Here is a 54,964-nt window from a genome sequence, read left to right on the forward strand (position 1 = left end):
AACGGCACAACAACAGTGAGTGATAATGCATATTCGGTAATGCCTTTTGCAAAGCCTTTCACGCGTCCTTTGCGGTTGATAGTTTTCACCGGTTTGCGACCGGTGGTAACACGCACATCTAACTTGGTTAAGTCAATCTCTTGACCGTCCACTTCGACAATGCCTAAACTGGCAAATTCTTGGGCCATTTACGCCTCCTATAAAATCAAATCAACACGGTTAGCGACAATATGTAATCCGTTCACCACATCGGTCGGGATGACACAATCTAAGCGGTTAGGGTCAACGCCATTACGTTTCACCAACAATTTCGCTTTATGCTGTGCCACATTTTCCAAGATTTCTTCGTTTTCCAGACGTAACAACACGTCCAGAATTTCTGACCGCACTTTATCCGGTGTACGCGCAGACAATTTGGCGCGAGGGAAACGTAATTCGATACGCTGTTCAATGGCTTTGCGCGTATAGTCCAGCGTGCGGATGGTGGTTAAATCCAAGTAGCTCGGGTCATCCGTATTGGTTGCCGATTTGGTGTAAGTCGTGATTGCACGCATAATGCGGACACGATGATTTACAACGGTAATCGGGGTTAAACCGTGATATAACGCCTGATTCGCTTCGGTCAATAACGGCGTTTGTGTAGGGTCAACTTCGGTCAAGCCCTTAATTTCAAGGGTATTTAACGGACGCGCCGGGTCTTCTTCGCCTGCAATCACTGCGCCATACCCAGCAGCAATCAAGGCATGAGATTCGACTGCACCTTTATACCAACCGCAAGTGATACGCTCACTGTTGATTTTTTCGGTATAAGTTGTGCCGGTTGCCATTGACCCACGCCACGCTAACACACCGATAGCAGGTTTTTTCTCTAACGGAGCGGACACGGACTCTAAATGTTCGCGCAAGGCCTTGGCGTTTTTATCGTCCGCAAACGGCGAAATAATGACGTGGTAATGCGTACCGGCAACACTTGCTAATGCAGGGGCTAAATCCGCATTTTCTGCGCCGTTGGCAAAAGCGGTTGCGGACAATGTCATGTCTTTAGCCGTATTTGTTGCGGTTAAATTAATTTCATTTCCGATGGCACCTTTGCATTTAGCCGTAAGCGTAATCGTGCTTTCGCTCACAGATGCCGTTGCCGGGCAATCTGTCGCACCATTAATCACAGCGTTTAATCGGGCGGCAACATCTTTGGCTTTTTCGCCGTTTGCCACAGCGACTTTGTAGTCAATACCGGCAATCGTTGCTGTCATAACCCCTTGACTGGTGGCTGTTCCGGTCAATACTAAACTACCACTTGCCGCGACACCGGAAGAACTATCCGCTAACCCCATAACAGATAAACGGATGAGCGAATTGTTAGTAATCGCCATGCGCGTCATTAAATGCGCCCATGAGCCGGCACCAAATGCCTGCGCTGCGTCAAGGTCGGAATACACACGCACCGGTTGGGTAAATGCCGTCGCACCGCCCACCATTGGCGCAACAATTAGCACTTCCTGCTCGTTAGTCGGCAGTGTAGTTACTGCGCCTTTGGCGTTGTATTCGGTATAAACACCCGGTTTGCGTAAGCTATTCGGGATTTTTTCAAATTCAATGTTAGTCATTGCCTGCACCTCTTTGCTTGCGGGTTGGTTGCACTTCGATTAAGTCACCATCAGCAATACGACGCTGATAATAAACAGAATCATCCACTTCAACCGGCTCCTGCTCAATGTAGGCATACGGCTGATTTTCTAAAGGGACTTTCACCCCTGGGGCTGCTTTTACAATCATTTTTTATCCTTTGTTTTTACACTAAAGCCGACCTCGGCATTGTTGTTCGGGTCATACAGTTTGCCGTCCACCTGCTCGAGGGTTGGCGACGCCGGGGAGAGTTCGGCCGCATAATGGGTAAACACAAAATCAGGACTTGTCGGGTCTTGTGTTTTTTCCGGATACAAACCATCTTCAAGTGGTGCAACATCATCAAACACGGCTTCATACTCGATGGCATACGCCGTGACTTTTGCAGTGCAAAACTGCGCATTGTTAAACAATGTCCGAATCGCCAGCGGTTTTAACGGCTTAACTAATCCGCCCAAGCGTTGCGTATCCAGCAATCGGCGTACCGCATAAATCAACTGATTCGCACCAACCTCGCGTTTATCCACCCCACCTTGTCGTGCAGCTTGGTTGCTACGCAATGAGCGCACCGCCACAATGACCACAAATTTAGCAGAGGTGCGAAACGCTGTGCCGCGCACGCCCATCGGCTCAATTCGCGCACCGCCGAACGTCACCAACGCCATAGGCAAACGTCCCGCACCAAGGCTTTCATCGTCCAGCTCACCACCGTAGCTTTTTACGGTATTGGCTAGCTGTCCCAAGCCGCGTGTCAAGCGGTCAACCAGTGCATTTTCAATTTCGGTTATCACGGCCAAAAATCCTATTGTTCGGATTAGTAAACATCACCACATTGCCATCGCTTTGTTGGTCGTCTTCAATATCAATGCCGAGCGAAATTTTCCCAGCCGCCAAGTCCTCAAGCTCTTTTAAGCTCAATTTATAGCGCGTGATAATCTCGTCAGTAATCGTCACTTCTGACATACTCGCCAAACGATAGCGGGTTAAATCGCAACAAATGCGGGTGAGATTTTGCGGGATTGTCGGCAACGGTAAGCGATAACGCGCACTTAAATAACCGTCTATTTGGCTTGTGCTATCCGAAAGCGCAATGGTCAGCACACTTTCATTTACCACGCCTTCGCGGTCACGGTCGGTTAGCTGAATCGCTTGAAACTCCCCGATGCGCAAAACGAAATCTTTTACCGTTGCATACATGGCTTAATCCTCACACACCGGGACAAGCTCTAACCAAGGGTCTTCCGCCAAGGTTAAGGTTTGTTCTGCCGTTAAGTCATCCGCTGAGATGTAAACCGCATCGGTTTTGTTAAAGCGATAACCACAGCGTCCATAACTCGCCTGTGGGTGGATTTCACGCAGTTTCACGGAATAACCGATAGGCACAATCACTTGTCCCTCTTTGTCGTCCGTCTGTGATTCGCCCACATTTTCTACCGCACTTTCAGCGTTATCTGCACCGTTTTCAGCTTGGTTTTGCGCCTGTACATCCGGTGATGTTTGCACGTCTTGCGCTACTTCGTCTTTTGGGTTTTTCTTAGCCATAATTAACTCCTAGGGCGGTTTCCCGCCCTGATTGGTTATTCGTTGATAAACGGAGAGGCAAGCACATCCAATTCACTTTCAAGGATGTTGGTTGTACCGTTGATTTGTTTGGTTTTAAACAATTCTTTAGCCGCATATTCAAGGTTAGTTGGAACCAGGATTAAATTCGGCTGAATGTTTAATGCCTTACCGCCGTCACCTTTCAAACCTTTCATGGTTTGAATGACTTTTTGCACGTTTTCTTTGGTTAATTTGGTTTTTTCCACGCGGTGGATAAGTTGCCAAAAGCCGAAACCAGCCGCACCACGGGCGCGTACACCCCATAAGTATTCATCTTCCATGAAGACGTGTTCGGATTTTGCCGGGTCAAATTTCGGCTCAATTTCTGGTGCGGTGCGTTTTTGCCAAATCAGTGGTTTAATCGGTAAACGGGTATCCACGATGTAGAACGTTGGCGCATCGTTATCCGTACCTACAGTCAAGTTCACTTGGGTAGTTTGGTTACCCGTACCATCTACTTTTTCAAATACCGGGTGATCTGTGTCGAAGAAGTTCTGACCGTCATAACACAGTGTAGTTTTACCTTTTTTCAATAAGCTGAATACTTCATCATCAGGTAATTCAGCAGCAGACTGACCCGCTAATTCCATCATTGGGGTATATAAACCGACCTGATCGTCTTCAATGTCTTCGCGCAGAATACCGACGGTTGATTCAAATTTTTTGTTAGTAATGCTTGTGCCTTGGGCTTGCATGCTTTGGATTTGACGTTGGCCAACCCATTCACGCATTTTCGGGAATTTACCTAAAAATCCGTAAGTATTGGTTTTAGTCGCAGATGGAATTTCCATCGCGATTTTGGCCCACTGAGTAGGGTGGTTTTCTAAGCCTTTGATAAATTCTTTTCGAAATGCTTCGGTGATGTGGTTTAACACCTGTGCTTTATTGATTGACATTATTTAGCCTCCTGAGACTGATATTTTTTAATGTAATCCGCATCGCTAATGCCAAGCATTTTTGCGGCAGCTTGTTGTTCTGCGGTTAATGCCGCAACATTGCCTTTATTCGGATCTTCTTCCGCTTGATGGCCGCCAGCCAGTGCAGCAATCGGCGCGGCTTTATCCAAATAACCGGTTAACGCTTCAATGCTTAGGCTTTGAGCCCAATCTTTTAACGCGGGTGATAACTTACCTTGCGATAAGGCGGCCTGAATCAATGCCTCTTTTTTATCGGTCTCTACCGAGTTTTTAAGCGCATTAAAATCAGCCTGTAATGCTGCAACCTGTTCCACTGGCACGAATTTAGCTGGGTCAGGTTTGCCTGCCTGCGCAGTGAGTGCTGCGACAGATTGTTCTTTTTCCGCTAATTTGGCATACACATCTAATAGTGCGACTGGACTATCGCCTTTAGCGGCAGAAAGTGCGGTCACTTTTTCGGTAATTTCCGCTTCGCTGGCGTCTGCTTTTAATGCAAGCAACGCGCACAAGGCGGCTTGTAATTTTTTGTCCATTGCTGGCTTTTCCTTTTGTTGATTTAAAAGTTGCACACTGGCGGCAACCATTACTTCGTCCATGCCGTCTAAAGCGGGGTTGTTAGTCAGTGCAGCGTGAAAGATTTTGCGAACATAACCATTCGTGTCATAAGCAAACACGGCAGAGATATAACGATATTCGCCATTTTTGATGTATTCCGCAGCTTTGTCCGTCCAACGGACGTCAGCAAAAATTCCTTGTGGGTTAAAATAGAGATATTCCATCCAACCTGCGCTAGGCGCCTCTTTGCCGTTTTGCTGCGAATGTAAGATTTGGTGTTCGTAGTCAATGGGTAGGGGATTTTTCTGACTGTTAGCTAATGCCACAACATCAGCCCCGTTTGTATCGGTTACATACCATGCCTCCACATCTGTCGGTCTGCCGTCAATAGCTCTAAACTTGCCATAAGGCAAAAGCTGGATGCGTCCATACTTCGCTTGGTCAATTTCAAAACTACAGGCTGCAAGGGTGAGTTTCATTCGTAAAAATCCTGAAAAGTTAATCTAGGATTTCAGAATAATGGATTGGCGGGAATGAAAAGAGGGGAGCGTCTTCCACACTCCCCTCTAGGTTAGAATTTTTGAAAAAATGAATTTTGATGTTGTATTTTATCTTAAACCATTTTTAAAACCTTTTTAAATCCTTTTAAATCGTTTTAAAAAAAATCATTCGATAAATCGCCCCTATAATCATAAAAACGCAAATGCGCGCGATTTAGAGCGGTTTTATGTTTTATTTAACTACGCTCCGAAAATAGGCTTGCACATCCTCCAAAATATCGTCCTCGTCTTGCGGGGTTAAAACAAGGAAAGGACGGGCGGGAATATCCACTTTTCGTCCACGTCCGGCTTTACCGCCAAACTGATGGATTGCTGCGTAAGGCTCATTCGTACCGACCATGGCAATGTTATTATCATAATAACTTGTGATACTGTTCATCAGATTTTCTGTATCAACTAGCGGCGTGCCTTGGCGATATTTCAGTCCTAGCCACTTCGGACGGCCACCTACGTCAAAGTTTTGCAACACTGCCGATTCCATTGTGCCGGCGATACTACGCATTAGTGGCGTACGGTCTTGAGCGGTATTTGCTAGTTTATTTAGTATGGAGGCAATTTGTTGTGCATTATTAATTTCGATTTCTATCATAAGCGTTGCTTTTAAACATTAAGGGAGTTAATATGGTTAAACCTAAATGCACTTAGAAAAGCGATGAATCTCCCAGATCGCGGGCGATGAGGCGAAATAGACTCGGGACTGTGTGTAGGTGTGGGGAGCCCTACCTAAGTGCATTTTCTTTTTCCAACAACTTTTTCAATTCCTTATCTTTAATCCGTCGAAACGACAGCACGAAGATTTCTTTAGGTAATAATTTCACGACCAGCATTTTCCCTTGTCGAATAAAGGTGTATCTATCCTGATAATCTTTCGCTTGCAATAGGTGTTCAGGCGCATGAATCAAATCAGGTAAATCAGCATATTCATCCACGCCGAAATTCTGCCCATCACGGCTATTAAACTGCTTGATTAAGGTGTCATCTGATAGCCACACTGTGCCGGTGTTTGCCTTCATCAGTCCTTTATTTTCTGCGCTCAATATACCCGCGGCGAACCTGAAGTTTTTCGCTAAACCATCACGCACTTGTAACATTTGCTCGGCGGTGAGTTTTTTCCCTTCATGGCTAGATGATTGCTTAATTTCTGCCACCTGTTTCGCAAGCAAATTAAAATCATGAACAAATTCGCTTCCGCGCATCTCCACCTTGGCAAACTGATGTGCCAGCTTTTCCGGGTAAAGATCCAAATTCGGCTTATAGTTCAATCGCCCTACATTATAATCAAAGCCTTTATCCGTCACCCGTATCGTGCCGTCGGGCAATTTAAAACCAATGGTTTTTTCACGATTTCCCGCTTTATCGGCGGGGCGTTCCACTTCGACTAAAAATTCAGAACTATCGTCCGGCTTATCCATGCCACGACGTTGTAAATCTCGTTCGGCAAGTGCAATCACCGAGCAACGACAATTAAACCCATTCGGTGGGTAAAATGTCGTCCAAAATGGATCATCATAACGGTAAATTTTGCCGCTTAATGCTAAGTGAGCTGGGCGGGTTCTTTCGTCGCCTACGGCAGAATATTGCCAGTAAGGGCGATTGTCCACATTATCGCGCATGCGTTGATAGCGTGCCGCAGAATACGCCGACTGCATATTCACCCGGTAAATCGTATTCAACCGGCGTGGTGTGCCGAAATATTCGCCCGTTTTCGGGTCAGCTAATAGATTGCCGTCAATACCTCGGCTGATAGCGTTATCTTTGCCAAACACCCAGCCTTTGCGCTCAAATTCGCCGAGCAATTCTTTTTTCCATTGATTAAATCCCTTGCCTTCGCGCATAGCGGTTTCCAACGACTGATAAATGTCTTTGGTCATTTCAAGACTAGACAAGCGCGCAATAGTCGTCGCACGGGCTAACGCGCTGTCTTGTAAGTCTTTAATAAACACTTTCCCCGCCAGCATTTTTTTCTGACGCAAGAATTCAATCGCTTCTGTCGGCTCCATGCCGATAGCAAACTTAGGTGCGGTCGGCATTACATGCCCCCAATAAATCCGACAAGAATAAGGCACTGGTTAAATAGCGTTCGTGGGCTTCTGAGGTTAAATCCGGGTAAAACTCCGCCAGTTTATCACTGGCTTCCTCAAAGCTGTTACAGGCTGATAACACCGCAACGGCTTTTTGCACCATTGGATCTAATTGTTGATTAAAATCCACTTGTGTCATGCCGTTATCTAACAAGCTATCCAATAAATCCTGTTCCGTTTCCCCCTTGTTAGCAGCCGACAACGCCACATGCGCACCTTTACCCAAACACCCCGCACACTGACACCCCACCACGTGGGCAGAAAGTGCGGTAGATTTCCCCGGTGTTTTTAAATCGGGATTAAAATCACTTTGAACAGCTTTTAAAACCACTTCACCGTCTTGCGCTTCGGGGATGCCTAGCTTATCACGCGTCCACTTTTCGGGGATTTGCACACCAATCCCCACCAATTTAGGGATAGCGTCCGCAAAGGTGCTTAAATCGTCGTATTTTTTGGTGTCAAACTCAAAATATGGCACTCTGTGCAAGGCAATATTAGGGTCAACATTAATCTGCAAATAAGGCAGGATGATTTGCTGTGTAATGGTCTGCGCCACTTGTTTAGCGTCCGACACCAACAAATCACGACGCACTTCGTTGTGTACGTTGCCAAGCGCATTAGTTGAGCTTTTGCCATCTGCACCTGATGTGAGTGTTTGCCCCAAAATCAGGCGGGCAATGGATTTTTCGCACCAGTCCACCATTTGTAAGAATGGGTTATTTCCTGACCCCGCACCGGTGTTTGCCGCATTGTGCAATTCGATAGCCATGGAATCAGGCATAATCCCTGCGGCATTATGTCCGATTTGTGCAAGTGCGCGTAAGAGTGTGCGTTTTTCTTCGTTTGTTGCCCCTGCGCCATATTTGCCAATGCGAATCGGCATGCCGTAAAGTTCTAAAAACTCGGCGAAATCACGAACAGAATAATGCTTAAACATATAAAGCCAAGCCAATGTGCGGAATAAGCCCATTCGAGCTAATTGCACTGAGCGGGATTTATGCGAATGTACCACCCAGCCGAAAGGACGCAAAGGTTCCCCCATGGTATTGTTCGGGGTTTTTAACAAGAGATTATCGTTTTTATCTAGCTTAAACCAAGACTGTGACCGTGGGATAAAGTTATGCGGAATATACTTACCGTTTTCCAATTTCCACTCAATTTCGAGGGCGGAAAAACCATGTCCGACTGCGTCCATCATATCCATAAGAAGGTTTTCAAGGTTTGGATATTGATAAAACAACTCGTCAATTTCGGTTTGGAGTTTTTCTTCTGCCGGTGTCGCATTACGTGGCTCGGCAATGCGCCAATCCAGCGTCAGAATCGCCCGCTTGCGCGTCTGAATATTAGCACCAATTGAACTGTCTTGTTCCTCGATGTCCATAAATAACTCGTGCTGTGCCGTAATATCGCCGTTTTCCGCGTCTTCTAAAATGCTTTTCAGCTTTGACGGGGTAATGCGGTTGCTCGGGCGGTCTGATAAAACACGCCCATTAGCTGTCACCATTGCTTCGTCGGTTTGGGTTGGCTCAGTTTTCACCCCAACCAATGTTTTAATTTTTTCCAAAATTTTCATGTTTTATCCTCGCCAAATGCTGTATAGATCATCTTCCGCATCAAAATCATCATGCCCCAGATCTTCATCATTTAATCCTATCCACTCAATCGGGGCGGCGTTGGTGATGGCATTCTTCCACAACATTTCAAGTGCATCTGGGCCGTCATCGTGGTCAGCTTTCGGAAAGTGACGCAGTTGCGCAATCAAGGTCGCTTGTGTGCTGTGTAACAAAATCAAACCGTTCACCATGTGAGGTTGTAAGGACTCAATACGGAGCATTTTATCTGTGTTTGGCTTAATTGCCGTTGCCGGCACAGGTGACCCACGTTGTGCTGAGCGTTTAACCAGTTCATCTTTCAAAAATTCCTGGAATTGCACGGTCTCAACAAACCAACGGTGGCATTTGTATTGCTGTTGTAAACGGATCACGTCTTCAATAATCAAATCCGGTAGGCGTTTTTTAACTTGCGCTTCGACCACATACAATTTACCTGTGGCGCGTTGATAACCGCCCACTAAAATCGCCGAAGGGTCACGGCTCGCGCCCGCTTTGCCGAGTGACGGGTCAACTGCACCAAAATAAATCAAATCAGATGGCAGTTCCGTCCAATATTTAATGGCATTTGCAAAAATCGCGTCATCACTGCTTAATGGGTCATTTTGATACTCGGAGTCAAATGTGGCATGGCCATCACGAGCACGGATTTTCATCAGCGCAAGTAACGGACGTGCTGCCCAGCTCACTTCTGAGCCTTTATCCATTGCCGCTTGATTAGCGTGATAAAAAGCGTCTGCAACCGCCTCGCCCTCATTCAGGAAAAAATCTTCCCACTTGTCCCACAACGCCATATCGTCAGGCATTTTCTTCAGCGCTTTGAATTTCGCGGTTTTCCATGCTTTACTGGCTAAAGTGCGGTTCAATACGCTGTCGTAATGTAGGATAGTCCCGATATAGACCACGTCCAGTTTTTCGCCAGGGACACCCAGTGGAAGTACGGTCTTTTTAAGCCATTCGTGCAACTTATCGCGCTGTTCTGCGCTGCGGACTTGTTCGTCATTCTCTATATCGTCCAACACTACAAGATCAGGACGATAAGCCCCATGTCGCAAACCACGTAATTTTTTCCCTGACCCTGCAATTTCAACCTTTTGATTTGCTTTCGTTAAAATTGTCGTTGCCTGCCATACGCGACCTTGTCCAGCGACTTCTGGAAAATCGATGCGTAGGCGTTGGTTAAACTCAAGTTCTACTTTGATAGATTCCAACATCGGATAAGCCTGATTGATAGAGTCCATCACAATGAGTGCATAGCGTTTTTTTTGAGTTACTAAGCAATAAAGCGTAAACAACTGCGACACCAACGTGGATTTTGCTTCACCACGAGGCGCTGCAGTCGCCATATTGACCGATTTAGGATCTTGCAATATTTCAGGAAGAGTTTTGAACAAGTAATCGTGCAACTCCGAACGTGATGCCGAACGTACATAATGCGGGAAATAATGGGAAACGAAATAATCGTAACCACTCACTGGGTCAAATACTTTTTTACGTCGGTCAACCACTGCTTCTGGGCTGTCGTCCCAACCGTCAAAAGACGCTTCGAGTTTTTGTCGCATGCTATCTGCATAGGCGCGCAACTCATTTAAAAGTTCTTTATTTTTCATTTAAAAACACCGTAAAAATTGACCGCACTTTAATCACTCACCAGTAATACCAACAACACCTAACATCCCCAACTTCCGCCATCTCTAGCGGAAAGGCATGCCATAATGACAAAAAAGAAACAAAAGAGATTCATTTGAACTCCTTGTCTAAGGTTTCAGCAAATCCGTTTAATAATTCAAGAAATTCTTGCAAAAGCTCAGGTTTATTCGCCTGTACGAAATCACCAAACATTTTGACGGTTTTAATCGCGGTCGCCATTTCCGACACTTCAGGCAATAACCGCTTACTGCTCGCCACCATTTTCGAGTAGCTATCACCTAAACCTTGGATCAGTTTAGCTTTATCACTTACAGGCAAATCTTCCGCATGACGTAGCTCTTCCATGGTTTTCTCAAAATAGATAACAAAGGTGGTGAGCATACCGCGCGCCACGTCTTCTACTTTGCCGCTTGCCATCGTATTGGCGTCACGCACCGTGTCCCAGTTGTCACCACGTGCTTCTGCCTCTTTCTTCCAACGGCGTGCGGTGTTGTAGGATACTTTGGCTTTTTCTGCAGCCTGTTCTAACGTCAAGCAATCAAACACATAATAGCGACGTACATAAGCCTTGGTTTTTTCATCGTGTGCCATTATTAGCCCCCAAATTTTGCTTTGATGAGCTCAAAGCCAACCGACACCACTAAACCACCTAAACCGCCTGCCATCACAGACTTAATGCCCAATTTATCCATGCGGGTTTCCAACATTTTCAAACGGGCGTCAATATCGTCCACGCGGTCGTCCAATTTGTCGATTTTGCGGCTGACTTCACGGGTTAAATCTAAAATTTGGTCTAACTTTTGGTTGGTTTTGGCTTGTTCGGCCTTCTGCTCCAACCGCTTTTGTTCTCTTGCCGACATTATTTATCCGCCTTCTTGTCGAGTTTTTCAGTGATTGAGTTAAGCTGCTTGGTGATGGCGTCCAGTTTATCCATCACGTTTTTATTCACGATGCCCGCCACTTCTTTCGAGAGATAATCCCGTTTCACTTGATCAACCTCGTCATGTAACTGCTTAAATTCACCATCCAGCCGCTTAAACCAAAGACCGATAAAAAATACCGCAATGGACACTAACGCGTTAAACACCATGATGCCGTTAATGTGTAGTTCCATTCTCGCCCCCACAGATTGCCCGCCATGTGTCGTTGTGTGCTTTAATTTGGCGTAAGGTTTCGGTAGTATCTTGACGACTGGCATAGATTTTGCCAAAGCCATCGCAAGCCGTATTAATCACGCAAGTCGTTTGATTCCCGCATGCTGTCAATAAGCTCGTCACGAGTACTGCTATGAGCGTTTTCTTCATTTTTTCTGCGTTCCTTTTGGTTATTCACACGGGTTTGTAACACTTGATTTTGTGTTTCGAGTTGTTTTTTAGCTTGCTCTAAATTAGCCGTTTTAGCTTTTGCCCGACTCCACATTACCCACAACAACAAAATGGCAGAGCTAAGAGCAGTCATAGCAATATGTAATAGATTCATTTTTAACCTCATAAGCCTGGTCTTTGATACCCGTCATCGTCATCTTGACGTTGCCGTGGTTGATAGTTTTGATTGTTGTTATTGCGTTTGTTTTTGGACTGATATGCCATCACTGCACCTTTTGTCGCTGCCGACCCACCGCAGAAAAACGCAAAATACAAATAGAGATCGGTCGCATTGTCACGACCGAGATAAACCGAATACACGAGCACACCGGCAAGCACTAAAAAGCCAAAAAACTGAATAAAGCCTGTAGTACTGGCGCGCCCATTATCATTAGTAAATAACTCAAAAAATTTACGCATCATAATGCTCCGATATACGCATATAACGCAGTGGCAGGCGTGGCTTTGCCTTTTGCAATATAACTCCACGCATTCTTGCTGTATTTTTTCGGACGTTTCTTATACTGATAAATCTTCGGGTTAAAGCGTTTAAATACCCGGCTAAACAGATTAAAAATGTTTTTAAAACTAAACTTCATTGTCTTGTGCTCCATATCTCAAGTTTTGTGCCACACGATTCACCCAACCTTTGCCAAAACGGTCAAAGTTCTTTAATCGGGTGTAAAAATTCAGGCGTTCGCCGTTTAACACCATTAACGTGTCAGAGATTGGATTGCGATTGATGGCCTCAAGAGAGTATTTACCGATAATGCCGTCATCTAACACACCAACCGCACGCTGTAACATACGGCTCGCATTGCCAAAGCCGTGATTCACTGCTGCATCAAAAAATTGATAGGCAACGGCATCCGGCATTTGCTCACAGTTGTAACGCAACCAAAATGCGCGGTAATAGATTTCATAGGCTTGTTGGCGCGTCATGGTTTTCATGTTGCCGGTATAGCCATTCGCCTGCGCGGTGCGTTTAGTGACACCCCAGTTGGTTTCGCCGCCCGGGTCACGTGGATCATCGACGTAACCGCCCTCATGCCCGATAAGCCGGTCAAAAATTTGCTTGAAAGATAAAGACATAAAAAAAATACCCTCAATCGTTGATATGATTGAGGGTATTCTGTGTTAAATGAGGTCGAATGGGTGGAGGAGACAGTTCCACACACCCTGTAATTCTAAAATAAGGCGGCTTGTTGATATTGCGGAGTTTGTTGCGTGCGCACAATCTCCCACGCTTGGCGGTCGGAAAGACGATATTTCGGGCAAAGCTCTAACATTGCCGTGCGGCCGCTTTTCTTTTCGGTTTGCGTGATGTAGTCAAAATCCGCTTTTAGGCGCTCGTTGCGTAACAAACGCAGGGCGACTTCACAACGCGGAATATACACTTCCTCCGCCTGAAAATAATGACGCAATTTGACCGCACTTTCAAGCCCGATGAGTGCTTTTAGTCGCGGGAAATACACTGCTCCGTCAGTAAAGCGAAACGTAGCCCCACCGAACTGATTAATAATCTTCTCTACATCCGTAAACCCGACTAGTTCCACCATTTCTAACACGATTTCAGGTAAATACCCCGCAACACTTTCAAGTTCAGACTGCATAAAATTTCCCCTTTGTGACCATTTAGGCGGATTGTCGCACGGAAATTTCAAAAAGCAGGTTTCTACACCTAAAAAAATTAAAAAGCCCCAACTTAATTGCTGAGGCTGAATAATTATTTACGACTTTATTCTTTTAATTGCAATACTTGTGGCAGTAGCTGCAATGTCATCTTCCATGCTTTTTCAGATTCATCTGGCGACAATGCTTTGCAATCTACATATTCGTTGCTATAATCACTGGTGTCAGTTTCATTTTGTGCCACAATTAATGTTATTTTACGCAATGCGCAGCCTGCAATCGGATTAAGATCATGGCCAGCAGATCCATTTTTCATAGAGTATGCCGAATTACGGAGTGCTTGATAATCTCCCTGTAAGGCTTTATTTAGTTCTCCTTTGGCTTTATCTGTCATTGAAAAGGCCGAAACAGAAATTAAACCACATACCATAGCAATTAATAGTTTTTTCATTATTTTTCTCCAATAAAAAAGGCTCCATAGGAGCCTTTAATTTACGCTTAATTTGTTGTTATGCAACTAATTTTTAGCTTTCTGTTTTCTTCTGTCATACACCGCCAACATTTGCACCACTTTTTTCAACTGCCACACTTCCAACCAATGCACAAAATCTATACCAAATGCTTTTTTCGCCATGCCGTCTGCATAACTCTGTGGCAGGCCGTATTCCGTTAAAAGTGCGGTGATTTTTGCCAGATATTTCGCTTTATCCGCCCTTGGTGCGGGACGTTTTGGCGCATTTTTCGCACTAAACACCGCGCCTTTTGCTTTTATGGCGCGCAATACTTGCATCAACTCGGCATCTGTCATCACGGTGCAACTGTGTTTATCTACCGTGTCCAACAAAAAGCGTTTATATTGTTCATCAGTCATTTTCAGCATGCCTTTGCCAATGTGGATCTTTTGGATCATCTGTTTACGGGTTTGTGGTTGCATTTTGTTCCTCTTTCCATGCTTTCCAAACTAAATATTCTGGCATATTCTTAACAAACTCCAATTTACCAATAGCCGCATAACGTTCGATATACTGTATTGCCGCTGTCCGTTTGTCTTCTGCTAATTTATCTGCACTTTCTACCGCACTTTTTCCTTCGTTACGCACCACGGCAAATAACGGTTTAGCCCCCTCATACACTTTTTTAAGATAGTTATGATTGGTTAGCGCCACCACGTTTCGGGTCTCACGACGGTTTTTCATCACGCCATTGGCGGTTTCTATAAGCGCATGGGACAACAACGGACTCGGCTGATACATGTCCAACACCTCACGCATTAATTTAAGCGCACGGCCGTTAGATAACGCCGCTTTCTCGGGTCTAAATAGGGCAATATAACTCACCAACGCACGGGCATTATCGCCGCGTAAATTGGTAATAATCCCCAATATCTCACGCCCCGCATCATCTTCCAACAGCGCATCCAAGTGGATGTCACTATGGCAAACCGGGCAACGGCATAATTTCACTTTTAAAACTCCTTTAAACTTGGTTTAAAACACATTACTCAGCCCACTTCATCTAACTTATTCCTCTCTTTCGTAAAGAGGGGCTAGGGGAGATTTAATGGGCTGTAAATGGGTTTTATCAATCTAACCCTGACCACTCATGATATGCGGTAGCCTGGATAACTAAACTAAGATGCACATCAAATAACTCTTGTTCTTCTGGCTTTCCTTTCGGATAGATTGATATATAAATATTTTCATCTTCCTCCAGCTCCCAATCACAATTATTTTCTTCAACAATTTGCTCAACAAGGCCATCAACATCATCGTGATCGCTTTCATACTTTTTACTTTCACTTTGTTTTATCTTCGCCTTTATATCTTCTACTGTTGGCTCTTTGCTACCAAAAACGATATATTCCCATTGATATTTCATATTTTATCCTTAGTCGATAGGTGGTTGTGGCAGTGGTTGCCAGTGAGTAACAACATCACACTTACCAATATCATCCGTGTGAAATTCATTGTCTTCTGTCATGTATCCAACAAAAACTCGCATTTCTTCTTCGCCGTCGTTATATGGTATGCCATATAGCAGTACATCTTTTGAGATAATGCCACTAAAAACTGTATGATATAATTTAGGTAATCTCTCCGAACACTTAATCCATCCATTGTTTTCGCTCATTATTTAATCTCCTCAAGTCTCAAATTTAAAGTTTTGTTGTAGTAGTTAAACGCGTCTTTAAACAGTGCTTTGCTATTGATATATTCCCGCGGCGATATTGGCACGGTCGGAAATTTGTCCAAAAATCGCCAATGCTCAGCGAGCTCCGCAGGAGTTTGGATAAACGCTTGTTTTTCCGCTTTTAATGCCAAAATATCAGCGGTTTTGACGACAATCTCCATTTCGGCTTTGATGCGTATCTTAAATTTATCTCGGATAACCATTTCGAATGCTTTTTCGATTTTTTTGTAGTCCGGCAATAATTGTTTTAACGGGCTGGTAACATCTCCCAAAAAAGCCTCTTGGGCGTCGTGCATCAAAACTGCAAAAGCGGTCATATCATCAACTTTCAAGCACGTTTTAGCTATTACCCCGGCAAAAACACTGTGATCAAGCACGGAATAATGCACATCTAATTTGCCACCGAATCGTGGAATCATTGCTAAATGATGAATAATGTCATCAATATGGATGTCGCTATTTTGTGGGTTAGCAAAGTCGATTAAACGGTTGCCGTGTGTGATAAATATGCTCATTTTTACTCCTTTTTTACCTTGATTTTTATATCATTTTCGCCATCTTGATGATGTCTAATCGTTACTTCGTAACCATCAACCCCAGTTTTTCCATCATCCTTCCACTTAATAACCGGTTCCGGATTAACATGCACAAAAACACCAAGCTCTTCGATAGCTATTTGTTTCTTTTGTATAAATGTTTTGCGAATAGCAAACCAATGGATAAAATCAGGCAAGAAACGATTAAACTGTTCTTCGGTTAACTGCAAAAAGTCTTCAACTTTTCTAAACTCATAAATTTTGTCACTCATTTTCTCACCTCCAACTTAACCGTCTCTTTTCCATTTACACCGTGATTCAGCGTAACTTCTTTTCCTTGTTTATAGCCTTCACTTTGCGCCAAACCGTAGTCTTTAGAGTTTCCTTTCTCACGTATTTTGGTTTCGCTCCATTTCTCTTCCTTAAACGCTTCTGCTTTATAAGTTTCCATTTTTTGCTTTTCTTCCGGTGTCATTGCAAACTGTTTCACGTTTTGATTCACGCCGACAACCCAGCCTTCGCAAAAAGAATCTCCCCGAGCAATCAGCGTGCTACGTTTTAGATGCTTACTTTGCGTGTCTAAAAACGCTTTGCGCGCCACTTGTAATCGGCGATATAACACATCAAAACAGTAAGATGCGATTTCAGGGCGTTCTTCTGCGCCGTAAAATACAACGTGCATTTTGTTTTCGCCGTAATCGTTGCCTGGGTAAGCGTTAGATAAATAACCCTCAACTCCAAACGCTTTTGTAATCACAGAGATCAGCATGTGTACATATCTGGCGGATTTCATGGCGGTTTTCTGCTTAGCGTGAGATTGGCTAAATTCAACTTGTGACTGATTAAGCTGATTTTCCGCCATTAGTTTTTGCGCCATTGCCAGTGCACTTGCCGCTTCGTGTGGGTTGGTTGACTTACTCAACGCCAACAGTTTTTTAATTTTTCTGAGCAGTTTGTCTTGTTCCATATTTACCCCAACACCGGCGTAATCCGCCATGTCACTCTTTTTATTTCTCTAATTGCTCCTTGCAATAACAACAAGCATTCCTTCCGATCACCATCAAGCCAAATTTCTTGAGCCATCTCGATTTGTTCGATGATTTGTGCAAGTTTTATATTAACGTCCCTTCTTTCTTGCTCACTCATACTTCCTCCACCTCAACTACATCATCAATTTCTGTAATGGTGTGCGGCAGTTTATTGACATCACACACATTTAAATCACACATATCTAACACTTGTTCATTGCTTTCGGCTTCAACAACAGCCTCAACCAAACAATAAAAACGTGCCACATACTTAGCCATGCTTCACCTCCGGTCTTCTGCTTGGATTTTTGACATAATGCGCACACATCTTCTGTCTGTTTAATGCCCATTCTTCATTTTCGCTTTTTCGAGCAACAATAGCTGCTCTCTGCCAGGCAGCCTCAGCGGTTGCCCATGCACCAGCACGCTCCATTTCAACGGCTAACGTGCTAAAATCTTTATAGGTTCGTAGTTTTTCCATACATGCTCCTTAGTTGTTAATGATTAAAACCTATTACTAATGCCCCTCATCCCGTCCCCCTCTTTTGTAAAGAGGGGTTAGGGGAGATTTAAAGGGCATTTAAATAAGCTTTAAGCCCCCGCTACATCTAACGCAATCGGCACATACTGATCGGTTTCGCCCACACGCTCATAAAGTCGCACATAAGCCTTACTGCTTACCACTTGCACGCTTTCGCTAATTGCCTGCATCGCGTTTTGCCAGCGACTATCTTGGATTTCTACGCGGCGCAAACCCAAAATACGTGAGGTGTTCAAATTGCCTTCCTTATCCACATTAAATGCGCGTTCAATTAATGCTTTTAATTCAGGGCGAGAGCCTTCGCTCCATTCATTCAAACACTCATCAATCAATACTTTGGCAGCCTGAATACGTTCGTCAAACTGCAAACTTTCATTGATGGCGCGCTGAATTTTGTATTTACCGTCATAGCTAAACAGGGTCACATTGCCTTTATTACCCCCCACTTTCGCGCCATATTTCTCGGCAGAAAGCTCAATAAAGGCTTGTACATCACCAAAAATACCTTCTTTAAAATGGCTAATTGCTTTGCTCAAATCACGACCACGTTCCACCCATTCATGCACGAGCGCATCACGCGCTTTGTCGATTTCTTTCACCAACTCAGCTGGCGTTAAATTGCCTTTGGCATCACGCCAATATTCTTTACCTTCAATCATCACTTTCATGGTTTAAACCTCTTCTTTATCTAATTTAATTACGATTAATCTGTTGCCTTTGTTACGCTTTAGGATCGCTTCTGACCCCATTGCGTACAGTGTTTTTTTTCTAATATTAAATTTCTTTGCTAGTTCTTCCGCCGTGCCGTCGCCTAGATTCTCTTCTCCGCGATATACGGCGTAGATTTGACGATATTTAGGCACCTCTCCCCCTTAAGCCCAATAGACCATAACGCCTTGTTCATTTGCCACGTTTCGCACAATATGCGCGCCATTTTTGACGGTGGTCATTTGAACGCCTTTTTCTTGTAAACGACGGCTCGGGTTTAAAATCACCATGCGCGGGAAACGTCCGTCTTTGCTTTCCACGATTTGCACACCTTCGCGTCTTAACGCATACGCCACGCGGTTCATTTGTTCACTCATTTTGTTGCTCCTTAGTCTGATTAATTGATTAACATGCCTGCATAAGAGTTGATTAACTTCTCGTCAATCTGTTTGCCGTGCATTTCGGCCACACGGATCACACCGCGCATAAGTTTGGTTAAGCGGCGGGCGTTGCCGTGGCTGGCTTTAAATAGGATTTGGTTAAATTCGTCCGTACCTAAGCCGTTTTCGGCTAATTTGTGGATGTCGTCTTCACTTAACTGGTTGCCCAAGTCGCAAGCCAAGCCCACGCGGCTATAAAGTTGCGCCAATTCGCCATATTTCCCTTTTAAGTTGACTAACAGACGAGGCATACCGGCAAGCACAACACCGCAGCCTGTTAAGTCATGGATTCGGCGGATATATTCAAGACTTTTCGTGCTTAACAATTCCGCTTCATCAACGATGATTAAGCGACCTTCACCCAATTTTTCGGTGATACGGGTAAACAATTCATGGTTAGCCCCGACTTCGTTTAATCCCAACTGGTGGCAGAGGTTTTTCAACAGCACCTTGGGGCTACAACTTGGCTCAACTTCGATAAAGATCGTTTCCGGGTTTTGGCTGACATACTGTTTTAATGCCTTGGTTTTTCCCAAGCCTGCCGCGCCATAAACCACACTAATTTCACCTTCAACGTGGGCAATATGCACCACATCAAGGCAACGTTCTGCAGCATAAGTCGGCACAAATTCGCTGTTAAAATTGCGCTCAACCACCTTGTCTTTTTCGCGCTTGATTAAGCGTTCCACCGCTTCGTCAATATCTTTAGTCACGCCTTTATAAATGCCTTTTAAATACTGGCTAATAACGGCATTCGATTTGCCGAGGGCTTTTGCCACTTGCGTTTGGGTTAGCCCTTTCTGTTGCATAAATCTTGCGAGTTGTTCTTTCATGCTAGTGCTCCTGTATTTGTAATTAATCTTGATGCGTGGCAAATAAGATTGCCTTTTAGGGTATAAACGGCTAAAAAGTCTTGGGCTTGTCTCACTTCAACCGCTTTCCCTTCCCATTCAATGAGGCGGTAAGAAAAATGCGGTTTCTTGTTGTATTCAACTCGCCCGCAGTGGACTTTTTTAATAATTCGTTTTGTCATAATCTAACCTCCTGCCATCTTGCGTTGTTGGCGTCTCATTTCGCTTGGCAACAACGCAATTTCTTCGTCCTCGTCAAAGCGGTTAACTTGTTTTGCGCGTAAGCCGTGTAACAGTTCTGCGCCTTGGTTGTGAGCGATACTGATGACCGGATTCAATTCCGCATTAATTTCGTCAAGTTGTTCTTGTTTCAATTTCGCGCGGCGTTGGTGTCTTTCTTGGCGAGATTTCTCAACAAAACTCATCGGGAATGCGTCACGCTTGTTGCCGTCTAAAATCGCTTCACAAATAAACGCGCCTGATTCGTCGCGAATAATGACCGCACTTGGGTTATGTATATCAATTGCCACCTGTACGCTTTTTCCATCTACATCAAGCAGTTTTTGACTAAAATACTCATTGTTAAACACCGATACCCAACCGCGTTGTGCTTTGCGTAGCACACTTGGACGGAATAGGTCGCGCGCTTCAATCGGGGTAATCAACAACAACTCAGTGTCGGCTAATAACTCACGGCGTTTTTGTGCCGGTGTACAACCGATTTCACGGTGCACATGTTCGTTGTTGTACCAACGGATCCCTTCTTCCACCGCATCAATAAACTGTTTCCAGGTTGGCAATTTACCCACCGCCCAACGTTGTTTGTTGGTTAGTTCGGTGCGCCCTTGACGAATGGCTTTATCGAGCGAAATCACTGCCGTGGAGGTTTGTCGCACGGTGTCGCGGTCTGCACCGCGTCCGTGGTAAGTCTCAAACTGGCGTGCAATGCGAATCGCTAACGTTTGGTTCACCCGCTCAATAATCCCGCGCCCTTGTGGGTTGCCCGGAATCCCTGTTTGGTGATTAATGCCCAAGCGGGGCAAAATCCCTGTAATATCCGCATCTAGGGTCCAGTTTTTTTCACCGCCACCGTTATCCGAATAATAGATAGCCGGTATGCCGTGGTTCTCAATCCCGTTTCGGATAGCGTCCGCAACGGCTAACGCGTTTTCTGCTAGACTGACCGACCAACCAACGATAAAGCGGCTAGGTGCGTCCATGACTAACGTCAATTCAGGGATAAAAGGGCGACCATGATCAGGGTGTTGCACTTTCATCTTCATGGAGTGGCCATCACCCACCCATACATCATTCGCCTTTAACACCGACCAATCGCGCTTAACGTAAGTGTTTAAGGCGCGCAGGCTTGCACCTGTTTTACGACCGATTTCACGGATATGACGTGGCAGCTTGGATAATCCGCGGCGTACTCTGTCAAGGCTTGGCAAACGTGCCATCATTAACGGCTGGTCAGCATAGTGCGCCTGCCAATGCGCTTTAAAAATTGAGTAAGCCTCGGTGACGTTTACGCCGTTGGTGTTGCGATAAGCCACCAAAAAATCAGGTAACCACGCCAATTCTTCCAACTTTTGCGCCTGACGTTGACCCGGTGCTAACGCACGCAATCTTTCTTCCGTTGTTTTGCATTTGTGATAATCAATCACCCACTGATTCAGGGTTCTTGGTGATAACACACGGCCGCAGTTATTGCCGTTTTTGCTGTTAGCCTTAGAGATCAACGCCATCAAATCTTCCGAAATTTCACCGCACTTTGCTGCATTGCAGAGGTGGGTAATGGCTTTGATTCGGCTTTGCACCTGTTCCAACTCGCTCACATAAGCCACTAAAGCCATGCGTGCATCAGCGATTTCGCGCTGTTTGGTGGTGAGGTCGGCAAGGTTCAGATTTTTAACAGTTGGGAGTTGTTTGGGTTTTGAAACAGCACATACAAACTTCTTTTGCAGTTCAATTTGAACTGATTCAGGAAGTGATGAAAGTGCATATTCAACACCACCACCTTTAACTCCTTTTAATGGCTGAGATTGCCATTTTTCTTTTCTTGCTTGTCGATTTACATTACTAGGGTGTTTTGATAACCCACCAATACCGGCTAATTCTTTCGCACTAAACCATAGTTTCACGATAATTCTTCCTTATTAGTCTAAGTATCTGCTAGGCCATATATCCTTTGGTTCCTTACCTAGTGCATCAGCAATAATCTTTTCCCCTTTTGGATAGCGTTTATCAAACGCATTTCTCAGTGTTGTTTTTGCTAATCCATGCTGAATCCCTAATTGAGCTAATGAAATCCCTTTCTTAATCAATTCAGCTCTAATGTCAGCTCTGTGCATATCATTAGATCTTCCTTTTTCTTTCATTTTGTGCGATCCTTAAAAGTTAATTGTTCGACTACTTGATTAAGTACTTAATCACCTACGATTCAGAATATATATCAAATCATTTTCTTAATCAATAGGTGATTTAGTAAATTTTATAAAATCTTTTACTCACTGAATTTAAATCATTGATTTTATTTAACTTAATCAACTAAATCTTTTTAAATTATTTTGATTAAGAAAGGTGATTTATGAAATCATTAGATAAAGTTTGGTTTACAGCCAAAGAACTTGAGGCTTTAAAGCTAAATGGGTTGCCATCTCATGCAACAAACATCACAAGGAAAGCTAAAAATGAAAATTGGCTATCTAGAGAAGCTAAAGGTGTAAAAGGGGGTGGTTTTGAATATCATATATCTACATTGCCAAAAGAAGCGCAGATGTCTTTAGGGCTAAGAGATAGCATTCAATCCATAAAGAGTAATGCGCTCAAAGCTATGGAAGAACACGCTATAAAAGAGAATGGATTTGCTGATTTTAGACAGATTAATAGAGACTATTACGAACCTATTGATGATTTTAGAGGTGTCAGAGTCTCTGCAGGCTTAGGTTTAGAAAATGAAGAACAATATGATTCAGCTTACATAATGGTTGAAAGCTCTTGGTTTCAAAGAACAGGCAATAAATCAAAGCATTGTGCAATGTTTACCGTAAAAGGGGAAAGCATGGAACCAACATTGAAGGATGGCGAAGAAATAATTGTTGACCGCTCTAAACGCGAATTAACAGAAGGGAAAATATTTGTACTAAACCACAACGGATCAATGTTGGTAAAAAAAGTACAATTTACCTACGGTGGAGTAGAGCTAATTAGTGACAACCCTTCCTATCGACCATTAAAGCTAGATACAGAAGAAGCAAACAGCCTTGTCGTGATTGGGCAAGTCGTGCGTGGTTATCGGGACTTCTAATATGTCACCGACATCAATGTCGAAGACATACGATCACCCCTCCAACAATCGGCTATTGGTTGACAGTTCAAATAAAAAACGGGATGCCGGCACTTCGCCCACATCCCTTTTTTTTAAAACTATTTTAAAACCTTTTAAAAACCGTTCAAAAACCAACTATAACTATGCAAATAAAAACACAAATTCCGCCCATTTTTCACCAATCACCACCATTTTCATTATTTGCATAACTACTACCCCCTAAAAACAACAAAGCCCCATAAACAGGGGCTTCACCGCATTTTTTCGCGCCAAATTTTTTTGTTTCTTTCTATGCAAATATTGTCACTACCCCACATTATGATTTATTTTTTGATGCTAAAAATTCAAATGCAGATGAAACAGGTTTCTTATTTAGAAATAAGGATGCAGCCCCTGAATTACGTTATTTAAAGTTGACAGAGCTTTGTTCGATATCTTGTTCAGAAGAGTCAGAAGCAAAATATACCATCGAGGATCGGTTAGTCCCTTTATATGAGAATGATAAAGAAAAAAGATCTATTGTTCGTCAAAATCTTAATAGATTATGGGATATTTTTGTAAAAGATAATGAAAAACAAATTGCTTATTTCCCAATTAAAGCAAGTAGTCCTGATACAGCAAATGAAGTTTTTCGTCGATTAAATATTGGCGGAGTTTCGTTGACTTCAGTAGAATTGGTTTTAAGTAAAATAAAGGCAAAATATTATGATTTTGAAGAAAAATTATGGGAGCTTTCTAATAAAATTAAAAAATATGATATTGAATTTTCTTCAGAACAGTTATTGCAATTACTTTATCTTTTGATTAAGGGGACAATTCGCGTAGATGATCGCTACTTCAAGGGAACTGATGAGGAACTTGATCTATTTAATAGTAAATTAGAAGATGTAGAGATTCCTCTTCTTGATTTTTTTAATTATTTAAGAAGCGAGTTTAATATAAACCATAATTATATCATACCTAGATGGGCAGCTATATTGCCAATGATAATTTATTTAATTAGACGAAACGAGATTAATCATAATTATAAATGGAGTGATAATTATAATGATGAACATAAAAAGCAAATGAAGGCTGTTCATCAATACTTCTTATCTTCACAAATTTTGGATTGGAATACTCAGACAATGGTAAATGAATTTTCTCGTTTAGCAACAGAATCTGCAATAAATCAACGTGAATTTCCTCTGAGTGAAATCAAAGCGTTCGCAGTATCTAAAAATCGTGTAGGCGAACTAAATGAAAATAACTTTACTTGGCAGCCTTGGTTTGCTTTAAAAATGTTACAACCAGGAAGAGCATTTAATTTTACGGAAAACAAACCTCATATTGATCATATATTTCCAATGAATAGAGGTATTGATGATGAAATGTATCAAAATGAAGTTGATGTATTATGGAATTTCCAAATATTACCTGCGGGTGTAAATCTTTATAAATGGAATAAATCTCCGAAAGAATTTTTATTAGCTCATCCAGAACTTAAAGAGAAATTTGATTTTCTTCCTAATTTAGAAAATGAAGTATGGAATAATCACATAGACTTTATCCAGTATCGTAAGAACTTAATGATAAAGTATTTAAAAGAACGATATGATATTTCTTTAAATTCCTAACGACACAATCTGTCGCTCTACTTCTTAAACTATGCTCAAACCTATTAGGTTTGAGCATTTTTATTGGAGTGATGATTATGTCGAAATTCAAACTTAACCCACCATCAATTTCCCCTTATACCGAAAAATTAATGTTGCAACTTTTATTAGAGCATCGAGGATTTTCAGAGGTTTTTCATGAAGATGTTTGGCGATATGACAATATTGCAGCGGCTTTAGGTTTACCGAGTGAAATGGAGCGTTGTGATGATTTCCGTGTGAAAGTGAAAAAATTATTACAAGCACGAAATAAAACGTTGCCAAAATTGGCCGCACTTTGCGTAAACGAGAATTCAATTATTCAACAAAATATCGATAAATTGACTCAATTATTATCATTGAATACGGCTGAGCAGACAGTTTTTCGCTTAGCTATTCAGTTCCGTTTAGATGAAGCATTGAAAGAATTGAGTAGAGCATTACCAAAATCTAATTTGGCAGAGCTAGGTGAGGTATTATCAAATTTATTTGATTTGCCTAAATCTGACATTATTTCTGCCCTAAAAGATAAAGGAAAACTATTAGGCTATGGCTTGCTCACTCGAAATTATAATCCGGATCGAATCCATGAATATTTGGATTGGGGAAAAATGCTAGATTTTGATGAGTTTATTTCAGAACCATTAAATGAACAAACACTATTAAAATCGTGCACTCAGCCTGCGATTGAAACAAGTTTAAATTTAGATGACTTTGCTTATCTAGGAGAGATGAAAGCAATGATGCTGGATTATCTTCAGTCCTCATTTGTTACTCATAGAAAAGGCGTAAATATTTTAATTTATGGTGCGCCAGGTACAGGCAAAACGGAATTGGCCACTTTATTGGCTAAAGCATTGAGTGTTTCTGTACATAACATTACCTATATGGATGGAGATGGGGATGTGATTAGCGCTGAAGATCGTTTGAATAAATGTCGTTTCGCGCAAAAGGTGCTAGAAGGGCAATCTTCGTTATTGATTTTTGATGAAATAGAAGATGTTTTTTGTGGTAGTTTCTTTGAGCAATCAGTGGCACAGCAGAATAAAGCTTGGATGAATCAGTTATTGGAAAACAATAACGTGCCGATGATTTGGTTATCTAATTCTGTTTTTGGCATAGATCCTGCTTTTTTACGTCGCTTTGATTTTATTTTAGAAATGCCGGATTTACCGTTGAAAAATAAGTCAGCATTGATTACGCAATTGACTGAGGGAAAATTAAGTCAGGCTTATGTGCAACATTTTGCTAAAGTGCGGTCATTAACGCCGGCGATTTTAAGCCGCACAATTCGGGTGGCAAAGGAACTCAATACGTCAAATTTTGCTGAGACTTTACTCATGATGTTTAATCAAACATTAAAGTCGCAAAATAAACCGAAAATCGAACCGCTTGTTTTAGGCAAAGCCGACTATAACTTGGATTATGTGGCTTGTAATGACAATATTCATCGTATTAGTGAAGGGTTAAAACGCTCGAAAAAAGGGCGAATTTGTTGCTATGGACCACCTGGAACAGGAAAAACAGCTTGGGCAGCATGGCTTGCGGAACAGTTGGACATGCCGCTGTTGCTAAGACAAGGCTCAGATTTGCTTAATTGTTATGTAGGCGGGACAGAAAAAAATATTGCTCAAGCCTTTGAACAAGCGAAAGCCGATAATGCGTTATTGGTGCTAGACGAAGTGGATACGTTCCTATTTTCACGCGATGGTGCAGAACGTAGCTGGGAACGTTCACAAGTGAATGAAATGATGACACAAATTGAACGCTTTGAGGGTTTGATGGTGGTATCAACAAATTTAATTGAAGTGCTTGATCCTGCTGCTTTACGCCGTTTTGATTTAAAATTGAAGTTTGATTATTTAACGCTGCCACAACGTTTAGATTTTGCTAAACAACAAGCGGAAATATTAGGGTTGCCGTTGTTATCGGAAGAGGATTTTACACAAATTGAATCGCTTAATTTGCTGACTCCAGGCGATTTTGCTGCAGTGGCTCGTCGTCATCAATTTTCTCCTTTTCAAAAGGTGCAAGATTGGCTGAGCGCATTACAAGGTGAATGTGAAGTGAAACCAGCGTTTTCTGCAACGACAAGGAGGATTGGGTTCTAATTTAAGTGCGGTCAAAATTCTCATTGTTTTTTGACCGCACTTTTTATTCTCCAGTTAGCCAACTTGCCAATAAGATAACGATAGTAAAAATAGCCAACCAAATAAGGTGAATTTTGACACTTTTTCGATTAATTTCGGCGTTTTGTTGGCGTCGTTGTTCGAGTTTTTGTTTGTAAATTTCAAGATCTTCTTTTTTAAAAGAGAACCCACAATTTGGACAAAATTGAGCAGATTCGCTGATTTTTTTACGACATTCAGGGCAGCGGGTGAGAGCCATTGATGATCCTTTTTTAATTATTTTAATTTATATGCCTATTGTAAGTGAAAAAAACGGAATGATAAACGTGACATGGATCACAAAATTGAAACAATGTAAAAATTAAAATTTTGATTTTGATGATTTTCACTTAGAATACCGCCGACGAAGTCTAGTATATGACTAAATTTCGGTATTCATTTATTCCTGAGGAGTATTTTTTATGTTGTGGTTTTTCTTCTGCGTGGCGTTATTGCTTGCAGGTTATTTCTTTTATAGTCGTGTAATTGAGCGCATTTTTGTGATCAATCCAAATCGTAAAACGCCAGCTTATACCATGAATGATGGCGTTGACTATATGCCAATGTCTAAAACTAAGATTTGGTTAATTCAATTATTAAACATTGCTGGTACAGGTCCAATCTTTGGTCCGATTCTTGGTGCGTTATACGGACCAGTTGCAATGCTTTGGATTGTAGTGGGTTGTATCTTTGCTGGTGCGGTACACGATTATTTCTGCGGGATGTTAAGTGTGCGTAATGGCGGGGCATCTATGCCTAATCTTGCAGGTAAATACTTAGGTCGTCCAGTTAAAGCATTCATTAACGTATTAGCGGTAGTGCTTTTATTATTAGTGGGTGTGGTATTCGTGGCAAGTCCAGCGCAGTTAATGGGTACGATTACAATGGATGTATTCGGTGCCGCATCAGGTAGCATTTCTATTAGCAATGCAGAAGAAATCCATCAAGTAGCAGAAGCAGGTGGTATTACCGTTTGGGGTATGGATAAAGCGACAGTGATCAGTGTTTGGACGGGTATCATCTTCATTTACTATATTCTTGCAACATTACTTCCAGTTGATAAAATCATCGGTCGTATCTACCCATTCTTCGGTGCATTATTACTCTTTATGTCTGTAGGTATGGTATATGGTTTAGTAAGTGCAGATCTTAGCTCAGCAGATCCAATTTCTTTCTATCGTTCTGTGGACGGTATGTCTTTTGAGAAATTCTTCCAAAACTTTGAAACCCGTGCAGATTTACCATTATGGCCACTCTTGTTCTTAACTATCTCTTGTGGTGCATTATCTGGTTTCCACGCAACACAAAGTCCGTTAATGGCACGTTGTACTGAAAACGAAAAAGAAGGGCGTTTCATTTTCTACGGTGCGATGATCGGTGAAGGTGTGATTGCATTAGTATGGTGTGCAGTTGGTTTAAGTTTCTATGATTCTTTACCAGATTTGTTAGCTGCGATTAAAGCGGGTTCGCCTTCTAAAGTGGTTTATGATTCTTCAATCCACTTCTTAGGTCTTGTTGGTGGTATTTTTGCCGTGTTAGGTGTGGTTGTTCTTCCAATTACATCAGGCGATACAGCATTCCGTGCAGCACGCCTTGTTATTGCAGAATTTTTCCATTTAGAACAAAAAACCTTAGCTAAACGTTTAATTATTGCTGTGCCATTATTCGTGGTTGGTTATATCGTATCAAAAGTGGATTTCTCTATCTTATGGCGTTACTTCACTTGGGCGAACCAAACCACAGCGATGGTTATGTTATGGACTGCGGCTGCGTACTTATATCGCTATAATAAATTCCACTGGGTATGTACAATCCCTGCGGCATTTATCAGTACTGTATGTTTCACTTACCTTGCATACAACAAAATTGGTTTCGGTTTAGACTATCAATTATCTGTTTATATCGGCTTAGGCTTAACTGTTCTTTGCTTGGTATTATTCTTCACACAGCTTAAACCATTAGGTGATCGTGACGAAGAAGCGTATGTAAATAACTAATTAAATTGAGTTAAAAATTGAAAAACCGTTTGAGGGAAACCTTAAACGGTTTTTTTGTTTATTTTATTATCAAAATTTACCAATCTTTACGTTTTAATTACTTGCAAGTTAAGGCTACAATCGATAAACTTACGCAAAGTGGTGGAAAGTGGAATTTTGTGGAAAATTCTGCCAAATTTTCTAAAAATAAACGTTTAAAGGTAGAGAAATGTTTCGTGGTGCAGCAGCGGTAAATTTAGATGCGAAGGGTCGTGTAGCGATTCCTACGCGTTATCGTGCTGAAATCATGGAAAAGAACCAAGGCCAAATGGTTTGTACCGTTGATATTCGTCAGCCTTGTTTATTACTTTATCCTTTAGATGAATGGGAAAAAATCGAACAAAAACTACTTTCACTTTCCAACTTTGACCCAAATCAACGCCGCTTACAACGTGTAATGCTCGGTTATGCCACAGAATGTGAAATGGATGCGCAAGGTCGTATCTTATTAAGTGGTCCATTACGTCAACACGCAAAATTAGAAAAAGGCTTAATGTTGGTAGGGCAGTTGAATAAATTTGAAATTTGGAGCGATACTGAGTGGTACGCACAAATTGATGAAGATATCGAAATTGGCTCAAGTGCTGAATTCGGTGCTTCTGAAGAACTAAAAATGCTGTCATTATAGAACAGCAGCACTAGCAGGATAAGCGGTGCTTGCGCCGCTCTATCTTCTCTTTATCGATTTTGATTTAACGTTTACTTTTTACTTATGACTACGCAAAATTCCTTTTCTGCACCTGAACATATCACGGTTTTGCTTCACGAAGCGGTGAATGGTTTGGCGTTGAAAGAAAACGGAATTTATATCGATGGTACCTTTGGTCGTGGTGGTCATTCTCGTCTTATTCTTTCCCAACTTTCTGAACATGGTCGTTTAATTGCTATCGATCGCGATCCTCGTGCGATTGCTGAAGCTGAAAAAATTCAAGACCCTCGTTTTCATATTGAACATAATAGCTTTTCACACATTCCAGATATCTGTCAAAAACTCGATTTAGTTGGTAAAATTGACGGCATTTTGCTGGATTTAGGCGTATCATCTCCACAGCTTGATGAAGCAGAGCGTGGTTTCAGTTTTATGAAAGATGGCCCGTTAGATATGCGCATGGATACCACACAAGGTTTATCAGCGGCAGAGTGGCTAAAACAAGTATCTGTTGATGATTTAACTTGGGTGTTAAAAACCTTCGGTGAAGAGCGTTTTGCAAAACGAATTGCTACAGCCATCGTAGAATTTAATAAAAGTGCGGTCAAAAATGGTTCTGAATGTTTAAGTCGTACTTCTCAGCTCGCTGAATTAATTGCTCAAGCCGTACCGTTTAAAGATAAACATAAGCATCCCGCGACGCGTAGTTTCCAAGCCATTCGAATTTATATTAATGCGGAATTAGATGAATTAGAAAGTGTATTAAATTCTGCATTAGATATGTTGGCACCAGAAGGGCGTTTATCGATTATCAGTTTCCATTCACTTGAGGACAGAATGGTAAAACATTTCATGCGTAAACAGAGTAAAGGTGAGAATATCCCGAGAGGTTTACCATTACGAGAAGATCAAATCCAACGTAATCAAAAATTAAAAATCATTGGTAAGGCGATTCAGCCAAGTAAGGCAGAAATTTCAGCGAATCCACGTTCAAGAAGTGCGGTGTTACGTATAGCGGAAAGGGTGAAATAAGATGTTAGAAAATAGCGAACGTTATCCTTTACAGCATATTCTCGTTGAAGATATTTTTTCTTCTAATAAATTAATTGTCGTCCTACTTTTATTAATTTTGGCTTCTGCAATGGGCACGATTTGGATGACCCATCAAACACGCGGCTTGATTTCTGAAAACGGGCAGTTAGTATTAGAACATCAAGCCCTTGAAAACGAATATCGCAATTTGCAATTACAAGAAGCAACCGAAAGTGATAATACAAGAGTTGAATCCATTGCAATTGGTACATTAAAAATGCAACGAGTTCAAAGTGAACAAGAAGTGGTTATTTTTGAATAGGGATTTTAAATAAAATGGTTAGATTTAATTCCTCTAAGAAAGCAGGAAAGCCAAAGAAAACAATTAGAAAATTGGCTCAACCTGCGTCAGTAAAACCAAACAAACCGAAGATGGTATTTGAGAAATGCTTCCTTCGGGGGCGTTATCTCATCGCAACAAGTTTTATTTTCTTAGGTTTAGGCGCATTAGTGGCTCGTGCCGCTTATGTGCAATCAGTTAATTCTGAAATCCTTTCTGGTGAAGCGGACAAACGCTCATTACGTAAAGATGACGTCCTTTCTGTTCGTGGCTCAATTTTAGATCGTAATGGTCAATTGTTATCGGTGAGTGTGCCGATGAGTGCGATCGTGGCAGAACCGCGTTTAATGCTAAAAGAAAATGCATTAGATGATAAAGAACGTATCAAAGCCCTTGCTAACGAATTAAATATGACTCCAGCAGAGTTAGTGAAGAAAATTGAGAAAAATGCAAAATCAGGTTTCTTGTATTTAGCGCGCCAAGTAGAAGCGAGCAAAGCGAATTATATTCGTGACCTCAAAATTAAAGGTATATCATTAGAGACTGAGCCACGTCGTTTTTATCCTCGTGTAGAAGAAGCGGCTCAATTAATCGGCTTTACCAATATTGATGGTAAAGGAATTGAAGGCGTTGAGGCGAGCTTTAACTCAATGTTAGTAGGGAAAGATGGTGCTCGCGTTGTTCGTAAAGATAAACGTGGTAATGTGGTTGAGCATATTGCGGATGAGAAAAAATACGATGCACAAGATGTCACCCTAAGTATTGATGAAAAGTTACAATCTATGGTGTATCGTGAAATCAAAAAAGCGGTAACTGAGAACAACGCAGAATCAGGCACTGCCGTATTGGTGGATGTACGTACGGGTGAAGTATTAGCCATGGCAACTGCACCTTCTTATAATCCAAATAATTTAGCTAATGTAAAAGACGAGTTAAAACGTAACCGTGCCATTACTGATACATTTGAACCCGGTTCAACCGTAAAACCTTTCGTTGTGTTGACCGCACTTCAACGTGGCGCAGTGAGACGTGATGAGGTAATTAATACAGGTTCATTTACCGTAAGTGGTAAAGAAATTGTCGACGTAGCACCTCGTCCACAACAAACTTTAGATGAAATTTTGATTAACTCTAGTAACCGTGGTGTGAGTCGTCTTGCATTACGTATGCCTCCTTCAGCATTAATGGAAACGTACCAAAATGCAGGCTTGGGTAAAGATACAGAGTTAGGCTTAATCGGTGAGCAACGTGGCGTATTGAATGCAAACCGTAAACGTTGGGCGGATATTGAGCGAGCTACAGTTGCCTATGGTTATGGGATTACTTCAACACCATTACAAATTGCGCGCGCCTATGCCACTTTAGGTAGCTTCGGAATTTATCGTCCGCTTTCTATCACGAAAGTCGATCCTCCAGTCATTGGGCAACGTGTATTCTCTGAAAAAATTACGAAAGATATAGTGGGCATGTTAGAGAAAGTGGCAATTAAAAATAAACGCGCGATGGTTGAAGGTTATCGTGTTGGTGTGAAAACAGGTACTGCACGTAAAATTGAAAATGGCCACTATGTCAATAAATATGTGGCATTTACAGCGGGTATCGCACCAATTAGCGATCCACGTTATGCATTAGTTATTTTGATTAACGATCCGAAAGCAGGGCAGTACTATGGTGGTGCGGTATCTGCCCCGGTATTCTCTAGCATTATGGGCTATACCTTGCGTGCTAACGGTATTGCACCAGATGCAGAACCAACAGAAAAAACAGCAAGACGCACTGTTCGCTTAAGCGATCAAAAATTTGAAAAAATGAATTAAGAAAAGGCAAAACAATGAAAAAATTGACCGCACTTTTTGATCTTCCGGTGCTTTCAGACATTAATGTGAAGGCGATGGTGTTAGATAGCCGCAAAGTGACCCAAGGTGATTTGTTTGTGGCAGTAAAGGGACATCGTTTTGATGCGAGTCAATTTGTGCCTCAAGCTATTTCTTCTGGTGCAAGTGCGGTTATTTTAGAAACAGATTTAGAAAACGAGAATTTGAGCATCCAATGGCAAAATAATGTGCCTGTGATTCATTATTATCATTTATCTGCAAATCTTTCGGCATTGGCAGGTCAATTTTATGAAAATCCTTCAGAAAAATTGACTTTAGTCGGAGTCACGGGAACAAACGGTAAAACTACAGTTTCTCAATTGTTAGCCCAATGGGCTACGCTATTAGGACATAAAGCGGCTGTCATGGGTACGATTGGCAATGGTTTATTGGACCAAGTCAAAGAAGCCAAAAATACCACAGGTTCAGCCGTTGAAGTTCAAGCAAACCTCGCTGATTTTGTAGAGAAAGGTGCAGATTTTGCATCTATCGAAGTGTCTTCACATGGTTTAGCTCAATATCGTGTTGAAGCACTCAAATTTAAAGCCGCTGTTTTTACCAATTTAAGTCGTGATCATTTGGATTATCACGAAACAATGGAAAAGTATGCGGAAGCTAAAAAACGTTTTTTCGTTGATTTAGTATCTGAATTACAAATTCTTAATGCTGACGATCCAATTGGGGCCGCATGGTTAAATGAATTACCAAATGGTATCGCAGTCAGCTGCCACCCAGATTTCCATCCAATATCTAAACAATGGCTTTATGCTACGCAAATTCGTTTTACTCATGAAGGTGCTGTGATTGATGTTGTATCAAGTTGGGGGAGTGGCACATTACATAGCCCATTAATTGGTGCTTTTAACGTGAGTAATCTGTTGTTAGCCACGGCTGTTTTATTGGCTTTAGGTTATTCTTTCGATGATCTTATCCGTACTGTTTCACAGCTAAAAGGAGTAAATGGAAGAATGGAATTAATTAAAAAAGCAGGAAAACCAACCGTTATCGTTGACTATGCACATACTCCAGATGCATTAGAAAAAGCATTGAATTCTGCCCGTCAACATTGCAAAGGTAAACTTTGGTGTATCTTTGGTTGTGGCGGTGATCGTGATGCGGGTAAACGTCCACTGATGGCAAAAGCTGCAGAGCAATTTGCTGATTTAGTGATCGTAACTCAAGATAATCCGCGTACAGAAGATCCAAATAAAATCGAATCGGATATTCTCACTGGTTTTAGCCGAATGGAAGATGTTGGTGTAATTCCGGATCGTGAAGAAGCCATTAGATTTACCATTGAGAATGCAATTGAAGATGATGTGATCGTGATTGCAGGAAAAGGCCATGAAAACTATCAGATTATTGGGGATAAGACACTTCATTTCTCCGATCAAGAAGTGGCTGAAGCCTATTTAACGAAAAAATAAAAAACAGAATGATTAAACTAACAACTCAGCAGCTTGCCCAAATTTTCAATGCTAGTCTTATTGGAGATGGGCAAGTTGTTGTTGAAAATATTAATACTGATACACGTAAAGCTTTATCCAACTCGCTTTTTTTTGCGTTAAAAGGTGAGCATTTTGATGCACATCAATATTTAGACCAAGCCGTTGAGCAAGGTGCGACAGCCTTGGTTGTACAACACCCCAATACCGAAATTGCAATACCACAATTAGTTGTTGCAGATACGCGCTTAGCCCTTGGTCAATTAGCAAAATGGTTGCGTGAAAAAATTAATCCTCGAACCGTGGCGATGACAGGTTCATCGGGTAAAACGACGGTGAAAGAGATGACAGCATCCATTCTGCAACAAACATCTGGCAATCCAGAAGCCGTCTTATTCACTAATGGTAATTTCAACAACGACATTGGCGTACCATTAACGTTATTACGCTTAACTGAGCAGCATAAATTTGCTGTTATTGAGTTAGGTGCTAATCATCTAGGTGAAATTGATTACACAACGTATCTTGCACAGCCTGAAGCCGCATTAGTGAATAACGTGGCAGCAGCACATTTAGAAGGTTTTGGCTCAATTGAAGGCGTAGCACGTGCGAAAGGTGAAATCTATCGTGGTTTAACCCCAAATGGTGTAGCCATTATTAACAGCGAACATAATTATATTGAATTGTGGCAAAAAGAAATTGGCTCTCATTCCATTCAATATTTTAATGGTGGCGATTACAAAGCTGAAAATGTAAAACATTCATCAAATGGCTCGACGTTTTCGCTAGTTTCACCAAAAGGTAGCATTGACATTAATTTACCTTATTTAGGTGAACATAATGTAAAAAATGCCTTGGCAGCGACCGCACTTGCTATGAATGTGGGCGCGAGTCTTGCTGATGTAAAAGCAGGTCTTGAACATCGTTCCCAAGTAAAAGGAAGATTATTCCCGATTCAAGTGAATGAAAATTTGCTGTTATTAGATGATACCTACAATGCGAATGTTGATTCTTTACAAGCTGCTATTGATGTTTTAAAAGGTTACGATGCTTTCCGTATTCTACTTGTGGGCGATATGAAAGAATTAGGCGAGGATAGTCTAAAATGTCATCAACAAGTGGGCGAGCACGCAAAACAAGCTAAATTAGATTTAGTGCTTTCTTACGGAACGGAAAGTGCGGTCATTTCTGAGGCTGTTTTGGGAAAACATTTTAAAGATAAAGCTGAATTGACAGCTTATGCGTTAGATATTATTAAACAGAAATTACAAGAAAACCAAAAAGTCGTCGTATTAGCGAAAGGCTCGCGCTCAATGAAAATGGAAGAGACGATTTATTCATTAAAGGATAGCTTATGTTAGTTTGGCTTGCTGAATATTTAGTTCGCTATGAAACGGCATTTAATGCCATTTCCTATATTACTGTACGTGCGATTTTGGCATTGTTAACCGCACTTTTCATTTCTTTATGGATTGGTCCGAAAGTGATCAAGCGCCTTCAAATTTTAAAATTTGGCCAAGAAGTGCGTAATGACGGTCCTGAAAGTCACTTTGCGAAAAAAGGTACGCCAACCATGGGCGGAGTGATGATTTTATTCTCCATCGGTGTGAGTACGTTATTATGGGCTAACTTAACTAATCCTTATGTCTGGATTTGCTTATTTGTATTGTTTGGCTATGGTGCAATTGGCTTTGTGGATGATTTCCGTAAAATCACTCGTAAAAATACCGATGGTTTAATTGCGCGTTGGAAATATTTCTGGATGTCTGCTGTGGCATTAGTAGCAATCATTTGGTTGTATTGGTTAGGTCATGATACAGATGCAACTCGTTTAGTGATTCCATTCTTCAAAGATATCATGCCGCAATTAGGTCTATTCTATATTGTGTTGTCTTACTTTGTGATTGTCGGTACAGGTAATGCGGTAAACTTAACTGACGGTTTAGATGGGCTTGCTATCATGCCAACAGCGTTAGTCGCAGGTGCATTTGCTTTGATTGCATGGGCGACTGGTAACGTTAATTTTGCAGAATACTTACATATTCCTTACATCAAATATAGTTCTGAAGTGGTGGTGTTTTGTACTGCAATCGTAGGCGCAGGCTTAGGTTTCTTATGGTTTAATACTTATCCAGCTCAAGTCTTTATGGGCGATGTCGGCTCTCTAGCACTTGGTGGTGCACTCGGTGTCGTTGCTATCCTGGTTCGCCAAGAATTCTTATTAGTGATTATGGGTGGCGTATTTGTTGTTGAAGCCTTATCTGTGATTTTGCAAGTGGGGTCTTACAAATTAAGAAAACAACGTATTTTCAGGATGGCACCAATTCATCATCACTTTGAATTAAAAGGTTGGCCAGAACCTCGAGTGATTATTCGGTTTTGGATTATTTCCTTGATGTTAGTGTTGATGGGGCTTGTAACGCTCAAACTAAGATAATTTTTGTAGGGTGCACTTGTGGCACCCTGCGTGATCCCAGAATATGAGAGAAGAAAAACAACATGACAACTCTATACCAAAATAAAACTATCACCATTATAGGCCTTGGAAAAACAGGCCTTTCTTGCGTTGAATATCTTCAATCTCAACAAGCTAACATTCGTGTAATTGATACTCGCCAACATCCAGCTGGTGCGGAGCAATTACCTAAAAATGTTCCTTTACACACGGGTAGTCTAAATCAACAATGGTTACTTGAGAGCGATATTATTGTCATTAGCCCAGGACTCGCGGTAAAAACGCCTGAAATTCAGACCGCACTTTCAGCTGGTGTGGAAGTGATTGGGGATATCGAATTATTCTGCCGAGCTGCCACCAAGCCAATTGTTGGGATTACCGGTTCTAACGGTAAAAGTACTGTGACAACATTAGTTTATGAAATGGCAAAATCAGCGGGAATAAAAGTGGGAATGGGTGGAAACATTGGCATTCCTGCGTTGTCATTATTAAATGAAGACTGTGATCTTTATGTATTAGAGCTTTCTAGTTTCCAACTTGAAACCACTTACAGTTTGAAAGCGACAGCTGCGACTGTGCTTAATGTGACAGAAGATCACATGGATCGCTATGTGGATTTAGAAGATTATCGCCAAGCCAAATTACGTATTTATCACAATGCTGAAACAGCAGTAGTGAATTTAGAAGATAAACTCACTTTTGGCGAAGGAGAAAACCAAGCTAAAAAGGTAGTGTCTTTTGCTGAAAATCAAGCGGATTACTGGTTGAAAACCAAAAACGGTAAACAGTACTTAATGGCGAAAGAGGAAGTAATTTTACCTTGTGATAAAGCAACCTTAGTTGGTCGTCATAATTACATGAATATTTTAGCGGCGACAGCATTAGCGCAAGCAGTAGGCATAAATTTAGAGGCAATTCGTACCACACTTCGTCAATTTAAAGGGCTAGATCATCGTTTCCAATTAGCCTATCAGGCGAATGGCGTTCGTTGGATTAATGATTCCAAAGCCACTAATGTAGGTAGCACCGTTGCAGCATTAGCGGATTTATATGTTGAGGGAACGTTACACCTTTTATTAGGTGGCGATGGTAAAGGTGCAGATTTTTCTGAACTAGCTGATTTAATCAACCAACCTCATATTTCAACGTATTGTTTTGGTCGAGATGGAAAACAACTTGCGGCACTTTCAAGCCAAAGTCATTTATTTGAAACCATGGAACAAGCGATTTCATTTTTACGTCCACGTTTAAAATCAGGCGATATGGTGTTATTATCTCCCGCTTGTGCAAGTTTGGATCAGTTTGCCTCTTTTGAAAAACGTGGCGAAGAGTTTACTCGTTTAGCAAAATTAGCTTAGAAAATTAGGGTAGTAATGGAGTTTATCAATAAAATTAAGCAGAATTATGAACAATGGACGAGGGTAACACCACAAGGATTGCTCTATGATCGTGCATTGTTTTGGCTTTTTATCGTGCTATTGCTGATTGGTTTAGTGGCGGTAACTTCTGCTTCGATGCCTTACAGTGCACGCGTATTTAATGATACATTCTATTTTGCAAAACGTGATGCCGTTTATGTTTTGCTTTCTTTTGCAACCTGCTATTTGACTCTCCAAATTTCTTCTTCTCAATGGGAAAAGTGGCACGCCAAAATTTTCTTATTAGCCATTGTTTTATTAATACTGGTTCTCGGTATTGGGACTTCTGTTAATGGTGCTAAACGTTGGATTTCTTTAGGTATTTTAAATTTCCAGCCAGCGGAATTTGCTAAGTTAGCCTTAACCTGTTTCCTCGCAAGTTATTTTACGCGTCGTTATGATGAAGTTCGAGGTAAAAAATTCAGTGCAGCTAAGCCTTTTATTGTGATGGGCGTATTAGGTGTATTTTTACTAGCCCAACCTGACTTAGGGAGTACAGTAGTACTATTTGTGATTACTTTTGGCATGCTTTTTATTGTCGGTGCAAATTTTTGGCAATTTATTTTGCTAATTGGTACAGGCATACTTCTCTTTGTTTGGTTGGTTCTTTCGGCCTCTTATCGTTTAAAACGTTTTACGGGTTTCTTAGAGCCGTTTAAAGATCCTTATGGAACAGGATTCCAGTTAACTAATTCTTTGATGGCCTTTGGTCGTGGTGAAATTAGTGGGGAAGGACTCGGTAACTCCATTCAAAAACTTGATTATCTTCCTGAAGCACATACTGACTTTATCATGGCGATTATTGGCGAAGAATTCGGTTTTATTGGTATTTTGGTTGTTGTGATCCTCTTGGGTTTATTGATTTTTCGCGCAATGAAAATCGGACGTGAATCTCTCATGTTAGAGCAACGTTTCCGTGGTTTTTTTGCTTTAGGTATTAGCTTCTGGATTTTCTTCCAAGGTTTCGTCAATCTTGGTATGGCTTTAGGGATGCTACCAACAAAAGGTTTAACTTTCCCGTTAGTGAGTTACGGTGGTTCAAGTATCATTATTATGTCGGCGACTGTGGGAATTTTATTGCGTATTGACCATGAAAATAGATTACAACGTGGTGGTCAAGCGCGTTTGAGGGATGATTAGGAATATTTATGAGTAAAAAATTATTAGTTATGGCGGGTGGTACTGGTGGACATGTTTTCCCCGCCATCGCTGTTGCTCAAACCTTACAAAAAGAAGGTTGGGAAATTTGCTGGTTAGGCACCAAAGATCGAATGGAAGCACAGCTTGTACCAAAACATGGTATTCCAATTCGTTTTATTCAAATTTCAGGGTTACGTGGTAAAGGCATTAAAGCATTACTTGGTGCCCCTTTTGCTATTTTAAGAGCGGTATTGCAAGCTCGTAAAATTATCAAAGAATATCAACCTAATGCGGTATTAGGTATGGGTGGTTATGTATCTGGCCCAGGTGGCATCGCTGCAAAACTTTGTGGCGTGCCGGTTATTTTACATGAACAGAATGCCGTAGCGGGCTTAACCAATGAATGGTTAGCAAAAATTGCGACACGTGTATTACAAGCTTTTCCAACTGCATTCAAAGATGCCGAAGTGGTAGGAAACCCAGTTCGCCAAGATTTATTTGAAATGCCATCACCACAAGCGCGTTTTTCAGAAAGAAGTGGAAAATTGAGAGTACTTGTCGTGGGTGGAAGCCAAGGGGCTCGCGTACTCAATCAAACGATTCCACAAGTGGTTGCTCGTTTGGCGGATAAATTAGACGTGCGTCATCAAGTGGGTAAAGGTTCTGTTGAAAGTGTGACCGAACTTTATGGTGAACATGCAGATTCGGTCAAAATTACAGAATTTATTGATGATATGGCGGAAGCCTACGCTTGGGCCGATGTGGTGATTTGTCGTTCTGGTGCTTTAACAGTGTGTGAATTAGCAGCAGTAGGGACACCAGCAATTTTCGTGCCATTCCAACATAAAGATCAACAGCAATATTTAAATGCGAAATATCTTGCCGATGTAGGCGCAGCAAAAATCGTTCAGCAAAATGAATTAAATGCGGATGTGTTGGTCGATTTCTTAGAAAAAATAGATCGTGAAACCTTGCTAGCGATGGCGATTAAGGCAAAAGAAATGTCAGCACCATTAGCGGCTAAACGTGTAGCTGATGTCATTGTAGAGAATGCGAAATAAGAACAGAGAAGTTGAGGGATAGTAAATAAAAACCCTTAACCTAAAAGTGCGGTTAAAAATAAAGGTGAAATAATATGAAACATATTTCGGACGAGATTAGAAAAATTATTCCTGAGATGCGTCGGGTTCAACAAATTCATTTCATTGGTATCGGCGGCGCCGGTATGAGTGGGATTGCCGAAATTTTATTAAATGAAGGTTATGATATCTCTGGTTCTGATATTGCAGATGGTGTCGTGACTCAGCGTCTTGCTCAAGCTGGCGCAAAAATTTTCATTGGTCACCAAGCGGAAAATGTGCAAGGGGCGAGTGTGGTTGTGGTATCAAGCGCGATCCATGAAGATAACCCAGAATTAATCGCCGCTAAGCAAAATCGTATTCCCGTGATTCAGCGAGCACAAATGTTAGCTGAAATTATGCGTTTCCGTCATGGTATTGCGGTGGCTGGTACCCATGGTAAAACCACAACCACTGCCATGATTTCGATGATTTATACTCAAGCGAAACTGGATCCAACTTTCGTTAATGGTGGTTTAGTTAAATCAGCCGGTAAAAATGCGCATTTAGGTGCAAGTCGTTATTTAATCGCTGAAGCAGATGAAAGCGATGCCTCTTTCTTACACTTACAGCCAATGGTTTCTGTTGTGACGAATATTGAGCCGGATCATATGGATACCTATGAAGGTGACTTTGAGAAAATGAAATCCACCTATGTGAAATTTTTACATAACTTGCCGTTTTATGGCTTAGCGGTTATGTGTGCTGATGATGCTGTGTTAATGGAACTTGTTCCTCAAGTTGGACGTCAAGTATTAACCTATGGTTTCAGTGAACATGCTGATTATCGTATAGAAGATTATGAACAAACCGGTTTCCAAGGTCATTACACTGTAGTTTGTCCAAGTGGTGAACGCATTAATGTATTATTGAATGTACCGGGTAAACACAATGCGCTAAATGCAACCGCGGCACTAGCAGTCGCAAAAGAAGAAGGCATTGGCAATGAAGCAATTTTAGAAGCGCTTGCTGATTTCCAAGGGGCAGGCAGACGTTTCGACCAATTAGGCGAGTTTATTCGTCCAAATGGTAAAGTACGCTTAGTGGATGATTATGGTCATCACCCAACAGAAGTTGGCGTGACCATCAAAGCAGCACGTGAAGGCTGGGGAGATAAACGTATTGTGATGATTTTCCAACCTCACCGTTATTCACGTACTCGTGATTTATTTGATAATTTCGTGCAAGTATTATCCCAAGTGGATGCATTGATTATGTTAGATGTTTATGCGGCAGGAGAAACGCCAATCGTTGGTGCAGATAGTAAAGCACTTTGTCGTTCTATTCGTAATCTAGGAAAAGTTGATCCAATTTTAGTTTCAGATACGGAACAACTCGGTGATGTGTTAGATCAAATTATTCAAGATGGCGATTTAATTCTTGCCCAAGGTGCGGGAAGTGTAAGCAAAATTTCTCGTGGTTTAGCAGAACGTTGGAAAGCATAAATACATCGAAAAAATAACCGCACTTTTCAATGAAGAATAAAAGGAAAACAGGATAAAACAATGAATTTAAAACAAGAAAAAATTGCCGTGTTGTTAGGCGGCACATCAGCTGAACGTGAAGTCTCTCTTAATTCTGGTGCAGCTGTGTTAAACGCCTTAGTAAGCCAAGGTTATAATGCACACGGTATCGATCCTAAAGAATATAATGTCGCGAATTTAAAAGCAGATGGTTTTGATCGCGTTTTTAACATTTTACATGGTCGCGGTGGTGAAGATGGCACTATGCAAGGTTTATTAGAACAAATCGGCTTGCCTTACACCGGTTGTGGAGTGATGGCTTCAGCATTAACCATGGATAAAATGCGTACTAAAATGTTGTGGAAAGCCTTTGGTTTACCTGTTGCCGATATGGAGATTGTAACCAAAGAAAACGCTCACGAACTAAACCCACAAGCTGTGGTCGAAAAGTTAGGTTTACCTTTGATGGTTAAGCCATCTCTTGAAGGTTCAAGTGTCGGTTTAACGAAAGTAAAAGCAGTCGAAGAATTAAAAAGTGCGGTCGATTATGCACTTAAATTTGATAACACCATTTTGATTGAAGAATGGTTGGCTGGCGATGAATTAACAGTGCCTGTTTTAGGTGGCGAAGTATTGCCTGCTGTTCGTATTGTGCCAGAAGGTGAGTTTTATGATTACGATGCGAAATATATTTCAGATAACACTCAATATTTTTGCCCTGCGGGCCTTTCAGCTGAACGTGAGCAAGAATTAGCGAAATTAGTTAAACGTGCTTATGACGTCGTAGGGTGTCGTGGTTGGAGCCGCATTGATGTGATGACTGATGCACAAGGTAATTTCCGTTTAGTCGAAGTAAACACAAATCCTGGCATGACAAGTCACAGTTTGTTCCCTAAATCTGCGTCAACAGTCGGCATTTCATTTGAACAACTCGTCGTGAAAATTTTGGAGTTGAGTGCGTAATGAATGTAATTAAGCGCAAAAATACACAGCCAACGCAATTTGGTCGTTCATCTAATGGAGAAGGTAAATTCCATTTTATGTTGCAGATTAAACTTGCTTTGGTGTTACTTTTTGCGGGGTTAGGGTATTTCGTTTATTCAAACTGGCAAAGTTGGCTCGAAAGCTTAGACGGTGATAGAAAAATTACTGCCTATGCCTTAGTGGGTCAAAATGAATTTACCACTTATCCGGATGTGCAAGACGTATTGCTCAAAATGGGTTCACTCAAGGGTTTTTGGGGGCAAGACGTTAAGCAAATTCAAGAGCAGCTTGAAACGATTCCTTGGGTAAAAGGTGCGGTGGTTCGTAAAATTTGGCCAAATCGTTTAAGTATCTGGTTATCAGAATATCAGCCAGTCGCCATTTGGAACAAAACAGAGTTTGTTACAAAAGATGGAACAGTTTTCCAATTGCCGATGGATAAGTTAAAAGAAAAGGTTTTACCTTATTTAGGTGGTCCGGATTATCAAAGCTTAAAAGTATTAGAAGCTTGGAATCAAATTTTTGCTGATTTTAAAGCGAAAAATTTGGTGGTTAAAGGTGTGGCAATTGATGATCGTGGTGCGTGGCAAGTTACGCTAGATAATGATATAGTATTGAAACTTGGGCGCGGAGATTGGAAACCAAAATTAGATCGATTTGTAACGATTTATCCACAAATTGAAGTGCCTGAAGGTAAACGAATTGATTATGTAGATTTGCGCTATGCATCTGCATCAGCAGCGGTTGGATTGACAGAGAAATAAAAAATAATTCATTGGGTGTAATAAGAAAATGGCAAAAGAGTTGGAACCGAAAGTAATTGTAGGTCTTGAAGTTGGTACATCAAAAGTTGTTGCTGTCGTTGGGGAGGTGCTTCCTGATGGCGTAGTAAATGTACTTGGCGTGGGTAGTTGTCCATCAAAAGGGATTGATCGTGGCAGTATCACTGATTTAGATGCCGTTGTTAATTCTATCCAACGTGCCATTGAGGCAGCTGAATCAATGGCCGATTGCCAAATTATGAGCGTGACTCTTGCGATTACAGGTGAACATATTCAAAGCCTGAATGAGAGCGGCTTTGTTGCTATTTCTGAAAATGAAGTGACTCAAGATGAAATTGATGATGCTTTACATACAGCGAGCTCAGTGAAATTACCTGAGGGTCTTTCTTTATTACACATCATTCCACAAGAATATGCCGTAGATAAACAAGTTAATATTAAAAATCCATTAGGTTTACAAGGTGTACGTTTAAAAGCGAACGTGCATTTAATTGCTTGTCACCAAGACTGGCAAAATAACTTGAAAAAAGCAGTTGAGCGTTGTGGATTACAAGTCGATAAAGTTGTGTTTTCCGGCTTTGCAGCAACACATTCTGTTTTAACTGAAGATGAAAAGGATCTTGGTGTTTGCCTGGTTGATTTCGGTGCTGGCACCATGAATATGATGGTTTATACCAATGGCTCATTGCGTTTCAGTAAAGTTATTCCTTACGCAGGGAACATTGTAACCAATGATATTGCCCATGCATGTACCGTTTCTCGTGCAGAAGCAGAACGCATTAAAGTGAACTATGCAAGTGCATTATATCCGGCACGTTTACATGGTGATAAAAAAATTGAAGTGGCAAGTATTGGTGGTCGAGCACCACGTGCTTTAACAAAAAGTGATTTATCTTTAATCACTTCAGCAAGATATATTGAACTATTAGGCGTTGTTAAGGACGAATTAGATAAGCTTAAAGCAGATTTAGAAACCAAACATATTAAATTTGAATTAATTGCGGGTGTCGTTATCACTGGTGGTGGTGCACAGATTGAAGACTTAAAAGATTGTGCATCAAGTGTATTTGGTTGCCAGGTGCGTATTGGTAGTCCACTAAATATCACGGGGTTAACAGATTATGTAAACCGTCCGCAATATTCAACAGTCGTGGGATTGCTACAATATCATCATCAAAATAGTGATAATGATCCAGTGGATAGTAATTATGGCGATGAAGCATTAGGTAAAAAATTCTGGAAAGGCCTTAAAAATATTTTCAACAAAGTGAAATCAGAATTTTGATAATTTTGACTTTTTCATTTACAATAAGAAAGATTTAACTTTTATTAACATGCTAGCAGAGTATTAGCAGTAACGGAGAACAGCAAATGTTATACCCAGAGTATGGTGATTTTGAAGAGCAAACAGGTGCACTGATTAAGGTTGTCGGTGTCGGTGGAGGCGGCGGTAACGCAGTTAACCACATGGTTGCTAACATGGTGCAACAAGAATTCAATGGTAATTTCTTGGGCGAAAGTGCAATTGATAGCGAAGAACACGGTAAAATCGTATTCTATGCGGTGAATACCGATGCGCAAGCATTACGCAAAAGCCAAGTTCAACAAACTGTACAAATCGGTGGGGCAACAACGAAAGGTCTTGGAGCAGGGGCAAACCCAAATGTAGGTCGTAAAGCGGCTGAAGATGACCAAGAAGAAATCCGTAAAATGCTTGAAGGTGCAGACATGGTCTTTATCGCTGCTGGTATGGGCGGTGGTACAGGTACTGGTGCCGCACCAATCGTCGCTAAAGTTGCGAAAGAATTAGGTATTCTAACTGTTGCTGTTGTTACTAAGCCATTTAGCTTTGAAGGCAAAAAACGTATGCAATTTGCTGAATTAGGGATTAAAGATCTTTCACAATATGTGGATTCAATGATCATTATTCCTAACCAACAAATCCAAAAAGTTCTCCCTAAAAATGCAACGTTAATTGATGCTTTTGCTGCTGCGAATGACGTATTACGTAACTCTGTTATGGGCATCTCTGATATGATTACGTCTCCTGGTTTAATCAACGTGGACTTTGCAGACGTAAGAACCGTTATGTCTGAAATGGGCCAAGCAATGATTGGTTTCGGTTCAGCTCAAAGTGAACCAGGTGCGGGTCGTGCAGAAGAAGCAGCACGTCTTGCAATTAAAAATGATTTATTAGAGAAAGTCGATCTTTCTAACGCTAAGGGTATACTTGTTAATATTACCTCAGGTATGGATCTCGGCTTTGACGAATTTAACGTGGTGGGTGACACAGTAGGTAGCTTTGCATCAGAAGACGCTACTATCGTTGTTGGTACCAGTTTAGTTCCTGAAATGAGCAATGAGATTCGTGTAACGATCGTTGCAACAGGTTTAGGTGATGTTGTTGCGGCTGAGCCAGTAGTGATTGCTCGTCCTCAAGCAGCAGTACAACAAGCTCCAGTTCAACAACCTGTAGCGCAAGAAACGATTCAGCCACAACCGCCAGTTGGTTTACATGGTTTAGATGCATTAAGACATAATCCACAACCAGAACCAGCACAGGAGCAAAATCCACAATACGGTAACTTAAATAAACCGCTTGATCCAAGCCGTTTAGAACAGTTAAGAAATAATCCTAACTTCTTCAATCCGGCATCATTTGGTCGTGATGAGAAGTAAGATTATAAGTAATCTTGTTGTGAAGCAATAAGGTAAGAAAGATGATTAAACAAAGAACATTAAAACAAAGCATTAAAGTCACAGGTGTAGGCTTACATAGCGGTAAAAAAGTAACATTAACGTTGCGTCCGGCTATGCCGAATACTGGTGTAATTTACTGCCGTACTGATCTTAATCCGCCGGTGACTTTCCCTGCAAATGCGGATTCAGTGCGCGATACAATGCTTTGTACTGCACTTGTGAATGAACAAGGTGTGCGTGTTTCAACCGTAGAACACTTAAACGCAGCGTTGGCTGGTCTAGGTATCGATAATATTATTATTGAAGTTGATGCACCTGAAATTCCAATCATGGACGGTAGTGCAAGCCCATTCATTTACTTGCTTTTAGATGCTGGTATTGAGGAACAAAATGCTCCGAAGAAATTTATTCGTATTAAGAAAAATGTACGAGTAGAAGACGGTGATAAATGGGCAGAATTTAAACCTTACAATGGTTTCCGTTTAGATTTCACAATCGACTTTAATCATCCTGCGATTAGTAAAAATGTATGTAATTATGTGATGGATTTTTCTGCACAAGCATTCGTACATCAAATTAGTCGTGCAAGAACCTTTGGTTTCATGAAAGATATTGAGTATCTTCAATCTCAAGGTCTTGCATTAGGTGGCAGCTTAGATAATGCTATCGTATTAGATGATTACCGAATCTTAAATGAAGATGGATTACGCTTCAGAGATGAATTAGTTCGTCATAAGATGCTTGATGCAATTGGTGATCTTTATATGTGTGGCTATAACATCATCGGTGATTTCAAAGCTTATAAATCTGGTCACGGTTTAAATAATAAGCTACTCCGTGCTGTACTCGCCGATCAGGAAGCGTGGGAATTTGTTACCTTTGAAGATAAGAAACAAGTTCCACAAGGTTATGTTGCACCTGCGCAGGTACTCATCTAACAATGTTTTGTTGAAAAGCTATACTTCTTTCGGGAGTATAGCTTTTTTATTTCCTATCTTGCTCTGTTATTTTTGTTTTCAGCGAAGGTAAAGAGCGGTCAAAAATAGAGGTATTTTTATTATGAAAAAATTATTTACCGTGCTTCCTCTTGTGCTAGCAACTTCTGCTGCAATGGCATATGAACAGGATAAAACCTATCAATTTACCATATTGCACACTAATGATACGCACGGACATTTTTGGCCGAATGCAAAAGGTGAATATGGCTTTCCTGCTCACAAAACAATTGTTAATCGCGTAAAAGCTGAAGTCGAGCAAAAAGGTGGCTCACTCATTTTATTAAATGCAGGTGATTTTAATACTGGTGTACCTGAGTCAGATATGCAAACAGCAGAACCAGATATTAAAGCAATGAACGCAATGGGCTATGAGGCAACTGTATTAGGTAACCACGAGTTTGATAATCCACTACAAATTCTTGATATGCAAGAAAAATGGGCAAACTTCCCATTCTTATCTGCAAACGTGATTAATACGAAAACAGGTAAAACCTTAGTTAAGCCTTATACGATTTTAAATAAACAAGATCTTAAAATTGCAGTGGTCGGTTTAACTACTGAGGATACTGCAAAATTAGGCAACCCAGAATACCTTCATAATGTGAAGTTTGAAGATCCAACAACGGTAGCAAAAGCCACATTAAAAGAGCTAAATGAAAAAGTTAAGCCAGATGTAAAAATTGCTTTAACGCATATGGGCTATTATTATGATGCGAAACATGGTTCAAATGCGCCGGGTGATGTAAGTCTTGCACGTAATTTAGATAAAGGCGCATTTGATATGATTATTGGTGGTCACAGCCATGATCCAATTTGTGTAGATGATAAAGGCGTATGGATTAAAGATTATCAACCAACTCAGCCATGTAAACCAGATTTCCAAAATGGTACTTGGATTATGCAAGCGTTTGAATGGGGTAAATACGTTGGTCGAGCTGACTTTGAGTTCAAAAATGGTGAATTAAAATTAGTGAATTATCAATTAATTCCAGTGAACTTGAAGAAAAAAGTGAAAAAAGAAGACGGTAAAACAGAATATGTAAACTATGCCGAAGAGATTCCACAAGATCCTGAAATGGAAAAACTTTTAAAAACTTATCAAGATAAAGGTGATGCATTATTAAGCCAAAAAGTGGGTAAACTAAAAGGTAAGTTAGAAGGCGATCGTACTATCATCCGTTTTGAACAAACTAACCTTGGTCACTTAATTGCAGAAGCACAACGTCAAAAAGCGAAAGCAGATATTGGTATCATGAACTCAGGTGGTATTCGTGATTCTATCCAAGAAGGTGATGTGACTTATAAAGACATTTTAAAAATCCATCCATTTGGTAACATTGTGAGCTATTTTGAATTAACCGGTAAAGAATTATTGGATTATTTAAATGTAGTCGCATTGAAAGAAGTGGATTCTGGTGCTTATGCACAATACTCAGGTATCAGCATGACAGTAAATCGTGCGGATAAGAAAGTTGAAAATGTGAAAATTCAAGGTAAACCATTGGATTTAAATAAAACTTACCGTATTTCTTTACCAAGTTATAATGCGGCGGGTGGAGATGGTTATCCAGTCATGACAAAAAATCCAACTTTCGTAAACACTGGTTTTATTGATGCGGATGTTTTAAAAGAATTTTTTGAGAAAAATTCACCTATTAATGCTAAAAAATACATCCCTCATAATGAAATAACCTTTAAATAAGGAATGAAATGGCATTAGATTTATCAGAAATTCGTCAGCAAATTACGCAAATTGATCGCAGCTTGTTAAAGCTGCTTTCAGAGCGTCACCGCCTGGCATATGATGTAGTAAGAAGTAAAGAAGTGACGCAAAAAGCGTTGCGCGATTTGGAGCGTGAACAACAGCTCTTACAAGAGCTTGTGCAATTTGCTGAAAGTCAAAATTATCAGCTTGAACCACAGTATATTACGTCAGTCTTCCAAAAAATCATTGAAGATTCTGTGCTCACACAGCAAGTGTATTTGCAGAAAAAACTCAATGAGCAACGAGAAGAAACGTTACATGTCGCTTTCTTAGGCAAGCGTGGTTCTTACTCTAATTTGGCTGCGCGTAACTATGCGGCTCGTTACCATCAACAATTTGCTGAAATCAGCTGTGATTCCTTTGCTCAAATTTTTGAAAAAGTTGAAAGCGGAGAAGCTGATTATGGCGTACTTCCTTTAGAAAACACCACATCTGGTGCAATTAATGAAGTTTATGATTTGCTTCAACATACCACCTTATCTTTGGTGGGCGAGTTGGCTTATCCTATCAAGCACTGTGTTTTAGTGAATGAGCAGGATGATTTAAGCAAAATTGATACACTTTATAGCCATCCACAGGTGATCCAGCAGTGTAGTCAATTTATTCAAAGTCTTGAGCGTGTGCATATCGAGTACTGCGAAAGTAGCTCTCATGCAATGCAGCTTGTGTCAAGCTTGAATAAACCGAATATTGCGGCATTAGGTAATGAAGATGGTGGCAAGCTTTACGGCTTATATGTGTTAAAACATAATATTGCGAATCAAGAAAACAACATTACTCGTTTTATTGTGGTAGCCAAACAAGCTCGTGAAGTTTCACCACAAATTCACACAAAAACTTTATTGTTGATGACAACATCGCAACAAGCGGGTTCCCTAGTGGATGCTTTACTTGTGTTTAAAAAGCACGGTATTAATATGACCAAGCTTGAATCTCGTCCAATTTATGGCAAACCTTGGGAAGAAATGTTCTATTTGGAGATTGAAGGAAACATTCATCATCCAGATACCCAAATTGCCTTGGAAGAGCTTAAGCAATTCAGTAATTATCTGAAAGTGCTTGGTTGTTATCCAAGTGAAATTGTGAAACCTGCGAAGGTATAACGAAAATAAAAAAGAGCGGTCGATTTAAAACAACGTTAAAATCGACCGCTCTTTTTATTGTGAATTCTTAAGCTTTTTTCAAGAATTCGGATTTCAACATGATTTTTCCACAATCGACGTTGTGATCTCCGTTAACTAAACGGATATTTTTGAATTTAGTGCCTTTCTTCAACACTTCAGATGAGCCTTTTAATTTTAAATCTTTAATTAAAAGCACATCATCACCATCGGCTAATAAATTACCGTTGCTATCTTTAACAATCAGTTGATCGTCATCGGCTTCAACTGTTTCATTACCATTCCACTCATTACCACAATCAGGGCAAACAAAATTTACAGAATCATGATAAACATATTCGCCTTTACATTTTGGGCAAGCTGGCATTTGATCCATTTCTTTTTCCTTCTTTATCTGATTTAAGCAAAGTATAATGCGCACGGAGTATAACAAAAAAGTGACTATTCGCCAAAAAAATGGGCAATTTCACGAAATTTATGAGGTATTTATGAAAAGAATTATGCTTTTGAGTGCAATGATGGGCAGTTTAATCTCAATTAATGCATTCGCGCACAATATTCAACCTAACCAACTTTTAGCCAATGTAACGGTTTCGGATAAAGGTGAAATCACTTTAAATGGCAATGATACGGCTTATAAATCATGGAGCTCAACGGCATTACCTGGCAAAGTCCGTGTGATTCAGCATATTGCAGGCAGAAGTGCGGCAAAAGAGAAAAATCAAGCGATGATCGAAGCTATCAAAGCCGCTCATTTTAACCAAGCTAAATATCAAACCACGACGATTATTAATGCTGATGATGCTGTTGTGGGCACAGGCATGTTTGTGAAAAGTAGTGCAGAAAAAGGCAAAAAAGAAAATGCCCACAGCCAAGTGATTTTAGATGATAAAAGTGCGGTCAAAAATGCATGGGGATTGCGTGAAAAAGACAGTGTGATTATTTTGCTTGATAAAACCGGCAAAGTGCAATTTGTGAAAGAAGGTAAATTGACGGATGATGAAGTCAAAGAGGTGGTTTCACGTGTAACAGCGTTAATGGCGAAGTAATAGACTTACAAGCGGAAATTTTCTTCCGCTTTTTTATCCCTTGAAATCCTTCATTAACTTTCTCAATGTATTGCAGTTTCGTTGAAATTTACGACAATGTGTACACATGGAAAGATGCAGATTGAGCCCAATTTTTTCTTTGATCATTAATTGTCGTTCTTGGGCATCTGAAATAAGGCGAGTCGCTTGGCGACATTTCATAAAGTCACTCCTTAAAGTTTATGAGATAAGCAGTTTTGAAGTTGTAAGCGGGCACGATAGAGTGTCGTGTGCAAGTTACTTATGCTTAGTTGATTTTCTTGGCAAATTTCTTCAGAAGATAATTCCAAAAACTCTCTCATCATAAAAATCTTGGCTTGTTTGGCAGGTAGGCAAGTTAAACAAGTTTCAAAAATCAGCCAGAACTCTTCAGAATAGACCGCACTTTCGCTCTGTTCAAGATCAAGCGAGGAATGTTCAGCTTTCCAGTGCCCTCCTTCATCAAAGAAATGATTCGTTTGTTCTTCATCTTCGATTTCGGTTTCTAGTACAAATTTGCCTTTCTGACGAAGAAAATCGATGATTTTATTTTTTAAGATAGCAAAGACCCACGTTTTAAATGCGGCTTGTCGCTTAAAGTGCTCGAGATTGTTAAATGCACTCAAAAAACTTTCTTGAACCAAATCTTCAGCTAATACAGGATTACTCACCTGTAATGTGGCAAACTTCAGCATTTGCTCTCTAATTTGTATCAGTTCTTTATCGGAAATTCCGGTTTCCATATTTTTTCCTTGGAAAATGTGTAAGAAATAGGTTCTCATTCGTCTAATGATAATGAAAGGAAAAGACCTTTCTAGATCATGCTAATTATTCACAAATTAAGGAAGATTTAAAATGAAAAATATTACTGTAAAAACAACCTTTACTGCTATTGCTGCACTTTTCTTTGCAACCAGTCTTTTATGCGATAGATATGGAATCCAATGAGATGTCAATGACAAAAGCTCTCATGCCTATGACCAAAGAGTCGATCCGATGCAAAATGATAAAATGGCGGTATTATGTAGCAGTTGCACAAAGGTTTAACCGATTAAAAACCTTAAAATTCCTATTGAAATTTTAACTCAATAGGGATGTAGTGATCAGCTAATTCAATAGTTCCCGATAGGTTGTTTTTGTTAAAATAGCTAGCAAACCTTGATTGTAACGATGTGGGCGAACAAAATTGTAATACATCACATAAACTCTCACATCGTCCATCGCTTGCCCCAAGGTTATATAGTCGCTCTCTTGCATCCATTCATATTTAAAGCTACGAAACCAACGCTCCATTGGGGCATTATCCCAACAGTTACCTTGGCGACTCATACTTTGGGATAAAGCACTTCAGCATTAATCCAATTCACCCAAGTGTTTTCCAATAATGGAATTAAGGGGGGGCTATCTTCAACTACAGTATTTAAGGCAGATAATATCTCTTCTAAGGACGAAGGTTGTTCTTGTATATAACTTAATAGCCAAAAGTCAAGTTCAGATAAGCGTTGTTGCAGAATATTAAAATCGCTATCCCGCCATATAACAGCTTGCATAGGGTTTTCATCAAATTGTTTAAAATTGCTTGATAAAAAATCGACTTCATAGCTTTTTAAATAAGCTGCATCAGATAACTGCATTACGCTATGCTTATTCCACTCAAATTTTTCAGGTACTTTTGCTAAAGAAACTTCTGCAAGTAACTGAGTATTTTCAAAATCCATCAATGCCAGTATATTGGCATCAAAACTCTCTTTTTCTTGACAAAATAAGAGAAATTCTCCAGCAATATCTTGAAAATAAGGCGAATGAGATTTTCCTGTTAATACAAACGTTTCTTTTGTCTGAGACCAACTCTCAGCAGAAACGTGTTTAGGTGCTTCAACAAAACAGCGGTCAATAAAACCAAAGATGTTATTTCGAACTAAGCGAGCATAAACAGCGAGGCGATTCGGAGCATAACCATTTAAAGGTTGAGCATGAGCCAATCGAACTGCTGTAGCAAGTGCTTTTTGTGTTTCAATAAGCGAAGGTTTAGGCTGCATAAGATATTACCTCTTTTTGAGCATATTTTTGCTGTAGTTGTGCAATATGTTCAACTTCAGCATAAAGTTCTGCAAATGGAGGGAAATTGAAATCACGCTCTAATAATGTTGGCGGAATGACGGATAATCGTTGATAGGCATATTCTAATAAATCCCACACAGTACCTTTTACTGCCTCACCGTGCGTATCAATTAATAACTCTGGTAAATAGCGATATGCCCCTTTTATTTTATTAAATGATTCTCCTTCTAAATCCTCCACAACTTGTGCGGCAGAATGTTCTTCGTCGTGTCCTGCAATATGAATGTAATTGACACGTTTCACATCTACTTGATCTAAAAAAACATAAGGATCAAGTAAACCGTGATTGATGCCATTTACATAAATATTATTCACATCTAAATGAATACTACAATCCGCTTCTTGTGCAATAGCATTTAAAAATTCTACTTCATTCATTGTGCTGGTGGGAGAGTGTAAATAATAAGAGGTATTTTCTAATGAAATTTGTAATCCTAAAAAATCTTGCACATAGCGGATTCTCTGTGCTACGTGTTTTACAGCTTCTTCAGTAAATGGCATAGGTAATAAATCATATAAATGCCCTTCACATTCACAATAACTCAAATGTTCAGAAAAAAATGTCGAATTATATTGAGTCATTAATGCTTTAGTATTTTTTAATAACTCGCGATCAAGTGGTGCTTGCCCGCCTAATGAAAGTGATAGTCCATGTACCGCAAGTGGATATCTTTCAGCGGCTTGATCAAATTTATAACGAGCAGCTCCCCCCATTTTTACCCAATTTTCTGGCGCAACTTCCATAAACTGAATCGCATTATTTGATGATAAATTCAAAAAATCATCCGCTAAATCTCGACGATACCCTAATCCTGCACCTTGTAACATAATTATTTACTCCTTTTAATACAACACTGGTGTAAATTTACACCAGTGTTATGTATGGCATCTAGATTAAAATACGATTATTTAGAGCCACATTTACCTTCACCACATTTACCTTCTGCAGCTTTTGGTTTGCTAGCACCACATTTACCTTCTGCGGCTTTCGTTTCGTTTGCACCACATTTGCCTTCTCCGCATTTACCTTCTGCAGCTTTTGTTTTCACACATTTATCACCTACACAAGGTGTTGCAGCTTTATCCGCACTGCTTGATTTTGATTCAGCGTGTGTAGCAGTAGCTACTGTCATCGTTAATGCTCCAGCTAATGCGGCTAAAGTGGATAATTTTTTCATTTAAATCTCCTAGAATTTGATATTGAATATAGTTAGAGGAATTTCAACCAGCTTTTAGTTGGATAAACCTTCTTAATAAGCGTGTCTAAAGAGAGTTTCCCAGCTCCCTGCGTAATTAAGATTAATAAAGTTACCACATAAATTAATGGTAATTTATAACCATTATCACAAACGTTATAACCTGAATCAGCATGAATACTATACCACGCGACAGAGATTAAAATCGTTAAACTTAATGCACTAAAACGAGTTAGTAC

69 protein-coding genes and 1 pseudogene (2 of these 70 cut by a window edge) are annotated in these 54,964 nt (G+C 40.8%); 23 read left to right on the forward strand and 47 right to left on the reverse strand.

From position 1 onward, the window contains the following. The 38 genes from DPV95_RS04080 to DPV95_RS04260 all read right to left on the reverse strand — a co-directional run. On the reverse strand, positions 1-188 hold the 5' portion of the coding sequence (locus DPV95_RS04080; protein ID WP_111406674.1) for a phage tail tube protein. The gene continues 181 nt to the left of window position 1, outside the view; 188 of the gene's 369 nt are visible here — the first part of the coding sequence; its start codon is at positions 186-188; its stop codon lies beyond the left edge, outside the window. Between the two features lie 9 nt (positions 189-197). Continuing rightward, positions 198-1,607, reverse strand: a complete 1,410-nt coding sequence (locus DPV95_RS04085) for a phage tail sheath subtilisin-like domain-containing protein (RefSeq protein WP_111406675.1) — start codon at positions 1,605-1,607, stop codon at positions 198-200. Then, the gene (locus DPV95_RS04090) at positions 1,600-1,776 is read right to left on the reverse strand and encodes a DUF2635 domain-containing protein (RefSeq protein ID WP_111406676.1); all 177 of its coding nucleotides are present in this window, start codon (positions 1,774-1,776) and stop codon (positions 1,600-1,602) included. Before DPV95_RS04090 ends, DPV95_RS04085 begins: the two co-directional genes overlap by 8 nt. Next, positions 1,773-2,417: a phage protein Gp37 gene (locus DPV95_RS04095; RefSeq protein WP_111406677.1), complete on the reverse strand. Its 645-nt coding sequence runs from the start codon at positions 2,415-2,417 to the stop codon at positions 1,773-1,775. The genes DPV95_RS04090 and DPV95_RS04095 overlap by 4 nt, the downstream gene beginning before the upstream one ends. Further along, positions 2,401-2,823, reverse strand: a complete 423-nt coding sequence (locus tag DPV95_RS04100) for a gp436 family protein (protein ID WP_109059470.1) — start codon at positions 2,821-2,823, stop codon at positions 2,401-2,403. Before DPV95_RS04100 ends, DPV95_RS04095 begins: the two co-directional genes overlap by 17 nt. 3 nt (positions 2,824-2,826) lie before the next feature. Then, positions 2,827-3,168 carry a hypothetical protein gene (locus DPV95_RS04105; RefSeq protein ID WP_111406678.1) on the reverse strand — a complete coding sequence of 114 codons (342 nt, stop codon included), beginning with the start codon at positions 3,166-3,168 and terminating at the stop codon, positions 2,827-2,829. Between the two features lie 35 nt (positions 3,169-3,203). Then, entirely contained in the window at positions 3,204-4,124 is a 921-nt protein-coding gene (locus tag DPV95_RS04110) for a Mu-like prophage major head subunit gpT family protein (RefSeq protein ID WP_111406679.1), read from the reverse strand. Further along, positions 4,124-5,179, reverse strand: coding sequence for a phage protease (locus DPV95_RS04115; RefSeq protein WP_111406680.1), 1,056 nt, complete (start codon positions 5,177-5,179; stop codon positions 4,124-4,126). The genes DPV95_RS04110 and DPV95_RS04115 overlap by 1 nt, the downstream gene beginning before the upstream one ends. Positions 5,180-5,432: 253 nt before the next feature. Then, positions 5,433-5,849: a phage virion morphogenesis protein gene (locus DPV95_RS04120; RefSeq protein ID WP_111406681.1), complete on the reverse strand. Its 417-nt coding sequence runs from the start codon at positions 5,847-5,849 to the stop codon at positions 5,433-5,435. A 130-nt stretch (positions 5,850-5,979) separates the two neighbouring features. Then, positions 5,980-7,290 carry a phage head morphogenesis protein gene (locus DPV95_RS04125; protein WP_111406682.1) on the reverse strand — a complete coding sequence of 437 codons (1,311 nt, stop codon included), beginning with the start codon at positions 7,288-7,290 and terminating at the stop codon, positions 5,980-5,982. Beyond that, positions 7,274-8,914 carry a DUF935 domain-containing protein gene (locus tag DPV95_RS04130; protein WP_111406683.1) on the reverse strand — a complete coding sequence of 547 codons (1,641 nt, stop codon included), beginning with the start codon at positions 8,912-8,914 and terminating at the stop codon, positions 7,274-7,276. The genes DPV95_RS04125 and DPV95_RS04130 overlap by 17 nt, the downstream gene beginning before the upstream one ends. 3 nt (positions 8,915-8,917) lie before the next feature. Next, positions 8,918-10,561, reverse strand: coding sequence for a phage terminase large subunit (terL, locus tag DPV95_RS04135; RefSeq protein ID WP_111406684.1), 1,644 nt, complete (start codon positions 10,559-10,561; stop codon positions 8,918-8,920). Between the two features lie 130 nt (positions 10,562-10,691). Further along, positions 10,692-11,192: a DUF1804 family protein gene (locus DPV95_RS04140; protein WP_049368139.1), complete on the reverse strand. Its 501-nt coding sequence runs from the start codon at positions 11,190-11,192 to the stop codon at positions 10,692-10,694. Between the two features lie 2 nt (positions 11,193-11,194). Next, entirely contained in the window at positions 11,195-11,461 is a 267-nt protein-coding gene (locus DPV95_RS04145; RefSeq protein ID WP_005760383.1) for a hypothetical protein, read from the reverse strand. After that, complete coding sequence (locus tag DPV95_RS04150; protein ID WP_049368173.1) at positions 11,461-11,715, reverse strand: hypothetical protein; 255 nt, start codon at positions 11,713-11,715, stop codon at positions 11,461-11,463. The genes DPV95_RS04145 and DPV95_RS04150 overlap by 1 nt, the downstream gene beginning before the upstream one ends. Further along, entirely contained in the window at positions 11,699-11,905 is a 207-nt protein-coding gene (locus DPV95_RS10395) for a hypothetical protein (protein ID WP_076773769.1), read from the reverse strand. The genes DPV95_RS04150 and DPV95_RS10395 overlap by 17 nt, the downstream gene beginning before the upstream one ends. Next, positions 11,829-12,092 (reverse strand): DUF2681 domain-containing protein, encoded by a 264-nt coding sequence (locus tag DPV95_RS10705; RefSeq protein ID WP_111406685.1) that lies wholly within the window; start codon positions 12,090-12,092, stop codon positions 11,829-11,831. The genes DPV95_RS10395 and DPV95_RS10705 overlap by 77 nt, the downstream gene beginning before the upstream one ends. Continuing rightward, complete coding sequence (locus tag DPV95_RS04160; protein ID WP_049368137.1) at positions 12,089-12,385, reverse strand: DUF2644 domain-containing protein; 297 nt, start codon at positions 12,383-12,385, stop codon at positions 12,089-12,091. The genes DPV95_RS10705 and DPV95_RS04160 overlap by 4 nt, the downstream gene beginning before the upstream one ends. A gap of 168 nt (positions 12,386-12,553) precedes the next feature. Further along, positions 12,554-13,057: a glycoside hydrolase family 108 protein gene (locus DPV95_RS04170; RefSeq protein ID WP_111406686.1), complete on the reverse strand. Its 504-nt coding sequence runs from the start codon at positions 13,055-13,057 to the stop codon at positions 12,554-12,556. Positions 13,058-13,152: 95 nt separating this feature from the next. After that, a complete protein-coding gene (locus DPV95_RS04175) occupies positions 13,153-13,578 on the reverse strand; it encodes a Mor transcription activator family protein (protein WP_111406687.1) in 426 nt (141 codons plus the stop codon). 125 nt (positions 13,579-13,703) lie between these two features. After that, positions 13,704-14,048, reverse strand: a complete 345-nt coding sequence (locus tag DPV95_RS04180; RefSeq protein ID WP_111406688.1) for a hypothetical protein — start codon at positions 14,046-14,048, stop codon at positions 13,704-13,706. A 66-nt stretch (positions 14,049-14,114) separates the two neighbouring features. Continuing rightward, complete coding sequence (locus tag DPV95_RS04185; RefSeq protein WP_111406689.1) at positions 14,115-14,531, reverse strand: gp16 family protein; 417 nt, start codon at positions 14,529-14,531, stop codon at positions 14,115-14,117. Continuing rightward, complete coding sequence (locus tag DPV95_RS04190; protein ID WP_111406690.1) at positions 14,512-15,060, reverse strand: HI_1489 N-terminal domain-containing protein; 549 nt, start codon at positions 15,058-15,060, stop codon at positions 14,512-14,514. The genes DPV95_RS04185 and DPV95_RS04190 overlap by 20 nt, the downstream gene beginning before the upstream one ends. A gap of 118 nt (positions 15,061-15,178) precedes the next feature. After that, entirely contained in the window at positions 15,179-15,475 is a 297-nt protein-coding gene (locus tag DPV95_RS04195; RefSeq protein ID WP_111406691.1) for a hypothetical protein, read from the reverse strand. Between the two features lie 9 nt (positions 15,476-15,484). Beyond that, the gene (locus DPV95_RS04200; RefSeq protein ID WP_111406692.1) at positions 15,485-15,727 is read right to left on the reverse strand and encodes a DUF551 domain-containing protein; all 243 of its coding nucleotides are present in this window, start codon (positions 15,725-15,727) and stop codon (positions 15,485-15,487) included. Next, on the reverse strand, positions 15,727-16,302 hold the full coding sequence (locus tag DPV95_RS04205) for a phosphohydrolase (protein ID WP_111406693.1): 576 nt from the start codon (positions 16,300-16,302) through the stop codon (positions 15,727-15,729). Before DPV95_RS04205 ends, DPV95_RS04200 begins: the two co-directional genes overlap by 1 nt. Before the next feature lie 2 nt (positions 16,303-16,304). Continuing rightward, positions 16,305-16,595: a hypothetical protein gene (locus DPV95_RS04210; protein ID WP_111406694.1), complete on the reverse strand. Its 291-nt coding sequence runs from the start codon at positions 16,593-16,595 to the stop codon at positions 16,305-16,307. Continuing rightward, positions 16,592-17,290 carry a DUF2786 domain-containing protein gene (locus tag DPV95_RS04215; RefSeq protein WP_111406695.1) on the reverse strand — a complete coding sequence of 233 codons (699 nt, stop codon included), beginning with the start codon at positions 17,288-17,290 and terminating at the stop codon, positions 16,592-16,594. The genes DPV95_RS04210 and DPV95_RS04215 overlap by 4 nt, the downstream gene beginning before the upstream one ends. Before the next feature lie 2 nt (positions 17,291-17,292). Continuing rightward, positions 17,293-17,469, reverse strand: coding sequence for an FMN-dependent NADH-azoreductase (locus tag DPV95_RS04220; RefSeq protein WP_111406696.1), 177 nt, complete (start codon positions 17,467-17,469; stop codon positions 17,293-17,295). Then, positions 17,466-17,630: a hypothetical protein gene (locus tag DPV95_RS10420; RefSeq protein WP_165816493.1), complete on the reverse strand. Its 165-nt coding sequence runs from the start codon at positions 17,628-17,630 to the stop codon at positions 17,466-17,468. Before DPV95_RS10420 ends, DPV95_RS04220 begins: the two co-directional genes overlap by 4 nt. Then, a complete protein-coding gene (locus DPV95_RS04225) occupies positions 17,623-17,832 on the reverse strand; it encodes an ANR family transcriptional regulator (protein ID WP_111304301.1) in 210 nt (69 codons plus the stop codon). The genes DPV95_RS10420 and DPV95_RS04225 overlap by 8 nt, the downstream gene beginning before the upstream one ends. A 110-nt stretch (positions 17,833-17,942) precedes the next feature. Then, a complete protein-coding gene (locus tag DPV95_RS04230) occupies positions 17,943-18,560 on the reverse strand; it encodes a DUF3164 family protein (protein WP_049368127.1) in 618 nt (205 codons plus the stop codon). A 3-nt stretch (positions 18,561-18,563) separates the two neighbouring features. Further along, entirely contained in the window at positions 18,564-18,755 is a 192-nt protein-coding gene (locus DPV95_RS04235) for a hypothetical protein (RefSeq protein ID WP_061671368.1), read from the reverse strand. Between the two features lie 9 nt (positions 18,756-18,764). Beyond that, the gene (locus DPV95_RS04240; RefSeq protein WP_111406697.1) at positions 18,765-18,977 is read right to left on the reverse strand and encodes a Kil protein family; all 213 of its coding nucleotides are present in this window, start codon (positions 18,975-18,977) and stop codon (positions 18,765-18,767) included. 20 nt (positions 18,978-18,997) lie between these two features. After that, positions 18,998-19,873, reverse strand: coding sequence for an AAA family ATPase (locus tag DPV95_RS04245; RefSeq protein WP_065285690.1), 876 nt, complete (start codon positions 19,871-19,873; stop codon positions 18,998-19,000). After that, entirely contained in the window at positions 19,870-20,073 is a 204-nt protein-coding gene (locus DPV95_RS04250) for a hypothetical protein (RefSeq protein WP_111406698.1), read from the reverse strand. Before DPV95_RS04250 ends, DPV95_RS04245 begins: the two co-directional genes overlap by 4 nt. Before the next feature lie 3 nt (positions 20,074-20,076). Then, a complete protein-coding gene (locus DPV95_RS04255) occupies positions 20,077-22,032 on the reverse strand; it encodes a Mu transposase C-terminal domain-containing protein (protein ID WP_111406699.1) in 1,956 nt (651 codons plus the stop codon). A gap of 15 nt (positions 22,033-22,047) precedes the next feature. Beyond that, positions 22,048-22,269 (reverse strand): helix-turn-helix domain-containing protein, encoded by a 222-nt coding sequence (locus tag DPV95_RS04260; protein ID WP_102703702.1) that lies wholly within the window; start codon positions 22,267-22,269, stop codon positions 22,048-22,050. 209 nt (positions 22,270-22,478) lie between these two features. Here DPV95_RS04260 and DPV95_RS04265 point away from each other — a divergent pair, with 209 nt between their 5' ends. From DPV95_RS04265 to DPV95_RS04275, 3 genes are all read left to right on the forward strand, one after another. Continuing rightward, a complete protein-coding gene (locus tag DPV95_RS04265; protein ID WP_111406700.1) occupies positions 22,479-23,198 on the forward strand; it encodes a helix-turn-helix domain-containing protein in 720 nt (239 codons plus the stop codon). A 434-nt stretch (positions 23,199-23,632) separates the two neighbouring features. Continuing rightward, positions 23,633-24,835, forward strand: a complete 1,203-nt coding sequence (locus tag DPV95_RS04270; protein WP_207974261.1) for a DUF262 domain-containing protein — start codon at positions 23,633-23,635, stop codon at positions 24,833-24,835. A gap of 77 nt (positions 24,836-24,912) precedes the next feature. Next, positions 24,913-26,964: an AAA family ATPase gene (locus DPV95_RS04275; RefSeq protein ID WP_049367817.1), complete on the forward strand. Its 2,052-nt coding sequence runs from the start codon at positions 24,913-24,915 to the stop codon at positions 26,962-26,964. A 43-nt stretch (positions 26,965-27,007) separates the two neighbouring features. Here DPV95_RS04275 and DPV95_RS04280 read toward each other — a convergent pair whose 3' ends face one another. Then, positions 27,008-27,241 (reverse strand): zinc ribbon domain-containing protein, encoded by a 234-nt coding sequence (locus DPV95_RS04280; protein ID WP_049367816.1) that lies wholly within the window; start codon positions 27,239-27,241, stop codon positions 27,008-27,010. Positions 27,242-27,443: 202 nt separating this feature from the next. Between DPV95_RS04280 and DPV95_RS04285 the strand changes: the two genes are divergently transcribed. The 19 genes from DPV95_RS04285 (at position 27,444) to pheA (ending at position 50,323) form a co-directional block, all read left to right on the forward strand. Beyond that, positions 27,444-29,018: a carbon starvation CstA family protein gene (locus DPV95_RS04285; protein ID WP_049367815.1), complete on the forward strand. Its 1,575-nt coding sequence runs from the start codon at positions 27,444-27,446 to the stop codon at positions 29,016-29,018. Between the two features lie 208 nt (positions 29,019-29,226). After that, a complete protein-coding gene (gene mraZ / locus DPV95_RS04290) occupies positions 29,227-29,685 on the forward strand; it encodes a division/cell wall cluster transcriptional repressor MraZ (protein WP_005696540.1) in 459 nt (152 codons plus the stop codon). Between the two features lie 84 nt (positions 29,686-29,769). After that, positions 29,770-30,738, forward strand: coding sequence for a 16S rRNA (cytosine(1402)-N(4))-methyltransferase RsmH (rsmH, locus tag DPV95_RS04295; protein WP_049367814.1), 969 nt, complete (start codon positions 29,770-29,772; stop codon positions 30,736-30,738). A 1-nt stretch (position 30,739) separates the two neighbouring features. Beyond that, positions 30,740-31,060, forward strand: a complete 321-nt coding sequence (gene ftsL, locus DPV95_RS04300; RefSeq protein ID WP_049367813.1) for a cell division protein FtsL — start codon at positions 30,740-30,742, stop codon at positions 31,058-31,060. A 14-nt stretch (positions 31,061-31,074) separates the two neighbouring features. After that, positions 31,075-32,895 (forward strand): penicillin-binding transpeptidase domain-containing protein, encoded by a 1,821-nt coding sequence (locus tag DPV95_RS04305; protein ID WP_049367812.1) that lies wholly within the window; start codon positions 31,075-31,077, stop codon positions 32,893-32,895. A 14-nt stretch (positions 32,896-32,909) separates the two neighbouring features. Beyond that, on the forward strand, positions 32,910-34,379 hold the full coding sequence (murE, locus tag DPV95_RS04310; protein ID WP_049367811.1) for a UDP-N-acetylmuramoyl-L-alanyl-D-glutamate--2,6-diaminopimelate ligase: 1,470 nt from the start codon (positions 32,910-32,912) through the stop codon (positions 34,377-34,379). Between the two features lie 8 nt (positions 34,380-34,387). After that, entirely contained in the window at positions 34,388-35,758 is a 1,371-nt protein-coding gene (murF, locus tag DPV95_RS04315) for a UDP-N-acetylmuramoyl-tripeptide--D-alanyl-D-alanine ligase (RefSeq protein WP_049367810.1), read from the forward strand. After that, entirely contained in the window at positions 35,752-36,834 is a 1,083-nt protein-coding gene (gene mraY / locus DPV95_RS04320) for a phospho-N-acetylmuramoyl-pentapeptide-transferase (protein ID WP_049367809.1), read from the forward strand. The genes murF and mraY overlap by 7 nt, the downstream gene beginning before the upstream one ends. 62 nt (positions 36,835-36,896) lie before the next feature. Then, positions 36,897-38,210 (forward strand): UDP-N-acetylmuramoyl-L-alanine--D-glutamate ligase, encoded by a 1,314-nt coding sequence (gene murD / locus DPV95_RS04325; protein ID WP_049367808.1) that lies wholly within the window; start codon positions 36,897-36,899, stop codon positions 38,208-38,210. 15 nt (positions 38,211-38,225) lie between these two features. After that, complete coding sequence (gene ftsW / locus DPV95_RS04330) at positions 38,226-39,410, forward strand: putative lipid II flippase FtsW (RefSeq protein ID WP_049367807.1); 1,185 nt, start codon at positions 38,226-38,228, stop codon at positions 39,408-39,410. Positions 39,411-39,418: 8 nt separating this feature from the next. Further along, complete coding sequence (gene murG, locus DPV95_RS04335; RefSeq protein WP_005696530.1) at positions 39,419-40,471, forward strand: undecaprenyldiphospho-muramoylpentapeptide beta-N-acetylglucosaminyltransferase; 1,053 nt, start codon at positions 39,419-39,421, stop codon at positions 40,469-40,471. 74 nt (positions 40,472-40,545) lie between these two features. Further along, complete coding sequence (murC, locus tag DPV95_RS04340; RefSeq protein WP_049367805.1) at positions 40,546-41,973, forward strand: UDP-N-acetylmuramate--L-alanine ligase; 1,428 nt, start codon at positions 40,546-40,548, stop codon at positions 41,971-41,973. A 60-nt stretch (positions 41,974-42,033) separates the two neighbouring features. Beyond that, positions 42,034-42,954, forward strand: a complete 921-nt coding sequence (locus DPV95_RS04345; RefSeq protein WP_032822683.1) for a D-alanine--D-alanine ligase — start codon at positions 42,034-42,036, stop codon at positions 42,952-42,954. Then, positions 42,954-43,739 (forward strand): cell division protein FtsQ/DivIB, encoded by a 786-nt coding sequence (locus DPV95_RS04350; protein WP_049367803.1) that lies wholly within the window; start codon positions 42,954-42,956, stop codon positions 43,737-43,739. The genes DPV95_RS04345 and DPV95_RS04350 overlap by 1 nt, the downstream gene beginning before the upstream one ends. Positions 43,740-43,767: 28 nt before the next feature. After that, complete coding sequence (gene ftsA, locus DPV95_RS04355) at positions 43,768-45,042, forward strand: cell division protein FtsA (RefSeq protein WP_005697680.1); 1,275 nt, start codon at positions 43,768-43,770, stop codon at positions 45,040-45,042. An 86-nt stretch (positions 45,043-45,128) separates the two neighbouring features. Then, on the forward strand, positions 45,129-46,436 hold the full coding sequence (gene ftsZ / locus DPV95_RS04360; protein WP_005696524.1) for a cell division protein FtsZ: 1,308 nt from the start codon (positions 45,129-45,131) through the stop codon (positions 46,434-46,436). 41 nt (positions 46,437-46,477) lie between these two features. Beyond that, positions 46,478-47,395 carry a UDP-3-O-acyl-N-acetylglucosamine deacetylase gene (gene lpxC, locus DPV95_RS04365; protein ID WP_049367802.1) on the forward strand — a complete coding sequence of 306 codons (918 nt, stop codon included), beginning with the start codon at positions 46,478-46,480 and terminating at the stop codon, positions 47,393-47,395. A gap of 121 nt (positions 47,396-47,516) precedes the next feature. Next, positions 47,517-49,157: a bifunctional UDP-sugar hydrolase/5'-nucleotidase UshA gene (ushA, locus tag DPV95_RS04370; RefSeq protein ID WP_111406701.1), complete on the forward strand. Its 1,641-nt coding sequence runs from the start codon at positions 47,517-47,519 to the stop codon at positions 49,155-49,157. 8 nt (positions 49,158-49,165) lie between these two features. Then, a complete protein-coding gene (pheA, locus tag DPV95_RS04375) occupies positions 49,166-50,323 on the forward strand; it encodes a prephenate dehydratase (protein WP_111406702.1) in 1,158 nt (385 codons plus the stop codon). A gap of 67 nt (positions 50,324-50,390) precedes the next feature. Here the strand turns inward: pheA and DPV95_RS04380 are convergent, their stop codons facing one another. After that, positions 50,391-50,717, reverse strand: coding sequence for a zinc ribbon domain-containing protein YjdM (locus DPV95_RS04380; RefSeq protein ID WP_054418140.1), 327 nt, complete (start codon positions 50,715-50,717; stop codon positions 50,391-50,393). A gap of 112 nt (positions 50,718-50,829) precedes the next feature. Here DPV95_RS04380 and DPV95_RS04385 point away from each other — a divergent pair, with 112 nt between their 5' ends. Continuing rightward, positions 50,830-51,390, forward strand: a complete 561-nt coding sequence (locus tag DPV95_RS04385; RefSeq protein ID WP_111406735.1) for a YtfJ family protein — start codon at positions 50,830-50,832, stop codon at positions 51,388-51,390. A 33-nt stretch (positions 51,391-51,423) separates the two neighbouring features. On the opposite strand, the gene DPV95_RS04390 is transcribed toward DPV95_RS04385, so the two are convergent. The 7 genes and pseudogenes from DPV95_RS04390 to DPV95_RS04425 all read right to left on the reverse strand — a co-directional run. Continuing rightward, positions 51,424-51,591: an anti-sigma factor family protein gene (locus tag DPV95_RS04390; protein WP_111406703.1), complete on the reverse strand. Its 168-nt coding sequence runs from the start codon at positions 51,589-51,591 to the stop codon at positions 51,424-51,426. 11 nt (positions 51,592-51,602) lie between these two features. After that, positions 51,603-52,151, reverse strand: coding sequence for a sigma-70 family RNA polymerase sigma factor (locus tag DPV95_RS04395; protein WP_065243342.1), 549 nt, complete (start codon positions 52,149-52,151; stop codon positions 51,603-51,605). Between the two features lie 364 nt (positions 52,152-52,515). Further along, positions 52,516-52,749, reverse strand: a pseudogene (locus DPV95_RS04405) (integrase core domain-containing protein); the annotation flags it as partial. After that, positions 52,734-53,447: an HvfC family RiPP maturation protein gene (locus tag DPV95_RS04410; RefSeq protein WP_111406704.1), complete on the reverse strand. Its 714-nt coding sequence runs from the start codon at positions 53,445-53,447 to the stop codon at positions 52,734-52,736. The gene DPV95_RS04410 and the pseudogene DPV95_RS04405, both read right to left, overlap by 16 nt. Then, positions 53,437-54,357: an HvfB family MNIO-type RiPP peptide maturase gene (locus DPV95_RS04415; protein WP_111406705.1), complete on the reverse strand. Its 921-nt coding sequence runs from the start codon at positions 54,355-54,357 to the stop codon at positions 53,437-53,439. The genes DPV95_RS04410 and DPV95_RS04415 overlap by 11 nt, the downstream gene beginning before the upstream one ends. A gap of 77 nt (positions 54,358-54,434) precedes the next feature. Continuing rightward, the gene (hvfA, locus tag DPV95_RS04420) at positions 54,435-54,707 is read right to left on the reverse strand and encodes an oxazolone/thioamide-modified RiPP metallophore HvfA (RefSeq protein WP_111406706.1); all 273 of its coding nucleotides are present in this window, start codon (positions 54,705-54,707) and stop codon (positions 54,435-54,437) included. A gap of 32 nt (positions 54,708-54,739) precedes the next feature. Next, a protein-coding gene (locus DPV95_RS04425) for an HvfX family Cu-binding RiPP maturation protein (protein ID WP_111406736.1) crosses the window boundary here: on the reverse strand, positions 54,740-54,964 show its 3' portion. The gene runs 216 nt beyond the window's last position; 225 of the gene's 441 nt are visible here — the last part of the coding sequence; its start codon lies beyond the right edge, outside the window; the stop codon is at positions 54,740-54,742.

The organism is Haemophilus parainfluenzae, from assembly GCF_003252755.1.
In the GTDB taxonomy this organism is placed as follows: domain Bacteria; phylum Pseudomonadota; class Gammaproteobacteria; order Enterobacterales; family Pasteurellaceae; genus Haemophilus_D; species Haemophilus_D parainfluenzae_N.

Bases quoted from the DNA above. Each gene is read 5' to 3' on its own strand.
- pheA (WP_111406702.1), top strand. From the start codon at position 49,166: ATGGCATTAGATTTATCAGAAATTCGTCAGCAAATTACGCAAATTGAT.
- murF (WP_049367810.1), top strand. From the start codon at position 34,388: ATGATTAAACTAACAACTCAGCAGCTTGCCCAAATTTTCAATGCTAGT.
- DPV95_RS04175 (WP_111406687.1), bottom strand. From the start codon at position 13,578: ATGCAGTCTGAACTTGAAAGTGTTGCGGGGTATTTACCTGAAATCGTG.
- DPV95_RS04395 (WP_065243342.1), bottom strand. From the start codon at position 52,151: ATGGAAACCGGAATTTCCGATAAAGAACTGATACAAATTAGAGAGCAA.
- DPV95_RS04275 (WP_049367817.1), top strand. From the start codon at position 24,913: ATGTCGAAATTCAAACTTAACCCACCATCAATTTCCCCTTATACCGAA.
- DPV95_RS04245 (WP_065285690.1), bottom strand. From the start codon at position 19,873: ATGAAAGAACAACTCGCAAGATTTATGCAACAGAAAGGGCTAACCCAA.
- DPV95_RS04120 (WP_111406681.1), bottom strand. From the start codon at position 5,849: ATGATAGAAATCGAAATTAATAATGCACAACAAATTGCCTCCATACTA.
- DPV95_RS04410 (WP_111406704.1), bottom strand. From the start codon at position 53,447: ATGCAGCCTAAACCTTCGCTTATTGAAACACAAAAAGCACTTGCTACA.
- hvfA (WP_111406706.1), bottom strand. From the start codon at position 54,707: ATGAAAAAATTATCCACTTTAGCCGCATTAGCTGGAGCATTAACGATG.
- DPV95_RS04145 (WP_005760383.1), bottom strand. From the start codon at position 11,461: ATGTCGGCAAGAGAACAAAAGCGGTTGGAGCAGAAGGCCGAACAAGCC.
- DPV95_RS04250 (WP_111406698.1), bottom strand. From the start codon at position 20,073: ATGACAAAACGAATTATTAAAAAAGTCCACTGCGGGCGAGTTGAATAC.
- DPV95_RS04220 (WP_111406696.1), bottom strand. From the start codon at position 17,469: ATGAGTGAGCAAGAAAGAAGGGACGTTAATATAAAACTTGCACAAATC.
- DPV95_RS04115 (WP_111406680.1), bottom strand. From the start codon at position 5,179: ATGAAACTCACCCTTGCAGCCTGTAGTTTTGAAATTGACCAAGCGAAG.
- DPV95_RS10705 (WP_111406685.1), bottom strand. From the start codon at position 12,092: ATGAGGTTAAAAATGAATCTATTACATATTGCTATGACTGCTCTTAGC.
- DPV95_RS04345 (WP_032822683.1), top strand. From the start codon at position 42,034: ATGAATTTAAAACAAGAAAAAATTGCCGTGTTGTTAGGCGGCACATCA.
- DPV95_RS04185 (WP_111406689.1), bottom strand. From the start codon at position 14,531: ATGCAACCACAAACCCGTAAACAGATGATCCAAAAGATCCACATTGGC.
- terL (WP_111406684.1), bottom strand. From the start codon at position 10,561: ATGAAAAATAAAGAACTTTTAAATGAGTTGCGCGCCTATGCAGATAGC.
- DPV95_RS04105 (WP_111406678.1), bottom strand. From the start codon at position 3,168: ATGGCTAAGAAAAACCCAAAAGACGAAGTAGCGCAAGACGTGCAAACA.
- DPV95_RS04110 (WP_111406679.1), bottom strand. From the start codon at position 4,124: ATGTCAATCAATAAAGCACAGGTGTTAAACCACATCACCGAAGCATTT.
- DPV95_RS04265 (WP_111406700.1), top strand. From the start codon at position 22,479: ATGAAATCATTAGATAAAGTTTGGTTTACAGCCAAAGAACTTGAGGCT.
- DPV95_RS04085 (WP_111406675.1), bottom strand. From the start codon at position 1,607: ATGACTAACATTGAATTTGAAAAAATCCCGAATAGCTTACGCAAACCG.
- DPV95_RS04195 (WP_111406691.1), bottom strand. From the start codon at position 15,475: ATGAAATATCAATGGGAATATATCGTTTTTGGTAGCAAAGAGCCAACA.
- DPV95_RS04260 (WP_102703702.1), bottom strand. From the start codon at position 22,269: ATGAAAGAAAAAGGAAGATCTAATGATATGCACAGAGCTGACATTAGA.
- DPV95_RS04200 (WP_111406692.1), bottom strand. From the start codon at position 15,727: ATGAGCGAAAACAATGGATGGATTAAGTGTTCGGAGAGATTACCTAAA.
- lpxC (WP_049367802.1), top strand. From the start codon at position 46,478: ATGATTAAACAAAGAACATTAAAACAAAGCATTAAAGTCACAGGTGTA.
- ftsA (WP_005697680.1), top strand. From the start codon at position 43,768: ATGGCAAAAGAGTTGGAACCGAAAGTAATTGTAGGTCTTGAAGTTGGT.
- DPV95_RS04210 (WP_111406694.1), bottom strand. From the start codon at position 16,595: ATGAGTGACAAAATTTATGAGTTTAGAAAAGTTGAAGACTTTTTGCAG.
- DPV95_RS04225 (WP_111304301.1), bottom strand. From the start codon at position 17,832: ATGGAAAAACTACGAACCTATAAAGATTTTAGCACGTTAGCCGTTGAA.
- ushA (WP_111406701.1), top strand. From the start codon at position 47,517: ATGAAAAAATTATTTACCGTGCTTCCTCTTGTGCTAGCAACTTCTGCT.
- rsmH (WP_049367814.1), top strand. From the start codon at position 29,770: ATGACTACGCAAAATTCCTTTTCTGCACCTGAACATATCACGGTTTTG.
- ftsZ (WP_005696524.1), top strand. From the start codon at position 45,129: ATGTTATACCCAGAGTATGGTGATTTTGAAGAGCAAACAGGTGCACTG.
- DPV95_RS04230 (WP_049368127.1), bottom strand. From the start codon at position 18,560: ATGAAAGTGATGATTGAAGGTAAAGAATATTGGCGTGATGCCAAAGGC.
- DPV95_RS04130 (WP_111406683.1), bottom strand. From the start codon at position 8,914: ATGAAAATTTTGGAAAAAATTAAAACATTGGTTGGGGTGAAAACTGAG.
- mraZ (WP_005696540.1), top strand. From the start codon at position 29,227: ATGTTTCGTGGTGCAGCAGCGGTAAATTTAGATGCGAAGGGTCGTGTA.
- DPV95_RS04380 (WP_054418140.1), bottom strand. From the start codon at position 50,717: ATGGATCAAATGCCAGCTTGCCCAAAATGTAAAGGCGAATATGTTTAT.
- DPV95_RS04100 (WP_109059470.1), bottom strand. From the start codon at position 2,823: ATGTATGCAACGGTAAAAGATTTCGTTTTGCGCATCGGGGAGTTTCAA.
- DPV95_RS04390 (WP_111406703.1), bottom strand. From the start codon at position 51,591: ATGAAATGTCGCCAAGCGACTCGCCTTATTTCAGATGCCCAAGAACGA.
- DPV95_RS04285 (WP_049367815.1), top strand. From the start codon at position 27,444: ATGTTGTGGTTTTTCTTCTGCGTGGCGTTATTGCTTGCAGGTTATTTC.
- DPV95_RS04305 (WP_049367812.1), top strand. From the start codon at position 31,075: ATGGTTAGATTTAATTCCTCTAAGAAAGCAGGAAAGCCAAAGAAAACA.
- DPV95_RS04180 (WP_111406688.1), bottom strand. From the start codon at position 14,048: ATGAAAAAACTATTAATTGCTATGGTATGTGGTTTAATTTCTGTTTCG.
- DPV95_RS04350 (WP_049367803.1), top strand. From the start codon at position 42,954: ATGAATGTAATTAAGCGCAAAAATACACAGCCAACGCAATTTGGTCGT.
- DPV95_RS04090 (WP_111406676.1), bottom strand. From the start codon at position 1,776: ATGATTGTAAAAGCAGCCCCAGGGGTGAAAGTCCCTTTAGAAAATCAG.
- DPV95_RS04280 (WP_049367816.1), bottom strand. From the start codon at position 27,241: ATGGCTCTCACCCGCTGCCCTGAATGTCGTAAAAAAATCAGCGAATCT.
- murE (WP_049367811.1), top strand. From the start codon at position 32,910: ATGAAAAAATTGACCGCACTTTTTGATCTTCCGGTGCTTTCAGACATT.
- DPV95_RS04125 (WP_111406682.1), bottom strand. From the start codon at position 7,290: ATGCCGACCGCACCTAAGTTTGCTATCGGCATGGAGCCGACAGAAGCG.
- DPV95_RS04160 (WP_049368137.1), bottom strand. From the start codon at position 12,385: ATGCGTAAATTTTTTGAGTTATTTACTAATGATAATGGGCGCGCCAGT.
- ftsW (WP_049367807.1), top strand. From the start codon at position 38,226: ATGGAGTTTATCAATAAAATTAAGCAGAATTATGAACAATGGACGAGG.
- DPV95_RS04170 (WP_111406686.1), bottom strand. From the start codon at position 13,057: ATGTCTTTATCTTTCAAGCAAATTTTTGACCGGCTTATCGGGCATGAG.
- DPV95_RS04415 (WP_111406705.1), bottom strand. From the start codon at position 54,357: ATGTTACAAGGTGCAGGATTAGGGTATCGTCGAGATTTAGCGGATGAT.
- ftsL (WP_049367813.1), top strand. From the start codon at position 30,740: ATGTTAGAAAATAGCGAACGTTATCCTTTACAGCATATTCTCGTTGAA.
- mraY (WP_049367809.1), top strand. From the start codon at position 35,752: ATGTTAGTTTGGCTTGCTGAATATTTAGTTCGCTATGAAACGGCATTT.
- murG (WP_005696530.1), top strand. From the start codon at position 39,419: ATGAGTAAAAAATTATTAGTTATGGCGGGTGGTACTGGTGGACATGTT.
- DPV95_RS10395 (WP_076773769.1), bottom strand. From the start codon at position 11,905: ATGAAGAAAACGCTCATAGCAGTACTCGTGACGAGCTTATTGACAGCA.
- murD (WP_049367808.1), top strand. From the start codon at position 36,897: ATGACAACTCTATACCAAAATAAAACTATCACCATTATAGGCCTTGGA.
- DPV95_RS04150 (WP_049368173.1), bottom strand. From the start codon at position 11,715: ATGGAACTACACATTAACGGCATCATGGTGTTTAACGCGTTAGTGTCC.
- DPV95_RS04205 (WP_111406693.1), bottom strand. From the start codon at position 16,302: ATGAGCATATTTATCACACACGGCAACCGTTTAATCGACTTTGCTAAC.
- DPV95_RS04140 (WP_049368139.1), bottom strand. From the start codon at position 11,192: ATGGCACACGATGAAAAAACCAAGGCTTATGTACGTCGCTATTATGTG.
- DPV95_RS04385 (WP_111406735.1), top strand. From the start codon at position 50,830: ATGAAAAGAATTATGCTTTTGAGTGCAATGATGGGCAGTTTAATCTCA.
- DPV95_RS10420 (WP_165816493.1), bottom strand. From the start codon at position 17,630: ATGGCTAAGTATGTGGCACGTTTTTATTGTTTGGTTGAGGCTGTTGTT.
- DPV95_RS04215 (WP_111406695.1), bottom strand. From the start codon at position 17,290: ATGGAACAAGACAAACTGCTCAGAAAAATTAAAAAACTGTTGGCGTTG.
- DPV95_RS04240 (WP_111406697.1), bottom strand. From the start codon at position 18,977: ATGAGTGAACAAATGAACCGCGTGGCGTATGCGTTAAGACGCGAAGGT.
- murC (WP_049367805.1), top strand. From the start codon at position 40,546: ATGAAACATATTTCGGACGAGATTAGAAAAATTATTCCTGAGATGCGT.